Below are 55,610 nucleotides of genomic sequence, written 5' to 3'. Positions count from 1 at the left end.
GTCCATATCGGCAACAGCTGGTCGTCGATACCGCATTTCGTTCAGATTGTCAGCGTTGACATGAGCAAGGTGCTGCAATTGAGAGGGCAGCTTGGTGCTGCCGGACTGAACGACATCCTCGTCAAGATTGTCGGCGATACCGCTGTACGTCACCCACTGGTCAATGGACGGCTGGAAGGCGACCGTGTTCGCATCAATCGTCGTGCCAATGTGAGCCTGGCGGTGGCAACGCCCAAAGGGCTGGTCGTCCCGGTCATCCGGAATGTCGATGCGCTGTCCGTTGGGGCCGTGAACGCGGCTATTGCCGGGCTCGCTGCCAAAGCCCGCGCAAGCGGCCTGGAGCCATCGGATACCGACGGGGGAACGATCACCTTTTCGAATCTTGGCGCATACGGGATTGAGACCGGCACACCGGTCATCAACGGGCCGCAGGCGACGCTTGTTTTCGCAGGCGCGATCATCAAGACGCTTGTGGTTGGTGCGGACGATGCGATCCGCATCGCCCCTATCATGAAGCTTTCAATTGCTTTCGATCATCGCTTTATCGACGGCATGACGGCAGCTGCCTTCACATCGGAGCTGAAAGCCCGGATTGAAACACTCGACCCGGCTTCTCTCGGTTGACCTCGAATCCAGGAGAAAAATACATGCGTTTCAAGGACAAGGTTGCGATTGTCACAGGCGGAGCTTCGGGGCAGGGGCTGGCCACATGCCGGGGCCTTGCCGCTGAGGGAGCGAAGGTTGTCGTCGCAGACTGGAATTTCGAGGCGGCACAGAAGGTCGCCGCTGATATAGGAGGTATTGCCGTCAAGGTGGATGTCTCGAAGGAAGCGGAAGTTAAGGCAATGATAGCCGCGGCGATCGACAATTTCGGCCGCCTCGACATTCTCGTCAACAATGCCGGGATCGGCTTCAGCGCGACCGGTCGCTACAAGATGGCCAGCGTCGTGGACACGCCTGAAGACGATTGGGACGCCATCCTGGCGATCAACCTGAAAAGCGTCGCGCTCGGGTGCAAACATGCAATTCCGGTCATGGTGGCGCAGGGCGCCGGTGCGATCGTCAACATCGCATCGATCAACGGCATCGCCGGTTTAACGGGCGCTGACGCCTATACCGCTTCGAAGGGTGGGATCGTCGCGCTGACGCGGGTTCTTGCACTCGATTGGGCGAAGAAAGGCGTGCGGGTCAACTGCATTTGCCCCGGCGCCGTCGCCACTCCGATGATCGAGGGAGCTCTGCAGGATCCCGGCTTCATCAAAATGGTGGAGACCCGCATCCCTCTGGGACGCCCCGGTCAACCGGAGGAAATTGCAGCGATGAGCCTGTTTCTGGCATCTGACGACGCATCCTTCGTCCATGGGGCGATCATCCCTGTCGATGGCGGTCAGGTCGCACCCTGACACGCCGGTCGGCATGAGAGCGGCCGGTAATCCGGCCGCGTAATCCAATGCAATGGGCACAGGCTCCTCTGGGAAATAAGATGAATCGATCTGTCATCATCGCGTCGGGCGTGCGAACCGCCATTGGCGATTTCGGCGGCGCGCTCGCTGGACTGCGCCCGCGTGAACTCGGTGCTGCTGTCACTGTAGAGGCGATCAAACGCGCCGGAATAGAATCGAACGACATAGAACAGACGGTATTCGGCAACGTGCTGCACACCGCGCCGGAGGACATGTATCTTTCACGCGTGGTCGCCATCGGCGCAGGCGTTCCGCAAACCTCTCCTGCGCTTACCTTAAATAGGTTGTGCGGCTCCGGTCTTCAGGCGGTGATCAGTGCTGCCGAACAGATTACGCTGGGGCAAGCCAAGACGGTGCTTGCCGGTGGCGCTGAAAGCATGAGCCGGGCAGGTCATTTACTGACCCAGCTCCGCGCCGGTCATAAAATGGGTGACGTTGCCGCCGTGGACATGATGGTCGGGGCGCTGACCGATCCTTTCGGCAACGGCCATATGGGGATCACCGCGGAGAACATCGCGGCACTTGATGGTATCGACCGGAAACAACAGGACGGCCTCGCTCTGGAATCGCACCGCCGGGCCGCCCATGCGATAGCTGAAGGACGATTCAAAGAACAGATTCTTCCGATAACTGTCCGAAAAGGCCGCAGCGAATGGGAGTTTGATACGGATGAGCATGTGCGCCCGGATGTCAGCGCCGACGATCTTGCGAAGTTGCGTCCGGCTTTCCGTCAGGATGGCTCCGTCACCGCAGGCAATGCCAGCGGCATAAACGATGGCGCAGCTGCTCTCGTGCTGATGGACACGGAAGCAGCCGAGCATCGCGGCACAAGAGCGCTGGCGCATATCCTCGCCTGGGGACTGGGCGGCGTTGCGCCGGAGCTCATGGGGCTTGGTCCCGTCCCGGCTGTGGAGCAGGCGCTCGCTCGTGTGGGGCTTTCGGTGGCGGAGATCGACATCATCGAATCCAATGAAGCATTTGCCGCCCAGGCCTGCGCCGTGAGCACCCGGCTCGGCTTCGACATGGCAAAAGTCAATCCGAATGGAGGTGCCATCGCACTGGGGCATCCGATAGGTGCCTCGGGTGCGATTATACTAGTCAAGCTGATCCACGAGCTTCGGCGCACCGGCGGGCGGTACGGGCTGGCTACGATGTGCATCGGTGGCGGACAGGGCATAGCGCTTGTCATCGAAAATCCGGATTGGCAGGGAGCACTCTGATGCAGTCCATAGCAATCATCGGCGCAGGCACCATGGGCGCGGGCATTGCCGCATCCTGCATCGGTGCCGGACTTTCCGTACTCTTGGTTGACCCCAACCGGGACGCGCTCACTCGCGCCGAGGCGAGGATCAGGAGCTACCTCGAACGCCAGGCCGACAGGGGTCGACTTGAACGGGAGAGTATGCCCGATCTGCTGGCGGCCCTGGAGATGTCCAGTGAATTGTCATCGGTTGCACAGGCCATGATCCTGATCGAGGCCGTGTTCGAAGACCTTGAGGTTAAGCGAGACCTTCTCCGGTCAGTGGAGGCGTTCGTCTCTGTCGATTGCGTGATTGCGACCAACACATCTTGCTTGCGCGTGGATGAGATTGCAACGGCCTTGCGGCATCCCGAGCGTTTTCTCGGTCTGCATTATTTCAGCCCCGCGGAAGTCAATCCCGTGGTGGAGCTTGTGGCGGCACGGGCGACGAGCGAGAAAGCGGCGAGGATTGCAGGTGATTTTCTTGCAAGCACCGGCAAGGAAGCGTTGCATTGCCGTGATAGCAACGGATTTGCGCTCAACCGTTTCCTTTGCCCCTATTGCAATGAAGCCGTGCGCTGCCTTGAGGAGGGGATCGCCACGGCAGGGCAGATAGACGCCGTTGCCCGTTCGGCATTCGATTTGCCTCTGGGACCATTTGAGGTCATGAATCTCACCCATCCGCGCATCATGTTGCATGCCGAGCAAAGCCTTGCGGTTTTCGGCAACTTCTACAAGCCGGCCGACTTGTTGCGCGAGACCGGTGAAGCCGGTCGATTGTGGGAGATTTTAGACGATTGCGGTCCTTTGCCGGAAGATCGTGCGGCGGTCGTCGCTGACCGCTTGAAGGGCGCGGTGCTGCTTGCCGGTGGCGACGTGATCACGGAAGGCGTCGTCGACGCTGGCTCACTGGATGAAGGCGCACGCAAGGCTCTTCGCTTTGGTAAACCGCCCACTGCTCTGCGGCAGGAACTTGGAGACCGTGAGGCATCCCGATTGATTGCTGAAATCAGGCGACGTTACGCCCAATGAGAAGCGGGAGAACTTGATCATGCGAAACAAAACGATACTCGTTACCGGGGCATCCAGCGGACTTGGCAATCATTTTGCTCATATGCTCGCAGCGGAAGGTGCGAATGTGGTCCTCGCTGCACGCAATGTACAAGCGCTTGAACGTGCTGTAGCCGATATTCGCGATGCTGGCGGGCAAGCTGAAGCGTATCAGATGGATGTATCCGACGTGAACTCCGTGAAAGCGGTCCTTCAGGCTATCTCAGGTCCCATTGATGTCGTCGTCAACAATGCGGGAGTAACGGCTACAGCGCCTGCGATATCGATGGATTCCGCCGAATTCGGAACGATCATCGATACAAATCTCAAGGGCGTGTTCCATGTTGCGCAGGCTGCGGCCCAGAAAATGAAAGCGAGCGGCGGTGCCATTGTCAATGTAGCGTCCATTCTGGGATTGCGCGTTGCAGGCCAAGTATCGGCCTATGCGGCCTCGAAGGCGGCGGTGGTTCAACTGACGCAAGCGCTTGCATTGGAATGGGCGCGATACGGCATCCGCGTGAACGCTCTTTGTCCTGGATATATTGAAACACCCCTCAATCGCGCCTTTTTCGAGACGGAGGCCGGGCAGAGCCTCATCCGCCGGATTCCGCAACGCCGGCTCGGTCAAATGTCGGATCTGGATGCGCCTCTCAAGCTTTTGTGTTCGGACGCTGCCGCATACATGACCGGCTCCATCGTTGCGGTCGATGGCGGCCATCTCTGCTCCAGTCTTTAGGACGCCTATCATGGATTTAAGAATTGATGCCCGAACCGAAGATTACCGTCGGCGAATTGCACATTTTGTTGACAACCACATACTTCCGCTTGAGCAGGACCCTTCCGCCTATGATGCGCATGAGAACATTCATCCGGATGTGCTGGCGCGACTGAGGCAAAAAGCGCGATCGGAGGGCCTTTGGTGTCTGCAACTTTCTGAGAACTACGGCGGGCAGGGGCTGAGCCGCATCGGAATGGCCGTCTGCTATGAAGAGATGAACCGTTCGATCTTCGGCCCGGTTGTGTTCAACTCGGCTGCCCCCGACGACGGCAATATGATGGTTCTCGAGACTTTGGGGACCAAAGAGCAGAAGGAGTGGTTCCTTCGCCCGATCGCCGCAGGCAAGGTCAATTCCGCCTTTGCAATGACAGAGCCAGATCCCGGTTCCGGCTCCGATCCGGGGATGATGCAGACCGTTGCAACGCGCGACGGCGATGATTTCCTGATCAACGGCCACAAATGGTTCATAACCGGAGCAGAGACCGCCGAGCACTTTATCGTCGTCGCGCGGACATCGGAAAACGCCCGGCGCGGCCATACCTGTTTCCTGTTTCATCGCGACGAGCCTGGCTGGTCGATCCGGCGCCGTATTCCGATCATGGGGCCTGAAGAGCATGGCGGCCATTGTGAGCTGGTCTTCGAAGGACTGCGCGTTCCCAGCAGAAACATTCTTCTTGCGGAGGGACAGGGACTGCGTGTTGTGCAGACGCGGCTCGGGATCGCTCGCCTGACTCATTGCATGCGCTGGCTCGGCCTCGCCAAGCGCTGTGTCGAGATCGCAACCGAATATGCCGACCGGCGCAGGGGGTTCGGCGTTCGCCTTGCCGATCGTGAAAGCGTTCAAATCCTCCTTGGCGGACTGGCCATGGATATCGAGATCGGCAGGCTTCTCGTCATGAAGGCGGCCTGGGCGCTCGATCAAGGCTCGCAGGCTCGCAAGGAGGTGTCCATGGCCAAAATTCATGTTGCGCAATTGCTCAATCGGGCGGCTGATACGGCAATCCAGGTCAATGGCGCGCGCGGTTACTCCAAGGATACGCGTGCGGAGTGGATCTACCGCTACGCTCGGCAGGCACGGCTGGTCGACGGCGCAGACGAGGTGCACAAAATGGTTCTGCACCGCAATCTGATTGAGGAAAAGCGTGATTTCTGGAAATGGGACGTTGCTGGAGGGCAAGCGAAGTGACGGCGGTATCGCAATCTCCTGATTTCGAGCCCGCTCGCCTTGCCGCTTTCCTCGAAGCGCGTTTCGGTCCGGGTGTGATGGGCCTTCAACGGATAGGCGGTGGACAGTCCAACCCGACCTATTTCGTCGATTTTGGCGGACGGCGCATGGTCTTGCGCAAGCAGCCGAAGGGAGAAATTCTGCGTGGTGCTCACGCGATCGACCGTGAATATCGTGTGATGCAGGCCTTTGCCGCAACCGATGTCCCGGTTCCGAAGATGGTTCTGTTCCACGAAGATACTGACATTCTCGGAACGCCGTTCTTCTTGATGGAACGTATCGACGGACGTGTCATTTCGGATTGCACCTTGCCGGGAATGGCGCCGTCGGAGAGGCGCGCGGTTTATCAATCGATGGCGGAAACATTGGCGAAGATGCACAGCTATCAGCCTTCCGAAATCGGTCTTGGCGATTATGGTCGTTCGGGAGACTATTTTACGCGGCAAGTCCATCGCTGGACCACCCAGCTAAAGGGGTCGAGTTTCTCGGACGATCCGGTTCTGGATGCGCTTGCGGAGCGGATTACCGGACTGCTTCCGCCTGACGATGGACTGGTGTCCATCGCCCATGGCGACTTCCGGCTGGGCAATATGATGTTTCATCCGAGCGAACCGCGTGTCATTGCAGTTCTCGACTGGGAGTTATCCACGATCGGTCACCCTCTGGCCGATCTGGCATTTTCGGCCATGCCCTGGTTTACGTCGCCGGATGAATATGGCGGGATTTTGGGTCACGGAGGCGACGGCATTCCGCATGTCGGCGAATTTTTTCAGTTCTACCGCGCGATGCTTCCCGATGTTCCGCAGCCGCAGCCCTTTCATGTTGCTTTTGCCCTGTTCCGGTTTGCCGTGATCTTTGTTGGCATTGCTGACCGTGCCAGAGTGGGGAACGCTGCAGATCCCGAAGCGGCGAGGTATGCACCGCTGGCCGGGCGTTTCGCCATTCGCGCGAACGAGGTGCTCGACCGTTCGCCAGCTGGGTTTTTGCAATAAAGCATGTCTTCCGAAAGCGGGAACCGGTGTGGGGATAAAGACATGCGTAAAAACAAAACGTGTCGCCTGAATATGATTGAACGCGACGCGCTTTAGCTGGAAATGCAGCACATCCATGACGGGACGTGCTGGTTCAATTCCATTTCGTGAGGAGTTCATTATGGAAAATATCAGGGATAAACTCGGCCAGGCAAAGGCACGTCTCGGTGTCTTTTCGAAATCCACACCGTTGCTGATGCAGGGCTTCGGTGCGATCAGCAAGCAGGCCACCCAGCCCGGCAGCTTTTCATCGGGACAGAAAGAACTGATCGCTGTGGCGATCGCCGTCAGCAAGGGCTGCGAAGATTGCATCCTTTATCACGTCGAAGCTGCAAGGAAGCATGGAGCAGAGGAGACGCAGCTCATCGAGGCGCTCGAAGTCTCTATCGAAATGGGCGGTGGGCCGGCAATCATGTATTCAGCAAAAGCCCTCGAAATCTTCCGTGCATTTTAGAGCATGTCTCCCGAAAGTGGGAACTGGGTTTGGGAGACATGCGTAAAAACATGCAAGAATCTTGACTGGCAATCATCGCATCGCGAGAGTTCCTGGTTGGCTGACAGTCCTGTTCCATTCTATACGACGAAGGCTGTTTTGATATGCCGGCCTTTCACGGCACAATAGATCAGAGCGCAAATAATCGTCGATCAATCATCCTGCAAATCATTTGATAAACGGTACTACTCTTGCGCCTCTGCGGATGATAACAACTGTCAAGGATCATCAGTTGTGAAAATGGTATGGCTCAGAAATCGGCTACCCTTAAAGATGTGGCGGCGCTGGCGAATGTATCGCGTGCCACTGCTGCGCGTGCACTTAACAGTTACGGTTATGTTGGTGATGAAACGGCGCAGCGGGTTCAGGCTGCTGCAGAGAAACTAGGATACAGAGGCAACCGATTGGCCCAGGCTCTGCGCAGCGGGCAGTTGCCAATCATTGGCTGTGTTCTGGGCGATATACAAAATCCCTTCTTTGCTAAAATTGCACATAATGTCGAAGTGCTGGCGCGAGAACAAGGCCATAATCTTATCATTGCGAGCAGTGAAGAGCATTTGAATCAGGAAAAATCACTGCTGGCCAGCCTGCAGTCGCTGAGCATTCGCGGTTTCATCGTGGCGCCGACATCAGCCGAAGACAGTTCGCATCTGCAACGTCTGATCGACGAAAACGTACCCCTGGTCCTCATCGATCGCGTAGCGCAGGGCGTCGAGTGCGACAGTGTTGTGGTCGACAATGAAGGTGGCGCGCGCAAGGCCATTGAATATCTGATCGAAATGGGGCATCGCGATATTGCGCTTTTGCACGATGATGCACGCATCTTCACGTCACGTGAGCGTTTCAACGGCTATAAGACTGCGTTACTTGCCCATGCCATCGAACCAAGTGAAAAATTGATCTGCGTTGCACAATCGACGGTGGAGCATGCTGTGGATGCAACCATACGTTTGTTCAGTCAAAGAAAGCCTCCAACGGCACTTTTTACCGTCGACAGCTTGATGACGCAGGGAGCGCTTTTAGCATTCCGATCGATGGGAATATCGATTCCCCACGAAGTCTCTCTGATCGGTTTTGATGATTTCAATCTGGCGACTTTTACCGATCCACAGATCACGGTCATTGCCCAGCCGGTGTCGGAAATAGGTCGTGCTGCGGGCCGGCTTCTGCTAGAAAAAATAGCAGGAAAAAAGAGACCTCCAAAGAAAATAAGCTTTGAAACCAAGCTGATAGTCCGAGGTTCGGTCAGCCGTCGATGAGCCGACGAAGCTTGATTTTCTGCCTGCAAAAAAATTTCTGAAACCCACTTGCCACAAGAAAAATCTTGTGCGTTAAATAGATGTGAGATCGATCTCACATTGTCGTAACGACTTATAGGCGCAATATCGCTTCGGGATACTCTCGAGGTCTAAACTGCGCAAACGGGAAGGTAGTAATGCTCAACTTCGATAAAGATCGCTTTGTTAAAATACAAGACGGCGCGGTCGCAATTGCAGACGACGTACGCGCTTTGATGCGCAGGCTGCTCGATAATGGCCTAGAACGCATTTTCTTCATGGGAACGGGCGGCGTACAGTTTCTGACTCAGCCCGCAATCGAGATTGCCCGTAACGCAACCGTTTTCCCGGTGTCATCGGCATTTTCGGCACAAGTTGTTTTAGAAGCGCCTGCCGGGTTGGACGAAAAGGCGCTTGTCATTCTTCCATCCTTGTCCGGAACGACTAAGGAAAGCGTGCATCTTCTGGCGTTCTTGAAAAAGAAGGGCGTGAAAACGCTCTCTCTCACTGGTCACAAAGATACCCCCTTGGGCCTCGATGCGGATTACAACTTTACAAATTTTGCCGAAGACGACACGTCTTCGGAGTCGTTTTATCTGCAGACCCTCTTGATCATACTGTCGCTGCTCGCTGAGCGCGGCGAATTTCAAGACTTCGATGAAACCGTCTCCGAATTGAAGCGTCTGCCCGAACTACTAGTTTCGGTGAAGGAAAACTTTGAAGAAGGCGCTGCCGCACTGGCGCAGGAAATCAAGGACGAAAAATATCACATCTTTACCGGCGCTGGCACTTCATGGTCAGAAGCGCACTACTACGGGATGTGCATTCTTGAAGAAATGCAATGGATCCGTACACGTCCCGTTCATGCGTCCGATTTCTTCCATGGTACACTCGAACTGGTTGAGCCGGGCGTCAGCCTGTTCATATTCAAAGGTGAGGATGCATGTCGTCCATTGACGGACCGGGTTGAGAATTTCGCAAAGCGTTACACTGACAAGGTTCGTATTCTGGATGCTGCTTCTGCCAGTCTTCCGGGCATCTCACAAAAGACACGCAGCCTGATTTCTCCAATCATTCTGGCAACCATGCTTGAACGTCTGAGCGCGCATTTGGAAGTGCAACGTGACCACCCGTTGACCACGCGGCGCTATTACAAGCGTGTCGAGTACTAAGAGCTTTCCCCGATCCGGTTCTGCCGGGTCGGGTTACTGCATTCTGACGAAATAAAGAAAAATAGCTAAAAGAGAGGAACTTCGAGATGAAATGCAAAACGTTTTTGAACACAACAAGCCTTGCGTCACTTCTGATGTTTGGATTGTTAGCTGTCAACATAAATGCTGCTCTCGCCGATGATGGTGTCGTTGCACAACCTGATGCTCCCGTCGAATATTCTGGCACTTTAAGCATTTTGACGAAGTTCGGCCTTCAACAGCTATCCCCCTTCTTCGTCAATGCCGCTAAGGAATACGAGAAGCTTCACCCCGGCGTCAAAATTGAGCTTATTCAGGAAAGCGACGATAGCGTGAAGGGCAAAACCAAGGCCCTAGTCGCGTCTAACTCATTGCCAGATATCTACTTCAGCTGGACCGGGAGCTGGGGTGAGAACTTTGTGCGAGGCAATCGAGCTGTCGATCTGACCCAGATTATTGGCCCCGACACGCCATGGGGCAAACAGTTCGCCCATGCTGCCGTCAGCGCATTCCAGTATAATGGCAAATTATACGGTATTCCGCTTTATCTGGACGCAAAGTTCATGGGTTATAACAAGGCCCTCTTTGACAAGGCCGGTGTAGCGGAACCGAAGAGCTTCGATGAACTGATCAGTGCGTGCGCTGCCCTGCGTAAGTCCGGTGTAACGCCCATTTCGTTCGGTAACAAAGAAGGCTGGCCTGCTGTTCATTTTGCCGGACAATTGCTCGCCTATAACGTTCCGCAAGCGACGTTGGAAAAGGATTTCAACCCGAAGACGGCCGAATATTCGGATGCAGGCTATGTTGAAAGCCTGACACAGCTGAAAAAACTCATCGACGATTGTTCGGACGGCGCAGGTACAAATGGCTCATCCTATGCTTCGGCATTGCAGCAGTTCAGCAACGCCAAATCCGCAATGTACTATCAGGAAATTATTGAGTTTGATCAAAGCACGGCGGATGGCGCACTGAAGAAGGAAGAATTTGGTTTTTTTAAACTGCCGGCAGTAGAAGGCGCAAAAGGTGATGTAAAATCAATCGAAGGCGCACCTGAAGGCTATATGATTAATTCAGCGTCAAAGAATATTCCGCTAGCTGTGGATTTCATGAAGTTTATCACCTCGCCCGAAAACGGGAAGGTTTTGTCGGCCCCACCTTATGGGCAGCCAAGCGCCACTGTTGGCGGATATTCGGCTGAAAGCATGAACCCGTCTGTCGTTGAAGGTCTCAAGGTTATCGCGGATTCGTCTTATCTGATGCCGTGGCTTGATACGGCCAATCCACCGCGCGTTGCATCTGTCTGGCTTTCGGGCCTGCAAGCCCTGATTGGTGGATCCATGACACCGGAACAGGTCATGGAAAAGGTAAAAAAGGCTGCAGCCTCTTCCCGATAAGGATGTTATTGCCCGATGACTGTCATGAAGCGTGAATATAGAGGGGAGGCTGTCAAAAACGGCTTCCCCCTGCCGGACGGGTCGCAATTCGACAAGTCCGGTTTGCTGGCGAAGTTGCTGTCGTTCCGTTGGGTTCTGATCGCGTTCGTTTTAATCCTATGGTTTGTCTACTATCCCATCATCGACAACTTTATCGTCAGCACGACAAATCAGGATATTTTTACTGGCGAAACTGCCTTTGTCGGTCTGGATAATTATCGACGTCTGCAAGACGATCCGGTGATCTGGACGGCGATCTTGAACAACATGCTTTATGCCGTCATTTCGGTCGTATTCCAGGTGTTTGGCGCATTCGTGCTTGCTGCGATCATTGAAGGTTTGCAGCATGAGACCTGGCGCAGGTTCTGGCGCGCTGTCTATTTCATACCATCAGCAATTTCGATCACGGTGACGGGGCTGCTGTTCTACTTTATCTATCAGCCTGATATAGGCCTGCTGGATGCCGCTTTTAATCATCTTGGACTTGCCGCTTGGTCTCGGTCATGGCTGGGAGAAGAACAGACCGCGATCTACTCAATCATTGCCATGAGCCAGTGGCAGGGCTTTGGCTATTCAACCCTTCTATTTGCCATCGCGATCCAGAAGATCTCGCGCGAGCTTTATGATGCGGCGACGATGGACGGCGCGGGTATGTGGCGTCGGCTTTGGAACATAACCTTCCCACTGACACGCGAAATGACTGGCCTTATGGTTATCATTACGATTACCGGCGCGTTTCAGGTCTTCAACGAAGTCATGGTTATGACTGGCGGTGGCCCTAACAACAGCAGTCAGGTTCTGGGAACTTGGCTCTATCAACAGGCCTTTATTGAAAATGACTTCGGTTATGGCGCGGCTATCGCATCGGTGATTTTTATCATCACGCTCCTGACCGGTTTTGGTCAACTCTGGTATACCAGAAAGCGGAGGGTGGAACTATGAACAACGCCTCCTATCAATCGACCGAGACGAAACCTACGGAATTTGCTCAGACGCTCGTGCGTGTCTGTCTGGTCACCTTCCTCATCAGCCTTGGTATTGTCGTAATCTACCCGCTGGCGTGGATGGCCATGAACGGTTTCAAGACTAACTCGGAGATATTTGGTGAACCATTTGCGCTTCCTACGGCTTTTACGGTGGACAACTATATATCAGCCTGGAATCAGGGCATCAGGAACTACATTGCAACGAGCATTATCGTCACGTTGTTTTCGGCTGTTTGTACGGTTCTGATAAGCGCTTGGACCGCCTACGGCCTGACGCGATCAAAATTGCCGGGCAAGCCAATATTCGTTGGCCTGGTACTTGGCGGATTGATGTTAAGCCCAACGGTTGCGGTTATTCCGCTGGTGCGGATCATGCAAAAGCTTGGTCTCTATAACACCTATTGGGCTCTTATCATCCTTTACACGGCATTTCGCATCCCGTTCACTACTTTTCTTATTCGCGCTTATATGCTTGGTCTGCCACGTGATCTAGATGAAGCCGCCGTCATGGACGGGGCAAGTGAAGGTCAGATTTTCTGGCGTGTGACCTTACCTCTTTGCAAGCCGATACTCGTCTCCTGCGTGATCCTGCACGTTCTGTTTGCCTGGAATGAATATCTCTTCGCCATGATCTTCACCAGTGGTGCGGATGTGCAGACCCTGCCAGTCGGCCTTACATCAATCATGGCAAAACACGGAACTAATTATGCCGTTGTCTTTGCTGCAATGACACTTTCGGCACTTCCGATCCTGATCGTCTTCTTCGCCGCACAGCGTTTCTTCATTCGCGGGCTGGCGGAAGGCATCGGCAAATAGCGTGGTGGAAAATGTTAAAACGTGAACAGTTGATCGGTGCCAACTTTTCGTTCCAGCACTATCCCTTTCAATGGGTTGTCGAACAGCTTCGACTGATGGGCTTTCAACGTATGGAGCTATGGGGAATAGCCCCCCATCTTGATCTGTTTCATGCTGACCGTGCACGGCATTCAGGTGTCCGGTCAATTCTGAATGATAACGGGATCAGCGTGCATTGCTTCACCCCGGAACAGGTTCTTTATCCGGTCAACATAGCCTCAGGCGACGTAGCTTATCGTGAAAAGAGTGTTGAATGCTTTCTGCGAGCAGCCGATTTCAGTGCCGAACTGGGTGCGAGCTACCTCTTCTTGACACCCGGACGGGGTTTTGAGTGCGAGAGCCGCGAACGCGCGTGGAACCATTCGCTTCAGTCGTTGGAGAGAATTACGACACATGCGGCCAATCTGGGGCTTCGATGTTTGCTTGAGCCCCTACAGCGCACTGAAAGCAACATCGTCAATAATGCCGCCGATCTTGAACGTCTCTGGCAGGATCTGAATGCGGAAAATGTCGATCTGGTACTTGATCTGGTTGCCATGGCAGCGGCTGAAGATAAGGTCAGTGATTACTTTTCGAGATTTGGCAAACGTCTTGCCCATGTTCATGTCGTCGATGGAACATCAGCGGGACATTTGGCGTGGGGGGACGGAAACTTGCCACTTGACGGCTACCTTACTGAAATCGCTCATCATTCATTCCGGGGCACATTGACCTTCGAGCCATTTGGCAATGGCTCATATGCACTGGATCCGGTTGCAGTCTGGCGGCGCTGCCTTGATGCGATTTCCCCTCATTTTGATACTGCGGAATGATGATGAAGAACGCAAATCTCAATCTTGTTGCTGTGGGTGACAACTGCCTTGATGCTTATCTGAACAAGGGGGTCGTTACTGTTGGTGGAAATGCCCTTAATGTTGCTGTGCAGTGGAAACGGCTTGGGGTCGGTGCCCGGTATATCGGCGCACTGGCACCCGACAGGGAAGCAGAGATCATGCTTGGTGTGATCGAAGATGTCGGACTTGTGCCAAGCGATATTGAAACTATTCAGGGAAATTCAGCTGTAACGCTTTTGACCGATAATGACGGTGAACGGCATTTTCTGTTTGAATCTCTGGGTGTTGGTGAAAACTACATTCCAGATCAGCAGCGATATCAGGCATTGCTCTCATCCGATTGGACTCATCTTGGGACCAATTCCAGTGAAAAACTGGTGCGTCAGCTTGTAGAGGACGGTGTCAGATTCAGTGTGGATGTCTCTACCCGGCATTTTGACCTGACGCTTGAGGGCGTCCCATTGGTTTTTGCATCAGGACCAGACGACCCGGACGAACCGGTTCAACCATTGATTACACAATTCAAACGGGCTGGAGCTCAACAGGTCGTTATTACCTGCGGCAAACGCGGTTCTTTCTATGACAATGGACGCCAATTGTATTCCGCAGGTTCCGTACCCGTGAACGTGGTCGACACTTGTGGAGCTGGTGATAGCTTTATCGCCTCATTTCTGGTGGCGCTTTTCTTCGAAGGTTGCTCTGAAGAAGAGGCGCTGCAAAAGGCTGCTGTCAGTGCGTCTGAAACCTGCACGCACCCGGGGGGCTTTCCCCAGCCCTTGCAGTCAATCCCACAATGGCTGCTCGACAAATACCACGAAGTGATTGCAACAGCGCAGAAGGTCTGACTATGAGCTCTATCACAATGAGACCACCCGTTGTCGCGGCGAAGCAGGATCGTTCCTTCTGGCTGCAAAGTATTGGCGCAGATCCGGTCACCGCACCTTTAACGGGTCAGCAGCAATGCGATATTGCAATCGTTGGCGGGGGATATGCCGGGCTTTGGACGGCACTGCGGATACGAGAACAAGAACCAAATTCGCGTATCACAATCCTGGAAGCAGATTCTTGCGGTTCGGGCGCATCCGGGCGTAATGGCGGACAAGTCCACAGCTGGTATGCTGAAATCGATATGTTGCGCGACCTTGTGGGCGACGAAGATGCGCGCATGCTTTGTCAGGCAACCTGCGATGCAATTGATGAGCTGAAAGCGCTGCAAGATTGTGGAACCATTGACATGGATCTGCGTCTTGATGGCTGGCTGTGGACCGCAAGTTCTGTCGCACAGGAAGGTGCGTGGGCGAAAGCACTGGATATCTGTCAGAAATCCGGGTTCAACCCGTTCCAGACACTGAATGCGCACGACATTGAACGGCGCACTGGCTCTAGCGCATCATATGCCGGTATTGTCGAGGAGCGGGCAGGGACTGTCCAGCCTGCCAAGCTTGCTCTTGGCCTTCGCAAACTTGCGCTTTCCAAGGGGATTGTCATTCATGAAAAAAGCCCTGTTTTGGAGATCGTTCCGGGTGAGCGGCCCGAACTTAAAACACAAGACGGGACATTGACTGCCAACAAAGTTGCTTTAACGGTCAATGCTTGGGCTTCCGCGATCCCTGAGCTTCATCCCTATCTTTATGTGGTGAGCAGTCAACTCGTTGCGACAGCGCCTGCTGGAGATATACTCAAGCGTATCGGTTGGACTGATGGTGCTTCGATCTGTGATGCGCAGCAACACGTGCTCTATTATCAGCGCACGCCGTCGGATCAGGTCGTATTTGGACGGGGAACGGGTGGAATTGCCTATAATGATCGGATTGACGAACGTTTTAATCGCAGCGGCGACGGCGGTGCAGACAATATACGTGAACTGCACCGCGTATATCCTCAGCTAAAGGACGTGCCGATCCTTCATGACTGGAGCGGTCCGATCGACTGTACGGCGCAGCATCTACCGGTATTCGATCATTTAAGGCATTACCCGAATATTTTCTATGCTCTGGGTTTCAATGGGACCGGCATTGCCCAGGCGCCTGTCGCAGGTCGGATCCTTGCAAGCCTGATCCTGGGACGCGTGGATAAATGGAGCAGTTGTGGTTTGGTGGGGATCAAAAACCGCACCAAGCTTCCGCCCGAACCTGTGCGTTATCTGGGTGCGAAAATCGTCCGCGCGGCTATTCGAAGAAAGAACGATACCGAAATCCTCAACCGTGTCCCGGGCCCCATAACGAGGTTCCTGGCAAGTCTGGCTCCGTGAGCAACACAACCCAAGCGAAACAAGAATAAAAGGAATGGGAACGATGGCCGACCTGTCGCTGAAGAATATACGTAAATCCTACGCCAACCTGGAAGTACTCCATGGCATTGACCTTGATATTACATCGGGGGAGTTTGTCGTTTTCGTCGGGCCGTCCGGTTGTGGAAAGTCAACCCTGTTGCGCTCAATTGCAGGCCTTGAGACGATAACGTCGGGTGATCTTGTCATCGCCGGGGAGCGTATGAACAATGTCGCTCCGTCGAAACGGGGTATTTCGATGGTCTTCCAGTCATATGCACTTTATCCTCATATGACAGTCTATGAGAATATGGCTTTCGGTCTGCGTATTGCCGGCGTGACGAAGGCAGAGATAGACAAACGGGTCAAGAAAGCCGGCGAAATTCTTCAGCTTAGTGAATATCTGCAACGCTTGCCAAAGGCCCTTTCGGGAGGGCAAAGACAACGTGTTGCGATTGGACGCGCAATTGTCAGAAACCCGCGTGTTTTCCTGTTTGACGAACCCTTGTCCAATCTTGATGCAGCCCTGCGGGTGGCTACACGCATCGAGCTTGCAAAACTCAAGCAAAGCATGCCCGATGTCACGATGATTTATGTGACCCACGATCAGGTGGAAGCGATGACACTGGCGGATCGGATCGTTGTGTTCAAGGATGGCAATATCGAGCAGATTGGAACACCAGTAGAGCTTTACAAAAAGCCAGCCAATCTTTTCGTTGCGCAGTTTATCGGTTCTCCAGCCATGAACATACTCGCGGGCACTATATCGGAGACCTCGGGACGTAGTTATACCTGTCATCTTGATTGTGGGACGAAACTTGCCCTTGAAGCCAGTGATGGAACTTTCGCACTCAATGATAGAGTTAGCGTTGGAATTCGACCCGAGAGTACCAGGATTGCCCGCGAGGAAACTGGCAGCCCCCTCTTTTCGGGAACCGTGGATCTTGTAGAGCATCTGGGCGAGGCGCAAATCCTTTACATCGACATGGTCGGTTCCGACACCAAATATCTGATCAAAACCCCTGAGGAAGCGGATTTTAGGCTCTCAGATACATTACGATTTACAGCTTCGACGAAGGACATGCATATCTTCTCCGCCAATGGAACAGCCGTTCCGGTTCAAGTAATCTAGAGTTTTGAATATCATCTTTGGGCAGTGATTTCGGCGCAGCGGTATATAGTGCGGTTTTGAAAAGGTAATGTAGTGATCTCTGGCAAACGCAATTGATTGTCGTACGGTGTTGGTCGGAAAAGATCGTAGCGGCGAGCTCCGCATTATGGAGGCCATTCACCGTATAGCGAGCAGCCATGGCAATGTCGGGAACGGTAGTAGTCCCGGCCCAACTTCAACGAAGATTGAGCCGGGGTGCTGTTAGTAGTCGGTGATCTTTTTCATGTAGCGGCGACCGTCCAGCATGACCTGTTCACGTTTCGCCGCCAACTTATAGGCAAATTTCCAAAGAGCATCGAAGAAAATCAACGGCACGAAATATCCCTTGAAAGTGTCATCTATGTCAGCGAGATCGAGTTTCGCTGCATCCAGCACCAACATATTGTCCGGCTCGCCGAAACGGTACAGGAAATCCCGGCCACGCTCGGCCAGCGCACGCGTTTCATCGAGCCCAATCATGACGACGAAGCAGGCATTTTTATCGACGACTTCGAATGGGCCATGGAAGAACTCATTGGCGTGGATAGCTTGCGAGTTGATCCACAGCATTTCCATGAGCACGCAGATGGAGAATGAATAGGCTGCGCCATAAACCGGACCGCTAGCCATGGTGTACACGACTTTTTCGCGGCCATAGCGCTCTGCATATCTGGTAAAGGTTTCATCAAAATGCTGCTGACCGCGTTCAATGGCCGGTTGCAGTGCCGGCAGGCTTTCCAGCAGTTTGGGCAGCAGGCTGGTCTTGTCGCGTAAATCGACAATGCCCGCCAGCAACATGTAAAGCACGCTGTAATTGCTGTCGGCACCATCGATCGGAATGCCGGTGGTGTAGGACGCCTGGTATTGCAGCACGTGGTCGGCGGCGGCGGCGAGCGGCGATTGCGGATCCAGCGTCAGGGAGATCACGCAGGCGCCCCGGCGACGGGCATGTTCTGCCGCCCGCACCGTTTCCTTGGTGGTGCCCGTCTGGGAGCACAGAATGACAATGGCATCGCTGTTGAGGCGACGCGGGTCGCGTGTGACGAACTCGTCGCCATTATAGACATCAGAGGTCAGCAGTCCCGAATGGCGATCCAGAAAATACTTGCCCGGATGCATGATTGACAGCGATCCGCCGCAGGCAACCAGAAACACATGCGAAAAATCCCGCTGCGCAAGCGCATTCAAGGTTTCAGCAATATCGGTAGGAAGTTGTTTGGGCATTCTATTCCTCTTTTCAGCGTCTTGAAGAGCCCGGCTGCGCCGATCGGCAGCCGTTCCGGTCCAGTGCAACATTTCCCGGTACCAACCCCGCGATACGTTGACAGTTCTACTTTAGTGTGCGAACGTTCTCACATCTTGTCAATTGGGAAAATAAGAATGATCAAAATCGCGGCGATGGGCGATAATGTCGTCGATTGTTACATTTCGCGTCGGGAAATGTTTCCGGGCGGTAACTGTGTCAATGTCGCTATCCATATGAGCCGTTTTGGGGCCGAGGCGGCCTATATCGGCGTGGTTGCCGCAGATGCGGCCGGAAGGGTCATTCAGGCCGCACTGCGCGACGAGGGGGTCGATACTTCGCATCTGCGCATGGAGGCCACAGGCAAGACGGCATATTGCATCATTGGTCATCGCGGCAATAATGATCGCTATTTCATCCGCTTTGATCTCGGAGTGTCGATGTTTGAGCCGAGCACTGCCGATATTCAGTTTGCGCGCCGGTTCGATGCCGTCCATATCGGTCAGTCGAGCGGCCTTGACGGCTGGCTGGATGCCATTGCACCGCAACGCCTGTCCTATGATTTTTCCACCCGCCGCGACGTAGAACACTATCGGCGTATTGGCCCGAGATGCTTTCTGGCCTCTGTTTCGGGCGGTGAGCTCTCATCGGACCAGGTCACAGCGACTATATCCTGCCTCCGCGAGAGCGGCGCGGATTGGGTGCTGGTCACCCGTGGTACAGAGGGCGCAGTTCTTGCCGGTTCGCAAGGGGTTTTTCATGCGGAAGCAACGCCGATTGTGGCGGTTGACACGTTAGGCGCGGGCGACAGTTTCATTGCCCGCACCCTTTATGGCTTGCTGAACGGCGAGGCGCCTGCAACATTGCTACAAGCGGCGTCATGCGTTGCTGCGGCGACATGTGGCCAATATGGTGGTACAGGTCATGCCGCGCCGATTGATCTCGGCGAGGCTATAGCCGAGTTGCAGGATTGAGTCCGCTGCGAATGTCCTTTTGAGGTTAAGACCGGCCAGATCAACCGGGATGGCGGGCGAGCGAACAGCGCGGCTGCCATTCGGCATGCAGCACGATATCCTGCTGCGCCCGATCGGCGCTATCGAGCCGCTCCAGGACCAGACGAGCCGCGGCTTCGCCAACCTCGAGCAGCGGCTGCCGGATTGCCGTCAGTTTAGGGGTAAAGAACGACATCCAGTCCAAATCGTCGAAGCAGACCACGGACAGTTGCTGCGGAATGGAAAAATCGAGTTCGCTGATTGCCAGCATGGCGCCGGCTGACATCAATCCATCGGTGGTAAACAGCGCTGAAGGCCGGTTTTCCCGGGTCAGCAACGCGATGGCGTGTTGGCGGGCAATATCGATCGAATAGCTGCCCACCTGGGCAACGAGGCTCGGATCAAAGGCGATCCCGGCTTCCTCATGCGCTTCGATATAGCCGAGCAGACGTTGCCAGCTCGGATAAAGCGATGAAATATCGATTTTCTTGTGCTGGCGGTCGTGAAGAAATGCGTTGAGATTCTTGTAGCGGCCATGCTCGAGTTCCGCCAGTACGCCAATCCGACTATGGCCGTCGAGAATCATTTGGGTCACTGCGGCGTGGGCGGCCTGGCGGCCATTGACGGTCACCGAATCCGCCTTCAATCCCTTCACGCGGCGATCGATCTGAACCACCGGACAGCCGCTGGCAACGACATCGTGCAAGTGCTGCGCCTTGAGAATATCACAGGGCGCAATGATGATGCCGTCGGCCTGCTTTTCGCGCAGAAGATCCACTGCCTCCAGCTCACGATCGATCGATTCATCGCTGTTGGTGACGATCAAGCCAAAGCCGCGCGCACGAACCACATCGGAAATACCGCGGAGAATACTGGCGTAAAACGGGCTTTGCATGTCGCCCGCGACAACGCCTATGGTCTTGCTGCGCCCGGTGATAAGACTGCGTGCCAGCAGATTGGGGCGATAGCCCAGCATATCAGCGGATTTCTTCACCTTGTCGCGGATTTCTTCGCTGGTATAGCCATAGCCGCCCAATACACGTCCGGCGGTCGCGGTGCTGACGCCGGCCAGGCGCGCCACATCGGCAATGGTCGTCTTGTCGGCGCGTCGTTCACCCATGTCTGCGCGTTCCTTCCAAGCAGTTTCACGCTGCTCAATACCTGTACCGTTTCATAGGCGATGATGGGCCTGATCTCAACTTTCAACTTGACGGATGCGATCAATCAATGGCTATATTGTGAGAACGTTCGCATATCATTATCAGCAACGCAAGTAGAAGACGAGCCTCGCACGGGGATAAAGTTCCAATCAAAGGGGAGATAAATGACCAATCGTCGCAAAACCGCATCCCGGCGCATGATGGTAGCGCTGGCGGCGCTGGCCGCGGCCGCCAGCATCACCTCGGTGCATGCCGCACCGATCAAGGCACTACAGGACGCTGTGCCGGAGAATTACAGGAAGGGCGTCAAGATTGCTGCCTTCAATGACTGGCCACCGGACGAGTTTGTCGAAGACGGCGTCCTGAAAGGCTGGAGCATCGACATGGCCAAAGCCATGTCGGAACGCATTGGCGTGACATTCGAATTTACCGCAACCAGTTTCGACGCCATCATTCCGGGCCTGGCCAGCAAGCGTTTTGACGCCGGATTTTCTTCCTTCGGTGTGACGCCGGAACGGCTTGATTCGCTTGATTTCATTCCTCAGCGTAAGGAAGGCACCGCCTACGCCTTCTTGAAAGGCAAGGACTTTTCCATCAAGTCGGAAAAAGATCTGTGCGGCCATAGCGTTGCAGTGATGACAGGTGCCTGGGACTACCAATATCTGAAGGAAAAGAGCGCGGAATTGTGCGAATCCGCCAGTGAGAAGCCGATTAATCTGCAGCAATTCACCACCCAGAACGCCGCCGAACTGGCTGTGTCCTCGGGGCGTGTTGAGATGGTGGCGGCCGGATCGGCAAAAATGCACTATATGGCCAAGATTACGGGGCGCTTCAGCGTATCTGAACTGGTCAGCAATCCGGTCTTCAACGGCATTGGCGTGCGCAAGGGTGATGCGCTTGGGCCAGTTTTCCGTGATGCCATCCAGTCCATGATCGATGACGGCTCCTACAAGGAAATCATGGCAAAGTGGGGCGTTGATGGCGCCGGCACCCTGGAAAAGGCGGTTCTGGTTACTAAGGACAATCCGGAGCCAAAATAGTCAGGGCCGATTGAATGAGAACGCCCGTCAGCCGGCGGCGGTGCGAATACAGCCGCGGTCCATTGCGCAAGGGCCGGCCCGGAACACGGGGCGGCGGGTTTGGTAAGTTCGAATACGAATTTCGCTAAACACGATACGGTAGTCTGGAGTAAATCATGGCAAGAACAGCTAAGACGGTCGCGCACCGGCCGGATATACATAGTGTCAAACCGATACCCGTGCGCCATCCATCTCGATGGATCACCGGCGCCGTGCTCATTGTGATCGCATTGAGTTTTGTCAATATGCTGGCGACCAATGAGAACCTGCAATGGAACATTGTTGTGCTCTACATGTTTCATCCCGACATTCTCGCTGGCTTGGCGCGCACGCTGTTCCTGACTTTTGCCGCAATGATCTTTGGTTTTGCAATCGGCATCATACTGGCCGTGATGCGCCTTTCAGCCAATCCGGTGCTGCAATGGGCAAGCTGGCTGTGGATATGGTTCTTTCGCGGCGTTCCACCCCTGGTTCAGCTGATTTTCTGGTACAATCTGGCGCTTCTGGTTCCCAATCTGACCATTGGCATTCCGTTCGGGCCGACCTTGTGGTCCTGGGACATGAACACGCTGATCACGCCGATGAGTGCAGCACTGCTTGGCCTGTCCTTTACAGAAAGCGCCTATGCCGCCGAAACCATCCGCGCTGGCATCCAGGCGATCAATCCGGGCCAGACCGAGGCCGCCGCGACACTTGGCATGACGCGGTTTCAGATCATGAAGCGCATCGTGTTGCCGCAGGCAATCCGTATTATCATTCCGCCGATCGGCAATGACACCATTTCAATGCTGAAATTTACGTCGCTGGTCAGCGTGCTTGCCTTGCCCGATCTGCTCTATTCGGCGCAGATGATTTATTCGCGCACATATCAGACCATTCCGCTGCTGATCGTGGCTACGATCTGGTATCTCATCCTGTCAACCGCCCTGACTATCATCGAACACCATATCGAGAACCACCTGAAATCCCGGCAGATCACCCGTTCCGCATCATTCCTGTCCAGACTGCTGCCCTTCAAATTTGCGCTTGGATATCAAAAATGAATGAAACGCCCGCGAGCTTGCCACTGCTGCAGGTGGAAAGACTGACCAAATCTTTTGGCAATCACCGGGTGCTCGACGGCATCGACATGACGGTTGAAAAGGGGGACGTGACCTGCATTGTCGGCCCATCCGGCTCCGGCAAAAGCACATTGCTGCGCTGCCTGAACTATCTCGAAGTGCCGGATTCCGGTACCGTGTTGCTGGAAGGCGAGCCGATCGGCATGCGTTGGCAGGGTGAGCGGCTTTATACGATGTCCTTCAACGAACTGGCACTCCAGCGCCAGAAAATGGGTATGGTGTTCCAGGGCTTCCATTTGTTCCCACACAAGACCGTGGTGGAAAACATCATTGAGGCGCCTATGATCGTACGCAAGATAGGTCGCCAGTCGGCCACCGCTGCGGCGATGAAGCTGCTGGAAAAAGTCGGCCTTACCGAGCGCGCCGATTATTATCCAGACCAGCTCTCCGGTGGGCAGCAGCAACGCGTGGCGATTGCCCGTTCATTGGCCATGCAACCTCAGCTGATGCTGTTTGATGAACCCACATCAGCTCTTGATCCGGAACTCGTCGGAGAGGTTCTGGCAGTGATGCGCCAGCTCGCCGAAGACGGCATGACCATGATTGTCGTCACACATGAAATGAACTTCGCCCGCGAAGTCGCCGACCATCTGATTTTCATGGATGGGGGCCTGATTGTTGAATCCGGCCCGCCTAAAGAAGTGATGGGCAACCCACAACATCCGCGTACCAAAAGTTTTCTGACGCGCGTGGCCTGACAGGAATGATGATAACTCTCAATGCACATCACACCGATGCTGCGCTCGATTATCCGGGATTGATCGAAGCCTTGCGTCAAGCGCACGCGAGCGGCAAACGACCGCAATGCGACACTACCGTACTGCAGGACCGGCAAAGTGCTGACAACCAGTTCGTATCCCTGGTAGCGTGGCTCGAAGGCGAGGCCGTTGCCGTCAAGCTGGTCGGCGTTTTCCCTGCGAATGTCAAACTTCCTGTGGCCCAACCTTCGATCCAGGGCACGGTAACGCTGTTCAGCGGTCAGACCGGCGAAGCACTGATGGTCTGCGACGGCGCCATTGAAACCTTCAAGAAGACGGCGGCAGATTCGGCACTTGGCGCCAGCCTGCTGGCGCGCAAGGACGCCCGTACCTTGCTGGTGGTTGGTGCCGGGGGGCTAGCGCCCCATGTGGTGCAGGCTCATTGCGCCAGCCGACCGTCGATCGATCAAGTCTTTATCTGGAACCGCAACTTCGACAGGGCGGAAAAACTTGCCAGCCGACTTGACATTGCTGGCGTCGACATCGTTGCCGTGGAGAATCTCGATAACACAGTATCGATGGCGGACATCATATCGTGTGTCACCATGTCGACCAATCCGCTGGTTAAGGGTAAACTCCTCAAAGAGGGCGCTCATGTCGATCTGATCGGTGCCTATATGCCGGACATGCGTGAAGCCGATGATGACGTGTTCCGTCGTGCCGGACGGGTATTTGTTGATACGCGCCATTGCTGTGATGGTTCGGGCGAACTCGGAATTCCGCTCGCCACTGGACTGATCAAGCTTGAGCAGATCGAAGCTGATTTGATTGAGCTATGTCAGTCAAAACATCCGGGCCGCAGCGATGATCGCCAGATCACGGTCTACAAGAATGTCGGTGGCGGGCATCTCGATCTGTTTACTGCCCAATATCTGTACAGCACTTTTTAGAGCCGGCGGGGCCACGTTTAACACACACGATATTGAACACCGGATGGTTGCGAAGGCCCGTTGTTGACTGGCAATCATAATCAACGGTCTGGCCGAGAATGTTAAATGGACAGGTAGTGATAATAACATTGACAAACTTTGCCAATCTGCGATTTTAATTGCAGTGAAGGGAGAATTTGATGGTAACGATGAACGTATCGCTCCCTCATCCTATGAAAGAATGGGTTGAGGCTCAGGCCAAAACGGGACGCTATTCGAATGCGAGTGACTATGTACGCGATTTGATCCGTAAAGATCAAATGCGCAGCGATAAGATCGCAGCGATGCAGCGCTTTGTTGACGAGGGTTTACAAAGTGGCCCAGGAAGTCGTTCACAGGACGAACTCTTCGCAGTGGCACTCGCTAACACCGAAAAATCTCTGAAACGCAACTGATGGAATTTAACTCTCTGGTCTTGCGGAAGACGATATCATTGCTATCGCCGAGCAGGGTATAGCAATGTTTGGGCCTGTGCAGGCGAAACGCTATCATGCAGAGTTGTTTAACACTCTGGATTTAATTGCAAAGAACCCACAAATGGCACGTGCACGGGAAGAAATTTCTCCACCTGTGCGGGTGCACCCGTTTAAAGCCCACCTCATTATTTATCAAATTGAAGTAGACGGAACAGTTTTTGTAATTCGGGTACGTCATGCATTTGAAGATTGGGTCGGGGATCTGTTTTAATCTTTGCCTTGATCGTTAAATCTTGTTCCGCACCCAAATTGCTTTTTTGATACGATATTTTACCGGTGTCATACTCTTGAGCGTCGCAAGTTTTGGGACTTTTGCGACGGGAACGGTGATTATACAAATGCCGATGCAGATGGAGTGTGATTTATGGCAAGCCTGCCCGACCTAATCCAAGCCTATATTAATGCCTACAACAACAAGGATGTCGACGGGATGCTAGTCTGCCTCTCCGACAAAGTGTCTTTCCGGAACATTTCGGGTGGTCAGGTTACGGCCGAGACATCGGACAAGCAGAGCCTTGAAGAGATGGCGAAATTCGGAGCATCGGCGTTTGAAACGCGGCGGCAGACCGTCACAAACGCAATCACCGTCGCGGACACGACACTAGTTGAGATCGCATATTCCGCTGTGGTGGCGATTGACCTTCCGAACGGATGGAAAGCTGGGCAGGAACTGGCCTTCTCCGGTGCGTCGTCGTTCCGTATCGAGGATGGCAGGATCGTCAGCATCGTTGACGAGATCTGAGGGCCGAGAAGGGCCAGTTTGCTATCGCACAATTCCAGAAATCTGCGAGAAGTGGGCATGGAAATGCGATAGTGAGTATCCAGGTGGCTCAACCTGGTTTCAGGATGTTTGGCGCAGCTTAGAACGGCCACCTTTGGATTCCGATGGTGAGATATTTACACAGCTTGATGGCAGCATAACCAGCGTTGCCATGTCCGTAAATATATCCCAATTTGCTGATCGACAGCAAATAATTGACTTTTCGTCTAAAACAAAAGAGTTGATGTTTAGTAAGCTGGATTTTTAGAATAGCCGTCGCTCTGGGGAAAACGATATCAAAAGATTTTCCCTCGTTTTCTCAATCTAATATGTATATCCTTCATGTCTAATCGATATTCGTAAATATATTCATTAAGCGTGCGGTTGCTCTTCTTTTGATTAAAGCGTGCGCAGATGTAAGCCATGTTTTCTGCTACTGATAAGCCTCCGCGTGCGACCGGATATATGTGATCAGGGACATCTGCTCCAGGGCCGAAAAGTTTTCCGCAATACGGACATTCTGCACCCTTTTTGAGTTTCCCTTTCCTAATCCCTGCACTCTGGTAGTTCGCTGTCCTATTGAGGGAATGTGAATAGAGTTTGGCGCGCCCATATACTTGTCCGCGTCGCCAGCATAATTGTCCAAACTCAATATATGTCGCAGCCTGTGGCACCCACTCGGTGGGAATGAGCAGCTTTCTGCAGTCCATAAGGTCATTTATCGCATGAAGCAGGCTACTGTCGGTGACACACATACCAGAGCGTCTTGCCAGTCAAAGAGCTTTGGTTAGAATAGCGAATGCCGCCAATTATAATGTTCTGCGTTGAACGATGAGGAACTGCGCCCTTCAGTGAGCAACTGAAAATAGTGAAGTCGAAAGTTAGAAGGATTGGAATGTTTAATTTACTCGGATTCGAATTTTCTAGTTCCTTTATTACAACGCCTGTTTCGGTTATCATTGTCATACTGGCGATATATCTGGGATTGCGTTGGCTTAAGAGCTTCTTTGTCATGACGCCTCAGCAGCACGTGAGAATTGTTGAAACGTTTGGGCGCTTCACTGGTTATCGTAAAGCGGGTCTGTCGATCAAATTTCCCTGGCCATTTCAGCGCGCCCGCTCGCCGTTTTCCTTGCAGACGAAACAGATATCTCTTCAACTTGGCGTCAAATCCAAAGACAATGCTTTTGTCACCATGCCGATCAGCCTGCAATATCGGGTTATTCCTTCCGCGGTAGAGGCGGCCTTTTACGAATTGCATAATCCAGAAGAGCAAATCGAATCCTACGTCGCAACAGATGCGCGCGCCGTCGCGGCGGCGAGAACATTCGACCAACTTTATACCGATCGCGATGAGTTCACGCGTACTGTCCGTGAATCTCTGGACGAAGCTATTAATGCATATGGTTATGAGATCCGTGCCGTGTTGATTGATGATCCACGGCCAACGCCGGAGATGATTTCAGCCTTCAACGAAGTGCTTGCGTCTCAGCGCAGATTGGAAGCGGCGCACAACGATGGGGAGGCTGAGAAGATAAAGCGGACAAAGAGTGCGGAGGCTTCTGCTGCTGCGATGTCAATTACGGCGCGGGGGATCGCAGCCAGTCGTAGCATTATCGCAGAAGGCAATGCGAGAGCCCTTGCGGCCTTTCGAGCAGATACGACACTGACAGATGCCGACGCCATGGCATTTATGATGGAAATCAATCGGCTCGAGGCGCTAAGGGACGCTGCGTCTCACGGAGGAAAAACAGTGTTGGTTACAGGAGATGCGCATGCTGGAAATTATGAGACCAGAGCGCTCCTAAGTGCGTTGGCAATCGACGACGGACCGAAATCAGAAAAAGATGCGGGGCGAGAAACTGGTTTGATCGGCAATTTGAAACAGCACATTGCTCCGTTAAAGACAGATGAGGCTAACGACGAACGGATCAAAACGAAAAATGATTAGTGTTTCGGGTCAAATGCTTCCTGAAGCAGACGAGGTCATCAGGATTTCTGCACGGAGAAGAAGGTCCTTATTCAGATCATTCGTGGCTGTGTTCCTTTGCGCTATCTCCGCGGGACAAGCAGCTTCCAGCGATGCCGTCGAAATTGATTTGCAGAACGGACTATCGGCCTGCGCCGATCTGAAGCCCGGGCAGGTGAAGAGGCAGGCAAACATTGTTTCCTTCGACGCGAGGTTTAATTTGCACCGGTCGATCGGAATGTGTGGATGCATGTCTGCATTGGTCAATTACACCGCCAGCGTGGACATCAACGGCATACGCCAGAAACTGCAGCAAGGCATCATTTCGCTTGCACGAGAGGGCGACAGAACACTGATCCTCGCATCCGATCAGAATCTGATTGCAGGTAAAGATGTCCGCGTCGAGCTGCCCTGCGCCGGACCACTGTGACTGAACTGATTTGGCTGCATGAACGCTATCATGACGCAAGTTTTGACTATTTTATCAAGCGTAGCGGTCCAGATTCACTGTGGTCGTGCTTAACTTAATGTAATGGTGCCCTGAATGAAAAATAGATCTTTCATAGCGGTCGTCATCGCGATTGCACTTGCCGGAATTAATGTCCCCGTGCGGGCCGACGGTTTCAAAATCCACGAGTTCACGCCCATCAAGCAGGAGTTCTGGTCGATTTTCGATGCCTCTGCGTATCATGCGGAAGAACCGACTAACTTTCGGATGTCCTGCTGCGGAACAGATGACGATCAACATTTGATGATCGCTATCGATCGCCATGTCGACGAGCAAGGGCAAGAAAACAGAACGGACGAAGGTTATCTCACAGAGCTGGACGTCAATTCCGAAAAAATCGGGTTTAAAATCGAGAAAATCGATGTCTCCCCTGCAGTTGGACGACTTATCCGCCTCCCGAATGTCGGTGGCTTGAAGGGGGTGAATATTTTTGTCGTGGAGGGCGGAGACAGGCTCACAATCCAGTCTGTCGCGCCGACCGAGGAGACCGCTGAGAACAATGCGCGGAAGGCCTTGGAAATAGCAAAAAAGCACGTCATTGGACGATGACCCGGTCTATGAGCCGAACCGAAAATTAAGTTGAGCGATTTCAGGAGTTTATGATTCTCTGTGGTTTACCAAGACTACGGAGGATCACATGGCCTGGACTGAAACCGCTCGGCGAGACTATGTCAGACGTGGCTTGCGCTATGCAAGCGATTGTACCGACGATGAGTGGGCAGTTGTTGCGCCGCTTTTGCAGCCGATGGGCAAAGTCGGCCGTCCGCGCGAGCATGATCCCCGCATATTGTGGAACGCAATCCAATACATCGCGACAACCGGCTGCCAATGGGCGCAATTACCGAAGGAATTCCCGCCGTTTACGACGGTGCAGTACCATTTCTACCGGATGCGCGACAACGGCTTGCTTGATCTTATCAATGAAATGCTGGTTGCGGTGACACGGCTGGCGGAAGGCCGCAAGGCGGAGCCGACAGCCGCTATTATCGATAGCCAGTCGGTCAAAACGACGGAATCTGGCGGTCCACGAGGCTATGATGCTGGCAAAAAGATCAAAGGGCGCAAGCGCCATATCGTGACCGATATGACGGGCAATATGCTGGAAGGCATCGTGCATGGTGCCGACGTTCAGGACCGGGACGGTGCACCTGATCTGATCAATCGCACCTGTGACAACTATCCCACCGTGGCGAAACTCTTTGCCGATGGCGGATATGCTGGCGAAAAGCTGACAACTGCTGTGGCACATCTCAAAGCGCTGGCAATTGAAATCGTCAAGCGATCCGATCAGGCCAAAGGTTTTGTGGTTTTGCCCAAACGGTGGATCGTCGAGCGAACCTTCGCCTGGCTCAACCGCTGCCGCCGTCTGGCAAAAGATTGGGAGGCTTCAATTGCATCCGCAGAGGCATGGATGTTCATCTCGTCAATCAGGCGAATGACACGGCGTATCGCAAGGCTCGAATTTTGAGTCGGGCACTATGGGTTAAGCGCATTATTCAATTGTCTTCTGTTAAGTTTCAGCCCAGCGGTCCGTACGAAGATTTCATAGATAAAAAACTGAAATCGAACGCAGTGTCATCCTTCGCTTGAGCAATCACAGTGCTTGCAAACGATAGGCAACTGCGAAAGCGGATAGGTCGTCGTGTATTTCAGTTACATTGTCGGCAGATCGCAGTTCGATGCGATCATCAGTGTGGGTGCAAACATCAATGATTGCCTCACCGAGGACGAATGCGTCAAAGGAAGCGTTAAGTAGCTGGCCGCCCCCTTCATTCAGGGCTTGTATCGCTTTGTAGAGTGCCTCGGCCTGAGCGGGATCCAAAATCATGATGTGACTCCATCTTGGTATTGGCAGTCAGCATAATCCTGCCCGTGACGCTTGGTAGTCGTCATGCACTAATCCAGACCAGAAGTTGTGCGGAATGGTAATCCTCACTCTTGGCCTTATTAGAGAGCCTTTGGAAGGAGAGAACAAAGGCTTCGAATTTTCATCATCGAAAGGCCAACAGATGACTTACACGTGGGAAGTCATCTGTTTTGTCAGCACCCTGGTGCAGATGCTGCGGAGCAATTCGCCTCAGGTTCGACCCAGACGTCTACGCAACTCTTCATTCTCAGCACGCAGCTTTGCAGCAAGTTCCTGGCGTAGCTTGAGGTTCTCTGCTTCCAGTGCAACCAAGCTGGAAAGATCATCGCTGGACGACCCTGCCGACGGCGCGGGCGCTTTCTTTGTAGCAGCGTTCTTCCAGTTATAGTAGGTCTGCTCACTCACTTTAGTCTGCTGCAATGCAGCCTTGAGAGTGGTCTTGCCGTCTTTTGTTGCTTTTTCGATCGAAGCAAGGATGGAGGCGCGCTGGGCCGGCGTGTACTTGTTGCGCTTGTTCTCTACCGGTGGTGTTGCAGCGGGTGCTGCTTTTGAAGCAGCTTTGGCCGCTTTCTCTGGTCTGGATGCGGCCCTCGTGGTTTTAGCGGCAGGTGCTGCAGCCGCCTTTGCGGGCCTAGGCTCAGCTTTTTTGCGTGGTGCACGGGTTTTCTTCGTGGCACCCACAGGCTCGGCGCTTCTCACCTCAACTGGTGTCTCGTTTACTGCTACAATGGTTTCGTCTGCCATGGTATGCTTCTCCAGATCGATGTTTGGAAATTCATTTAGGCGTCAAAAATACAGGTCAATGGTTGATGTAACAATAAGGCCGTGTACATCATGTGTTCAAGATGAGATGAACTTGCTTTCAGGACATATCGAGCAGGTCGGACATTCTGTTGAGTGTTGAAAATCCGCCGCGTAATATGTAGCTACTGGTAAAAGGCCCTTTGACGCGCGTGGAGCGTACCTTCAAATCTCCTCTGGAAAGCTACTCACGGATGAAAAATCCAAACCGTAATATTGTCGTTGAATATAAGAACAAGCGTACTCGCAAGGGCTCGTCATCTTTGTGGGGAAATCTGGATCTGAAGTCGATTGCCCGGCAAGTGGAGGCCGATGCGCCCCAATCTCCAGTGGAGGTTCGGGTCCAGCCTGATCTATCCAAGCCGATTGAACGCAAATCTGAGACCACGACCATAAATGCTGTGCCGCAAACTGAGCCGGTCATCAAGCAAGTTGAAGAGGCTCTGAGCGAGCCAGAACTTTCCAACATTGACGCCTCAGGGCCTGAAGAGGCGCTAATCGCAATGGAAGAGCTGCAAACAGCAAACATGGTGGCGGATGCTATTGTCAGGAAGAAAAAGCCATCTGTTCGACGCAGTTTGAAAAAATCAGCTTCACAGAAACAAGAAGCGGCAAATCGGGTGGTTGCCGAGCCCGATATTCAGGCTGAATTGTCAGCTCTTGAAATAGAGAATGCCGATCTGAAACGTGAACTGGCCGCCAGATTGCGCATGGAGAACAGACAGTTGCTCAAAATGCTTCGACGATTGGAACAGCAGTAGAGAAACGATCGCTAAGACTGCTCTGCCAGCCTCGATAACTGATCTGTTCAAGCGTTCTGGTGACATGTGTAAGGGCCCATGGTTGCCAAAACTATTGTGTTGTCAGGCTCAAGCTGACAGCATCTCGGCACACCAGATAGGGAGGTCGATCACGATGAAGTCACTGGGGGAACGTCTCGTTGCGCGGTTGAAGAGTTGGCGATCGCGGAAGAGGTCGGCTTTGCCGAACGAAAAGCCAGATGCTGAACCCACAGCCGGCGAAAGCTCTGAGCAGCCTGAACCTATATTGCCAACGCGACTATCCATCAAAGTTACGACCACAGATCCCGATGAAATAAATGGCAAGGCAGCAGCCCCAAAGGTCGAGCCCGTCGCTTCTTCTGAGGTGTTATCGTCCGCTGAAGAGCCGAAGGTCCCTCAAGAAGGGCCAGTTGTTGTGGAGCCCGAGCGGAAAGAGGAGGGGATAGATGAAATTCTAGCCTCGCCTCCCGTTCTCAAATCACCGCAAAAGCGGCCTCGTGCGAAAAGGCCAAATCCCAAGCCTGAAGACGGACCGGTGACAGACGAAGAACTGGAAGAGCTGGAAGCGGAAAATGCGCGGCTCAAGCTCCTATTGAATGAGCGGTTAAAAGCGAAGCAGGATGGTTCTGAAAACTGACAAGCTGCTAAACTTTGGATGATTTTGATTAAGAAACAGGGAGTAGTGATGGCTGTTACATTATTGCATGGAACCGGAAATCTCATCTGCGACGGCATTGATGTGGGCGGCGTTGAATTCAGCATCGCTAGGCCTGAAGATGGTCCGGATGTGACCAGGCGTGGAAAAGCGTGGGGAAACAAAAAGGCCGTTGCAGCCGCAATGAACGCCACAAAGACGGAACTCGTGGTGCCCGAATCCGATGGCTTGCTTCTCCTGGATATTCAGGATCTGGACCGCGATGGTGGGGCGCTGTTCACGGTTTTACAGCCCGCTACCGTTTGACGACGGTACGGTTGTAAACTTATGTCGATCAACGAAAGTCAAAGATGATCGAAATTTGACTTTATGATAAATACCACTCTCAATATGCAGGAGCGGGGTCATGCATGGTCGTCTCGATTATCATAAATCAAAAGTGTTAAACGCGCTTTTCACCACTGAAGCCAACGAACAGGCGGAATCAGCACAGGATCATCGTTTCGATGATTGGTTCAGCGAACTGTTTTCTGTACGATACGTCATTATGGTGTGCATGTGCTGTGTTGCGACAGTCATCGTAATTGCCCAAATCATTTAAATCCCCGACGCTCTTCCCGGACCGCCGGGGATATGCAGACATCTCCGGTCACGTTATCGGTGATGTTTACACGCGGCGGATCCTATCAAGCACGATCTCAAATTTGAAGTGTGCAGGAAACAATATCCGAAAACACGCATCGGGAATTTGGTAGGCGTCCGGGGCAGCGTGTCCAGGAATCGGATAGTATTGCGGTTCATTCACCGTTAGAGCCTATATCGATTCACAAAATGCTCAAAACTACTTCGCATCATGCGGATATGAGTCATCGTGAAAGAAAAGGGTTCTGGTGCCGAAATGGTGTTATTAGCAGGCGCGTTATTCTGGAACCGATGGGAAAATAATGCATCCTAGGCGCGCAACCAGCTTATTTCATTTGGTCGAGACAATACCGACGCTGCTTTCTCGAAGAAGTCATAGCGGTGAGAAACATTGCATCGCCGGTTAACCGGATATCGCATTGGCTGGAGTCAACCATTATAGAACCGAGCGCAGGTCTGTTTGAACGAAGTCGTCTCCTACATAGAGCAAGGGACAGCCATGCTCGTGAGCAACTTCATAGGAAAAGCAGTCACCATAGTTGAGCGAAGCTGGGTGAATGCCTTTGCCCCATCTGGCGTAAGCGTTAGCGACCCGGCGTGCGGAAGCGGCTGTCACGGATACGATTTCGAAGCCGAGCCCGGAAATCAATGCGTCAACCTCTTCACCGACATTACGTCGCGCAGCAACAATGAGGGCTTCAGTAACTGTTCCTGCGGAAATCAATAGCTCATCAGACTGTTCGATTGCGGTCATGCAAGCTTCGCCTTTGGGCTCATTGAGGACGATCGCCATGAGCGCGGATGTATCGACGGCGATCATATGGGCATCCCATCGTCGTCATAAAGAAAGTCCTGACTACGCGCAGCATTAGCCCCGGGTAATGCTTTCGCCGCCGCCGTTGCCCTCACCCTTTCCATCAGTGCGCGTCGGCCCTTAGGGCCGGGCGCTGTCGCAACGGCTACAAGCCGTGCGATCTCATGGCCGCGACGGGTCAAAATGACTTCATCCCCGGCTTCGGCTCGCTTTACCAGTTCGGTGAGCTGGCCTTTCGCGTCACTGACAGATACGCGCATGGTCCATGTTCCTTTGTGTTTCGCACATACTTTGCATAATAAATGGTCCATGTTATGGTCCATGTCAATATTGACCCGGCAACTGATATTGAATCTGATGGGTTGGTCCCGAACATTACAGCCTATGAGGACGCATCATTTCCAGCGCATCGATTACGTATGCTTGGCGCAAAAACAACATGCAAGGACAGATGGCGGCAGATTATAAATGAAGTCGAACGCATTCGAACGAAACATCGTCTGACCCTTCAGGAAGATGTTTCAGAAGCGCAATTCCGTGAAATGACCGAAGTAGGCGTGCGTCTTGTCGTCCCGGCTGGAATCCATGACGCCTATCTACAAGCGGTGCGCCCACATCTGATCACACTCGAGGAATTCATCGGAGATGTTCGCACGGCGTGACAGCGGCAGTCACTATGCTACGTCCGCTGCTAGGAAGTATGACAGTCATTTGTCCTCCTTACTGGTCGCAAGACCCGTTACCGTAAGACCATAAACGAAATGAGCCGCGGGAATGCAAATGGATTGCCCGATCTGGCATGATGCGTTCAAGCTAATTGCATTGTTGCGCCATGGCATCTCGGCATCTTTATTGATGATGCCGGAACATAGGCCTGCTTGGGTGGATTATGTTTTGGGTGCGGAATAAAGCAGAAGCCAGATGTGATCCGCTTTTCTCTGATGTAACGGATATGTCCGTGAGAATATGGGGCGGGCACCGTTACCTTAATCGGAGCGCGAGCGTAACTCGGCCTATATTGTTGTTCCTACTTGGCTTTCAGGCATGCGATTTCACGCCACATGCTGGTGGCGGTTTGTCGTAGTTCGCGATGATCAGTGGCGTTGAATTGATTGCGGGGAAAGTGACGAAGGTTGTAAATCGGGTCGTGGACTGATGCGAAGCGTTGCAAATGTCGTGCTGATTTGAATCGCTTCATCACCCGCTCGCGCCGCCGTATGGGCTGGTGGGAATTCTCAGCCCGATTGTTCAGCCTCTTATGCTGACGATGATCACATAGAGTGAGACCGATCTCCCGCTTGGCCGTTCCATAAGAGCCAAGCTTATCTGTGACCATGATACGAGGAGAAGCACCCTGACTGGATAGCAGTTTACGCATGAAACGCTTGGAAGCCTTGGTATCACGGCGTTTTTGAACCAAAACTTCCAACACAAAGCCATCCTGATCAACAGCGCGCCACAGAAAATGGCGTTTGCCTTTTATCGTAATAACGACTTCATCCAAGTGCCATTTATCACCAAGGCGTGGGGTACGGCGACGGATTTTGTTGGTATAGTCTCGCCCGAACTTCTCAGCCCATTCGCGGACCGTTTTGCGGGTAACAATAATCCCCCGGTAGGCCAGCATGTCTTCAACCATGCGAAAGCTCAAGGGAAAGCGGAAATACAGCCACACAGCTTCGGCGATGATTTCGGCTGGAAAACGATGGCGGTGATAAAGTGAGGCGCGAGGTTCCGTCATACCCTGTTATCGCCGCTGATGTTTACGCTCTGATTAAGGTAACGGTGCCACCCGTTGCGGGGCTCCGGGCAAAGACTAGAGCCTGACCGCTCGCGGGCGCGCAAGACTTTTAGTTTGTACAAAATTCTGGGCACGAACAACTCTTATGATCAATCAAATGAACAAAGCTTGACTAGACGTCAGCCCTATGGCATAATGTGCAAAATTCCGGACATGAGAAGGCATCACGTCCACTCAAATGAACAAATCAGGTATAACCGTGCCCCGTCAGAGAAGCTACTCCAGAGTCACACACCAGGCGCTCGCCATGCTCGGCAAGCTGATCCGCGTCGGCCGTGCCGAGCGCGGCCTGACCGCGCAAGAACTGGCCGACCGCGCCGGCATCAGCCGCACGACCCTTTCCAGCATCGAAAAAGGCGCGCCGGGCCCCGAGATCGGCATCGCCTTTGAGGTCGCCTCCATCGTCGGCGTACGCCTGTTCGACTATGACGAGCGCACCCTCCAGATGCACAATGCCCGCCTTGACGAAAAACTGACCCTTCTGCCTAAGAGCGTCCGCCACAGTGTGAAGGAAATCGATGATGACTTCTAAGGCGGACGCTACCGAAGCTTTTGTCTGGATGTGGCTGCCGGGGGCGACGGAACCGGTCGTCGCGGGCCGCCTGGACCAGGATGGCGAACGCCTGCTCTTTACCTACGGTACGAGCTACCGGCGCCGTAGGAGCGCCATTTCCCTCTATGAACCTGAACTCCCCCTCCAGGAAGGAGTCATCGCGCCCATCAACGGCTTACAAATGGCAAGCTGCATTCGCGACGCCTCGCCGGACGCTTGGGGTCGCCGCGTCATCATCAATAGGCTGACGGGCAAAAAGCCCGACGCTGCTGGCGTGCCGGAGATCAGCGAGCTGACCTTTCTGCTCCAATCGGGCTCTGACCGCATTGGCGCCCTCGATTTCCAGGCATCGGCCACAGAGTATGTCCCCCGCCTTGCCGCACAAGCATCGCTCGCCGAACTCATGGAAGCGGCCGCCCTTATCGAAAAAGGCGTGCCTCTGACCCCGGCACTCGATCAGGCCCTCAATCACGGCACGTCGATTGGTGGTGCACGCCCCAAGGCTCTCATCGACGACGGCGCAAAGAAATTCATCGCTAAATTCTCGGCCGCCAACGACACTTACAGCGTCGTGAAGGCCGAATTCATCGCGATGAAGCTGGCAGCGGCCTGCGAACTGAGCGCAGCGCCCGTGTCGATGACCCGCGCCGCCCATAAGGACGTGCTGCTTATCGAGCGCTTTGACCGCACGCATACAAAAGATGGCTGGACGCGGCACGCCATGGTTTCTGCCCTGACCATGCTGGGCCTCGATGAGATGATGGCCCGCTATGCCTCCTACGAAGACTTGGCCGAACTCATCCGCCACCGCTTCACTGACCCTAAGGACACTCTTAAGGAGCTCTACGGACGGATCTGCTTCAATGTGCTGTGCGGTAACACCGACGACCATGCCCGCAATCATGCCGCCTTCTGGGATGGCAGGATGCTGACGCTGACGCCTGCCTATGACATCTGCCCGCAAGGCCGTACCGGCAACGAAGCCACGCAGGCCATGCTCATCAAGGGCGATAGCCGCGCCAGCACGCTCGCCACTCTGCTCGCCGCCGCGCCGGATTATCACCTGAAAGAAACCGAAGCCGCCGCGCTGATCGAACATCAGATCACAACCATCGCCGAGCACTGGCAAGGCGTCTGCGACGAAGCAGACCTGAACCCCGTCGACCGCAAGCTGTTCGCCGGGCGCCAGTTCCTCAACAGCTATGCTCTCGAAGGTCTCGATAACCACAAGTCGCTGCAAGACGCATTTCGCGCTACCCAGGACATTCTGATAGCAAGCGGAGGCGCCGAAAAATGACAGCGCCAAAGCAGCTCAAAAGACGCGCATGGAAGGGAGTATTCCTTCGTTCCCTCGGTCACGCGTCATGGGCCGCGGAGCTGACTGCCACAGGAATCAACTTCCTTGGTAGCCACCATCAGGCGCCCTTTTCTTCCTGGGCTGGCCCGGCAAAGATTACCAGCACGCTGGGTTTCACCACGATAGAAGTCCCCCTTGCAGGCGGGCAGGTCGCAAGGCTCGCCGGCGTCACGACACATGATGCTGCCAGCTTTATTTCCGCAGCCAACAAAGCATTCAGCGTCATCCGACCAGTCACGCGGCGGCCGTCGGCTCCGCACAGGTTCCGCCGTCAAAACCTCGAATGTCCGGGCCTGATTCACAGTGTCGCTCATAGGATTCTCCGCATGATTCACGCAGAAAATCGCCCATCATACCGACGAAAGATACGTGGGTAGCCTACCCGCTTACGAAAGTTTGTGAGTTAGTGCCTTGCATGGTCAACATCGTTGCGAACCCAGCCGTACCCGCACTATTGACAGTGCGCGTCCCTTACGGCGCCTGCCTGGCACCCTTCGAATTCGCGGTGTAGCTACACTGAGCTTTGATAGGTGTGTCCCCGAAGAAGCGGTCTCTCATAAAGTGTTGCACTGAAACCGATGAACTCTCGGATTGGCTGAAGGTCGGTGCCGGAACGGTTCACACCTTCCAAGGCAAGGAAGAATAGGCCGTCGATATGGCGTTGTTGTTAGGAGCAGATATCGATCATACTGGCGCGGCGCTCTTGGCGGTCGTTGATTATTTCGAACGAGCGGTCAGGAGCTCCGGCAATTCTACCTGGATTGATTTCCATACTGTGCTGAGGTTCAGGTCAAAATATCCGTGCGCCACGCGATTGCGCATGCCGCGCATTTGGATCCATGGGATATCCGAGCGGCTGGCAATAAACTCGGGGTACTCTTTTGCTATGCGGGACGAAGCCTCTCCGATCATGATGAAATCCATCATGACAGCCCGCTGGCTCTTGATATCAAGTGTAAAGTCTTCGAATTTCATGCCATCTGTAAAGTTGATGGCTTCCTGGCAGGCTTCTCTGATGTGAGCCAGGTAGTCGGACAGACGCAATTCCGGTTGGCTCATATGGCGATGGCCCTGTTGATCACATCCTGGCGGAACTTCTCAGGTAAATCTCCCGGTGTACATACATCAACCTTGACGCCAAGCCTTTCTTCAAGTTCGATTTGAAGGCCACCGAGCTTGAAGAATGTGGTTTCTGGAGTTTCATCGACCAAAATATCGATATCGCTTTCTTCCGTATCTGTACCAGCCGCGATCGATCCGAATACACGCGGATTGCGAACGCGATATTTTTCGGCAAGTTGGTGAATGAACTTGCGATTTCTCTTCAGCAAAGTTGACGGTCTTGGCATTTTCATCGTCCTCGATTTATTTGAGGCTTATACCACGAAATTTACGGTATCCGAATGACATAATGATCTGCATCACACTGTGGAGTTCTGTCGCAAATTTTCTGCGGTCAGATTGCGGGGTAGGGACTTGTCCATGGGTTGAAACGTGTCGGTATCGAACTGGCCGGGGTCACGTGTTCACAAACATGATCTGAAAGATATTCTCAGTGCGGGCTGCCATGTCAGGTTATTCGACCGCGGGCAAACGGCATGGTTTTCTCGATTCAAGCTCAGCTAGAGCGTCGGGTTGATTTTGTGAATCTGCCGATTCCATCGGCTGCAGATTTGTGATTCAACATGGCAGGAGGATTTGCCATGTCTCACGCCTACTCTTTGGACCTTCGTCAACGAATTGTCGATGCGATATCAGAGGGCCAGTCGCGGCGGGCTGCTGCGGCTACTTTCAAGGTTTCCCCCGCCACAGCGGTTCGGCTCAAGCAGCGGCTGGATCGAACGGGCTCGGTCGATCCTTCCCGCCGTGGACGGCCCGGTGGTAGCGGTAAACTGGGTCTTTGCCGGGATGTCATCATTGCCAAGGTGGAAGTGCAGCCGGATATCACCATGCCTGACCTGGCGATGTGGCTGGAGGAGCATCACGCACTAAAGGCCGACACCTCGAACCTGTCGAAGCTGCTCTGCCGAGCGGGCTTTACCTATAAAAAAACGCTGATGGCAGCCGAACGCGCATGCGCCGACGTGCGCAAGGAGTGTGATGAGTGGCGTGAGCATCGCCAGCCCGCCATGCAAAAGAACCCCGGTCGTCTCGTCTTTGTCGATGAAACGTCCATCAAGACCAACATGACACCGATACGCGGCAGGAGCAGAAAAGGCCAACGCCTTCAAGCTGATGCACCATTTGGTAAATGGAATACCCAGACCTTTATCGCCGGTCTGCGATGCGATGCCATCACCGCGCCCTTCGTCGTTGATGGTACCATGGACGGCGAGAAGTTCGACATCTACGTACGCACCCAACTTGCACCGACGCTCACGCCGGGCGATGTGGTGATCTGGGACAATCTCAACGTCCACAAAAGCCCCAGAGCGGCTGCGGCCATCGCTGAAAAGGGCGCTTGGATCCTGTTCCTCCCGCAATATTTACCGGACAAAAATCCAATTGAGATGGCTTTTTCAAAGCTCAAGTCCTTGTTGCGCAAGGCGAAGGCAAGGACCTACGACGATCTCTGGAAAGCCGTCGGAAAAGTCTGCGGACTATTCTCACCGCAGGAATGCTGGAACTATTTCAAGGCTGCAGGTTGCGTTGCACATTAATCGCCCGACGCTCTAACGCGCAATCGTGACTATCATGGAGAAGATCATCATTATCTTCAACGTAAGACGACTGCAAACGCAACGGTGTTTTACACCTCACACCGCTGCTTTTTGACTGGTCCTGCTTTCGTGGAAATCAGCGAGAAGAAGCGAAGCGTCGGGCTTCGGGGTCGATTGATTTTGCGCCTCGCTTTTCGGCTTGCACAATCTTCCTGGCAACATACTTCTTGGCACGCTCTGTCATAGTACGAGGGACGGGAATGCCGTGTTCTCTCATTTTGCTATGCGCCCATTTTTCAGCCTGTAATTCCTCTACGTGACGTGGCAACCTTGTTCCGCCGAAGTGAAGATGAGCATGGGCGCATTCGTGTAAAAAGATGTAAAGGCTTTTGCGTGTGACAGGTCGTGGGGCCTCAATTTGCCGGACATGACCACGAGCAACCCCGGTTAAGCTTTTCCTGAATTTTACGGTATAATCTTCAGGAACATATGACATGCCGATTTGATAGAATCTATCTGCGGCAGCGCGGCGAGCGGCTTGTAGCTGCGCGCCAGACATAGGTTTCAGGGCATGTGTGGTTGGTGTACTTTCAATCATAAAAATGCCTTTCTGGTAAAATGATTGCTTGTCAGCTTCAAACAATGCTGACTTAATCAGTAAAGCATATTATTGCAATAAAAACAATAGTTTGTAAGTTTTTTCGTCGCGCCAGCACATCAAAAACGCACCAGAACGGCAGTAAAATAGCTTAGAATCGTGATCAAAGCCGCTCAAAAATGGACAGATTGTCACACCAGTGAGCAACCAATGTTCAAATGCATCCTGCTGCCCTGTTGACGCCCTCTAGCCGGGGATATCTGACGGTTCAAGAATGACTGCTTGGGGACACATATCCATAGCATTCCGCAAGCTGAGACCGAAGGATCTATGGTCGTCTATGATGAGAAGTCATGGGACTTCTTCATAACCGCGTTTGTGACGAACCGCGACAAGTCGATGAAGAAGAGTGGTGGCCGATGCTTCGTCAAGAACTGTTTGCTGCACGGATTGTCCGAGTGTGCCGATCCGCCCCCAGGAACGCATGACGCACCATTCACCGAATAAATTCGGCTGAACCGATAATGTATAGAAACGCCGCATATTGTTGTGCGGCTGGATTTTACGAAAATGTATCGGAAACGAGTTCTGGTTCGACATACCAGCAGACTCCGACATCGAGGCGAGGGCGTCCAATGCATTTTATGAATCGATCCTCACTGATTGATTCATGTTGCTGATGTGATCGCAGTGCGGTGAGTGAGCGTGTGGGAAATTTATTGCATTGGTCACGCGACAGGACGAAATGCCTGCCCGGGCTGCGAACCAGGCTGAAGCGCCACTTGCCACGCTCATATTTCCGGACTGGCGGTAAAGGGAGGGCATTTCGGGTCGTGATGCCTTGGGATGCGCTGATATGATTTGCCGGTGTGGCAACGTGATGTGCTGCTACCGGTTTTCAGCGAGCCTACGAAGCGTATCAAGTCAGGATGATTTGCAATCTTGCGATTCCAGCTTCTGGATTCAGGTTGCTGGCTTCCAGAAAACCGTTACGAAACAGGACATATCCGATTCATCGGCAAACGACGTTTGAAGGCCGAGAAACACGTGCAGGACTGCCGTATCTGAGGGAGCTCAGGGGCGCGGGAGGTAGAAGAGTATGGTCGACGGGCACTTTTCCAGATTTGCGTGTCAGATGGAAACGCCGTTTGAGGCTATAAACTTTCATAGAGCGGCAAATAAAGCTTCTAAAATGGATATGTAGTGCGGGCAATTCATCATATATTGCGTGTATCGCATCGCAACGTGTTGACATGTCGTTCCAATTTGCCAGCAACGCATTTCAAATCGCAATAATTTGCAATAATCCGATTCGAATTTCGAGAAGCGCGTTGCGGGGTTCTGGACAAACGTTGCTGGATTCGAGATTTCCGATTCAGGGATGAACGCCATTTGCGGGCAGACGCGGGGTGGTGAAAAAATGCTTTGCGCCGACGGTTTTCGAGCTCAAGCTTTGATTACTGGCACGTAATCTGGAGAAGCCATGACGTCGAGTAGGCAGCAGTCGGAACGTTTGCGCAAGCAGCGCGAACGGCAGAAGGACTATCGCGATCGTTTGAGGATACAGCGCAAACCGACGCGTGACGACATAGCACGAGTGCTGCTGCATTTTATGATTGTCAAAGCGGTGAAATCTGGCAATCAGGACGGGACGGAGAAGCTGATTGATATGCTTCTTGATGCGCTGGCGGATCAGGGCTTCGATAAAGATGCTTCATTGGAAGTCATTGATGACCTGATTGTCAGATACACAAAAAGCGGCTGGGATTTCCGTCGCAAGATGCATCTGAGGCCCGGTGGGGTTCTTGACGACACCGAACATTGAGGATCGTTTTCCAAACCATATTGCGCCGATTTCAACCTGACAATTTTACAAACGCAGTTTGTGCTTTTTGTCTGTCGTCCCCCCATTACTCCATGAAACGTCGTTTGCAGATGAATCGGATTGTTCGACGTCGGCGTTGAAGCGGAATATCGTCGAAGCTTAAGCAGGGAAATGACACGGTTGCTCGGGGTCGTCAGTGCTATTCATGACACATGTGCAGGATATTCCGCTACTGAAACAGGTTCTACGGCCAGCCTGTGGATAACTTTCAAGCTCCACATTTCGGCTTCCTCAGGTATGCATCACAGCGCAAAAGCCTGATGGCCACTACGTTTTATCACTGTTTTGGTGAAGCCAAAAAAGCCGGTGATATCCGGGGCTTAGATAAAAATGCTCGATTGGGATCTTTTTTTGTTCCGGATCCTTGCAGCTCAATTCAGATCCTGCAATAGTCGCCTTGCCTGAGTGATCAGGCGCCTCCATCCCGGTGCTGGTAACACCTGAATGGAGACTGACTTAGCCTGCCAACACAGGAGCCAAGCTTATGACAACTCTTATCGATATTCGTGGCGGATTAAAAGATCCACTATCAGAATTCCATGTCGACATAGCGGCTCCCTAGCGGAGATAATTTCCGCTTCTGACGCGTTCGGTGCTCTTTAAGGCACGAACTCCCAATTTCCCATTCTGTCAGTCCGGTCGTGTGCGTTCGCGCGCAACGCTACGATCTTCGCTGTCTTCAAAATCTGTGGCCACTCGCAATGGCGACCTACCTTCACACCCATTTGACTCCGGCGACGAACAGTCGCTTTGGAGATGGAGAAATCATGTTTGCAGAAACCGTAATTGGCTACATTGATCTCATTGAACACAAATTCCCGCAGCGAAGCTACAAGCGCGAATTAAACGCAGCGCTACACCTGTCGTTATGTTTTCATTTGATTGACCGTGCTCATGACAGAAGTAGCCGGAAACGAGCTTTATCAGAGCAAATCTTCCGTTATGCCGTATGGAATAAGGGCGAGAAAATCATCGGCCTTATTGAAGAAGCGTTGGCGAAAGCCACGGTGAAGACCGGCTTTAAGGATTTGCGCTCGTCTCATTCTATGCCACTGACACGCGATACTTTTAATAGTGTCATAGAAACTACCGCATCGAAATCCCCCGCAGATGAAACCGATATAGACCGGAGCGCCTTGGAATTTCCGACAGGCCCTTACACATTCGAATTGATGTTCTATGAACAGGAACGCAGATGTCTCCGTGTGTTCAGTCTGATTTATGGCATCAGCGCCCATAAAGGGGCTCTGGATCAATGGCGCATTGAAACATCGACCGCCTCAGCATTGTGGGGGCGGCTGGCACAACAATACTACGGCATAGATGTCGAGCAATGTGAATTCGCTCTGATCGACCCACTGCTTAGCCAAAGCCAAGGTCAGGATAGGGTCTGGGCACTGGCTGATCTTGACCGACTGATCGGTGCACCGGGTGTCGCAGAAAAAGTGTTGGGCGTGCAAGACGCTCTCCGAGAAGAGCTCGTCATTTGGCTCGGCGATACCTTCGCGAAAACCGAAGAGGAGCAAGCGCGGCTGATTGATGAAGAGATCGCGAAGATGGCGGTCGAAGCGCTCGACCAGATGCCTACTCCCAAGATTCAGATTTTGACGCCGGATAACGTGTTGCGCTGAGCAGACAGGGGCCAATCAGCCGATGAGTCGTGCGAAGCTTGTGAATCTACGTGTCACGGACTTATCCGTTATGCCGTAGAGCGGACGTTCACTGCGATGCAGACGAACAGGGGTATCTGCCATTCTCAACGGCGAGCTAAAGACCAACCGATGGGAGCAAAGGCAATAGATCAGGTAGCGGAGAATCTTCTGCCCAGATAGTCAGGGTGGATGCATCTGTCACGCTGAACGCATTCAGCTTTGCTCTCAATAACAATCAGATGCGTTGAATTTCACGAAACACCTATTCCGGGGCGCGTTGATACGCGCCCGAACGATCCTTCATTTTCTTCATTCATCAGGAACACTTCATGGCGGTCATAATCAAAAACGGAAAATACAATCGCGAACAGCTCGAACTCGAAATCAGGATGCTGAAATCTCTGGTCGCCGATCTCGAGCGGATATTCCAAGGTCATTATCCAGATGAGCGCGAACTGACAAATTCGCCGGCGATCACCAGCTGGAAGCTGAGCGCACGGCGGGCAACCTGCCTCGAAGGAGTATTGTTCGAGCATCCCCGGCTCGGCCCCATCGTGCCGAATGGCATCACGTCCGAGCTCTGGCTTCTTGATCTCGACAGAAACTACGCCCGTACATTCAGCCGCTTTTACCGGCTTGGCCAGAAAGACATCGGCAATTGAGGAAGATCCAACTGATCAGGCCGCAGATCATCAATCAGCATAGCTGTCTGATGCCTTCTGCGCTGCTGCCGAAGGGCGCGACTACCTGTCATGGAAAATCTGACATGAAAATTGTTCGAATAATAGAGCTGGGATAGATTGGCATGAAACTCTGGATTTGGTCTGATGTGCATAATGAACTGCAGGAAGTCGTTTATCCACCACGTGAACAAGCGTCGGATTGTGATCTGATCATGATTGCCGGCGATCTCAATGCGGCGCCAGATCTCCATTTGACGCTGGAATTCCTGATCAGGCGCTACGAGAAGCCTATTATCTATGTCCCCGGGAATCACGAATTTTATCAGAACAAGTGGATGATGAACGACCGGGACCGTTCGCTTGAGAGCGACAGGCAGACGATCAAGGCAATCGAGGCGCTTTCTCTGCAATGGCCGCAACAGTTTTATTGTCTTGATGCGGATGAGGTGGTTATCGACAATACGCGCTTCATTGGCGCAAGCCTATGGGTCGATTTCCTGATGAAACTCCCCGTGAAGTCTGATTTGCCGCAGCGAATGTGGATGGCGCGTCAGATGCTCAATGATTTTCATGCAATCTCCATGCAGGATGGCAAACGGTTCACGCCGGAGGATATGCTGGAACTGCATCGTTCAGATGCAGCTTACATCCGACAAAAGCTGGCAGAACCATTTGACGGCTCCACTGTGGTATTGACCCATCACATGCCGCATCCCGATTGCACGCCGCCGGCTTATGCGGGGCAAGAGGCAAATTTTCTGTTTGCCTGTGGCGCAGAGGCTTTCAATGACATCCTGCATTCCGAACAGGCTCCGGATTTATGGATATGTGGTCATACGCATCATGCCTTTGACGTTCAGATCGGCCGAAGCCGCATTGTCTGTAACCCTTACGGTTGCAGGTGGGAACAGGGTAGAAACGGATTTCGGTGGGACTGGGTGATGACTATTGAATAACCGCCTCTGCACAGTACAGAATCCTGACTGACAAGGAGCTTACAAGTATTGGGCGACAAGGAAGTCTGTAGCAAAAGGAGGGCCAAAGCCAATCACATGAACGCCTCTCGTGTCTGCTACCATCGATTTGCCCACGATACGGTAGCATTCCGATCTCCAGGCCGCTTTTCGTCGTGGTCGCTGAGCGAGAAGGAAAAATGGTGATTGGCGGACAGGGGCAAACGTCGTGTTTGCATCCAGATCTAAGCCGAGGTCCATCGAGCCCGATGTTTTAGTCTGGGGTATTTCTGGCATTGCCCGGATAAATAGGGCTTTCGGCTTCTCCAGATATTAAAAATCCGCGATTTGATTGCGGATGCCACTGACGCGCCCCAACATGCGACATTATGTCATGAAGCAGGCATTAAATCGGATCGAAATGCAGCCATTTTGGGGCATATTTGGCACTATTTGAATGGCGGACACAGCATAAGCATTTGATATTATTGCGATATTGTGCTCTAATATAAAAGTCAGCGCTTTTTGAAGCTGACAGACAATCATTTTCAAGAAAGGATTTTTCAATGATTGGAACTTCACCACTCGACTACGGTATCGACAAAGCCAGCAATGGCATCGCAGCACGTATGCTCAAGGATTTTGAGGAGGGACATTTTTCGTTCCTCGCTGATGAGGCCACCGTTGAAAAACGCTATAATCAATCAGCACAAGGCTCGGTCTGGCATGATTTCAAGCGAGCCTGTCGCGCTTATTCCACGCTCAATGGATGTGTGGTGATTGTTGATGACACGAACCAGTGTTTTGTCGATAGCGTTGATATCCATGGTGAGTACGAATTCGATTTCGCGAATGAATTCGCTCGTCGCGCAGCCCCAACCTATCGCGAGCGGTTGCTCGCACTTGGAAAGCAAGGTCCTGTCCGGTTGACGCTCTACAGACTTCCCCGGGCCAACTACGAAAACACCGCATGGGGCCATTTCTGGGAGCGTGGAGAATATATTGGCGAAATGAGAATGGCACTCGCGTAAGCGGCCATTTAGGAACCCATAGTCTATCGAAATATGAAACCGGCAGCACGCGTCATACGTGCTCCCGGTTTTCTTATTTGGGTTGTCGGCTTCAATTCGTCAGGTCTGGTGAAACCCGGAATCAGCCATTCAGCACGGTCGTCGCAGACCTGGCGGGTGTGACGACAGGCTTCTTCGAGCGCGATCCAGATGGTCGGCCGATTGCCTCAGGGTTTGCGCTCTTGGCTGTTTGTCAAACTTTAACGTCCCAAACCTGCCAATTGTGCTTGTCGCAACGGTCGTATCTATCCAGTCACATAATACTGTTCAGCGCCCAGTTAGAAATTTTCATCGGCGTTCATGATCCGTTTGCGCCGGTGGCTGATTGGTCTCACAATATGTCTATTGGCTTGTTAGAGATGATGAAATGTTTAAAGAAATTCCATGGGACATATTCGGCGAGAACGCGCAGGTGCTTGATGAAGCGGACATTCCGGTTTGTGACGGGTGTGCGTATTATTGTATCTTGCAATATGCAGGTGTCGATCGGTTGATCTCACGGCTGCGCATTTTCGATCTGGATACCGAATACTGCTATTCGCTGTACGGTCATTTTTCGAAAATTAATGCGATCGTCCTTGCTGGTAGCTTGCCGCCGGCGCTCAAAGAATTCGACGGCGTGCGCTGCCAGGTCGGTCAGCTCGAAGTCAGTAGTGGGAGCTTCTACGGAGCTGCCCCCATGACCCCACCGGCAACCAAGTACGCACTAAAAGTGGTAGATCCAGGTAACACGACGCTTGCTCAAAATGAGATGTACACAGTGTGGGGTTTCGGAATTCGTCCTTGTTCCGCGCACGAAGCTGAAATCGCCACCTTTGCCGCAGAGGAGGCGGTGCGTCGGGCGATAGAAATCGCAGCCGAGGGTGAATGTCTGACTGACGATAGACGGCCGTGAAAGAAGATCGGTGGCATTTGACCCGGAGAAGAATGAACGGTCGGGATCGGTTATGAGAAAACTGATATCACGAATTTATCCATGATGAGAATCCAGCAATGATCTTAAGAAACACAAAATCAAACCCGACGGAACCTGGCGATCCCGGGTAGCGCTGACAGACTCTAAGGCCGGTATTGTTGAATTCCAAAAGCTGCGACGGATTTACCCGTGTGCGTTGATGACGGCCAAAAAGGCCGGGCCATAGCGTTCGAGTTTTGCATCGCCGACACCGGGCACGTCGGCCATTTGGGCGCGGGAGGCTGGTCTGGCTGTGGCCAGTTCGATCAGTGTCCGATCGTGAAAAATGACGTAAGGCGGGACATTTTGCGTGCGCGCGATCTCTAGCCGCTTCTCACGTAGCGCCTGAAACAGCGCCTCATCACGCTCCGAAAGGGCGGATGTTACCGATTTTCCACGCGAAACAGTCCCACGTGATGGCTTCGATTTCCGCGGGACACGCAACATGAGCGCCTGCTTTGCGCGCAAAAACTGCCTGCCTGTCTCCGAGATCGACAAACCGCCGTGCCCGGCAAAGTCGACATCAATCAGCCGCTGTGCGACCAACTGCCGTACGATCGCGCGCCAGGTGTGATTGTCATGCTCGCGGCCAATTCCGAAAGTCGAAATCCGGTCGTGGCCAAAGCGGCTGATGCGCTCATCGTCGACGCCAAGAAGGACATCGACAATATAGGATTGCCCGAACCGCTCCCCGGTTCTGTGAATGCAGGACAATATTTTCTGCGCGGCTATTGTCCCATCGAAGAGGGTTGGTGGTTCAGCGCAGGTATCGCAATTGCCGCATGGTTCGCATCGATCACCGAAATAAGAAAGCAGCACCTGTCTGCGACAGTTCGCCGTTTCGGCCAACCCGAGGAGAATGTCGAGTTTCTGCCGCTCCATCCGCTTGCGCTGATCGGGCGCGTCGGATTCCTCGATGAAGCGGCTGCGCAGGACGATATCGTCATAACCGTAGAGCATCATCGCCTCGGCTGGCAGTCCGTCACGTCCCGCACGACCTGTCTCCTGATAATAGGCTTCGATGCTCCCCGGCAGATCGATATGGGCGACGAAGCGAACATCCGGCTTGTCGATGCCCATCCCAAAGGCAATCGTCGCCACCATGATGACCGCCTCGTCGTGCTGGAATCGTGCCTGGTTCGCCTCGCGCGCGGACTTTTCCATACCGCCGTGATAGGAGAGGGCGTCGTAGCCCAGGCTGCGCAGCCATTCGGCCGTTTCTTCTGTCTTCCGTTTCGAAAGACAGTAAACGATGCCGCTTTCGCCTTGGTGATCCTGTAGAAAACGTTTCAACTGCGTGCGGGGATTGTCCTTCTCCATGATCGCATAGCGAATATTGGGACGGTCGAAACCGGCGATGAAGGCATCGCGCTCATCAATCTGCAGATGCGACAGGATTTCGGCACGTGTCGGCTCGTCAGCGGTTGCGGTCAATGCCATGCGTGGCGTGTTGGGAAACTGCGCCATCAACACATCAAGCTGCCGATAAGACGGCCTGAAATCATGCCCCCATTGCGACAGGCAATGTGCTTCGTCAATAGCGATCAGCGAGAGAGGCACATCGCTCAGGCGTTGCAACGTATCCGGCCTGAGCAGTGTTTCAGGCGCGACATAGAGCAGATCAAGCGCCCCGGCATGGATACCTCGCCACAAGGCCAGTCTGTCATCGCCAGCAAGGTCGGAATTAAGCGCTGCAGCTTTCACACCCGCCTGCCGGAGCGCGGAGACCTGATCGGCCATCAGCGCCAGAAGCGGTGAAATCACTAACCCCATGCCCGGCCGCACAAGGGCGGGAATCTGATAGCATAGCGATTTGCCGCCGCCTGTCGGCATCAGGACGAATGCATTATTGCCTGCTATCGCGTGCGATATGATTTCAACTTGCCGCCCGCGGAAGGCATCATATCCATAAATGGTTTTGAGAATGTGGAGCGGGTCGGTCGTCATCAGTCGTCATGTCATCGCTTGTTGTATAGATTCGACAGCCACATTCATAGCAGACCTCAGCGGAAAACCAGTCTTTATCCGAGGCATGAGCAGACAAAGGGACAATCTACCGATCATAAATGCAGTTTTTAGTGATCTGCCCCTTCAGCGGCAGATTCTCTTTGAACGAACAACAGCACCGCTCAGTCGCGTAGCCAGTTTTCGACCCTCAGAGCACGGATACGTGAGAATTCTCCGGTATTGGCCGTGACTAACGCCATCCCGAGCGCATAAGCATGGGCAGCGATGAGGAGGTCATTCGGACCGATGGGCTTGCCAACGGCTTCTAATTCGGCTCGGATTCGCCCGTATTCGGCGTCGGCAGGCGTATCAAGTGCGAGCACTTGTATACTTCCAAGAATGGCCTCGATGTGCGCCAGCAGCTTCGGCGATCCTTTCTTGGCGCATCCAAAGCGTAACTCCGCTGCCGTGATGATACTGACGCAAACTGCTTCTGGTCCAACCTCGGCGATGCGTCTGGCGACAGCGCCCTTGGGGTTTTGTGCAAGCTCGGACACGACATTGGTGTCAAGCATGTACAGCGCGCTCACAGGTCGATTTCTTTCAACGGTAGCAGGGTATCGTCAATATCAGGGAACTGATCTTCCGGCCCAAGCGGTTCCAGCCCGGCAAGCACTTCCAACAGGTTCTGGCGACGCACCGGCTCTATGATAAGTCGATCTCCATCGCGATGGATCATCACCCGGTCGCCGGGAAGTTCGAAGTCAGCTGGAATGCGTACCGCCTGACTCTTATTGTTACGGAAGAGTTTTGCTTCGCGGGCTGGTGTAGATTCGGAGTGTCGGAGCTGTGGCATATCGGTCTCCTTTGTATATACAAGAGTATATACATCGTAGCAGGATAAATTTCAAGCGGAGCGGGGTCGCTAGCGCGCAATTGTACGTCGTTCAGCGATGTTGTAGCGGTTCATAGTGGGCACCAAACCAAGATGTGGGATGGCATCGTCGGCGGTGGGAGTGCACAGTGGAGACGCCATTCTTCGCAATTATAAATGCAAAACAATAAGGGAGTTATCCGTGATGGGAAATCCCGGGCGCATGAATGGCAACGAAGGCAGAGGCTATATAACAAAAAAATAAGAAAATCAATATCTTAGCAAAAATCGCGTAATATTAATTATGGAACTTCTCTATTTTTCGGCGCGACGTCGTACGTTTAAACCTTTACCGGGCCGCTTTCTTTTTCCTTTGATCACGGAAACACCGTGCCACCGCTAAGCAGCTCAACCAATCTGGGGGATGCCTTTGATCTCGTCGCAACCAGACCGGTTGCTGAGAGTACCTACGCCAATATCGTGCGGCTCGTCCATCAGGCGCAGGAAAGCAAAGCACCCAGCGTACGCATTGCAGATCGCTTTGCAGTGTGGTTCCTGCTACTCACCCTATTGATCGCCGGGCTTGCTTGGAGGCTGTCTGGCGATCGCATCCTCCTCGTCGTTGCTACACCCTGCCCGCTCATACTTGCACTACCGGTTGCCATAATTTCCGGTATGTCTCGCTCTGCCAGTCTCGGCGTATTCATCAAGAGTGGCGGCGCAATGGAAGCGTTGGCCAAGGTTAAGACAGCCGTTCTGGACAAGACTGGCACGCTGACGTTCGGCCTAGCACGTGTGATCGACATGAGGGTGACGAACGGCTGAGAAGCACAAGACGTGCTTCGCCTCGCAGCGTTCCTCGATCAAGCATCGGGTCACGTCATTGCCAAGCCCTGGTCGGTCTCGGGCTATCGATAGTTGCGATGATTATCGCAGCCTTTGGGCTTCTGCCACCGGTAGCAGGCGCGTTTCGCCTGGAAGTGATCGACATCGCCGTGATCCTGAATGCCATACGTGCGTTGCGGTAGGATTGAGACGCCGACTATGATCGTGCCTCGATGGCGTTTTGCCAAATGTGGCCGCAGATGGATTGCCAATTGTTAGCTTCCAAGATGGCAGCAGAGCTTTGTTGATCACAGAGGAAGTGCACACCACCACTTAAAAGCGTCGCAAGCGGACCTGGACGTGAAGAGATCGCAAAGATTCCACAATCCGTTGAGTTCAAAAAGCAGTGGGGGATTGCAACCCCTCAAATATTTCATGAGAGAAAATGTCAAGATATACAAATTTTTGTGAACAGTTTTCTGTTTCATAAACTTAGGAAGGTAAGTTATCACTAACAAATGCTGGAATTACTTTCAGTTGACGGCACGTGAGGGGGAGTGAATGTTAAGAACGCAGATAATCGCTGCTTTCATTTCGGTAAGCTGTATTTCCTTTAATGTCCTTGGAGCGAGCGCTCAGGATGCGGACAAAGGTGCACAGGTATTCCACAAGTGCCAGGCTTGCCATGTTGCCGACCAGGACACCAATCGGGTTGGTCCTTCGCTAAAAGGCGTTATCGGACGGACAGCGGGCACCTATGCCGGTTATAGTTACTCCAGCGCAATGAAAGAGGCCGGAGCCGGTGGCCTTGTCTGGAACGATGACACATTAAGCAAATACTTGCGCAAGCCCAAAGACATGGTCCCCAAGACCAAGATGGCATTCGCCGGTCTGAAGTCGGATGACGAAATTGCCAATGTTATCGCTTATCTGAAAACTTTTTCCACGCACTGAGCAGACAATACAGAGACCTGATCGCATCTTAAGGAGGTGGGAGATGATGAGTGAGCAGCCTTATGTCGGCATGAGTCGGCGCAGACTATTGCAGATGATTGGCCTTACAGCCGGGACCGCCGCAATGTACCAGGCGATGACCACGCTGGGGCTTGCGGCAGAGTCTGGTTATAAGGGGCCTGTGAAACTGGAGGGCGATCCAAAGGGCGCCACAGTCCTGATCCTCGGAGCCGGGCTCGCAGGAATGCTGGCGGCGCTCGAAATGCGTCAGGCTGGCTACAAGGTCAAGGTTCTGGAATTCAACAACCGCGCCGGTGGCAGAAACTGGACAATCCGCGGCGGCGACACCGTTAAGGAACTTGGCGGCTTCACGCAGAAATGTGAATTCGACGAAGGGCTCTACATCAATCCCGGGCCGTGGCGTATTCCCTATCATCACAACGGTTTGCTGGCTTATTGTCGCCGACTCGGGGTGCAACTGGAGCCGTTCCAACAGATCAATCACAACGCGATGCTGCACTCAACGAAGGGCTTCGGTGGCAAACCGCAACGCGTCCGCGATGTGAAGATCGATTTCCAGGGGCATGTTTCAGAGCTTTTGGCAAAGGTGACCCAAAAGGGCAAGCTCGAAGAAGGCGTCGGCAAGGAGGATCAAGAGATGCTCCTGCAAGCACTTCAATCCTGGGGGGCCCTCGACAAGGATTATCAATACGTCAAGGGCGCCGTTTCAGCGGAGTTCCGCGGATATGCGAAAGACCCTGGGGGCGGTTTGGGAGCAGCGCCTGTTCCTGGTGAGCCACTTGCATTCAAGGACCTTCTGAGCTCCGGACTTTGGGGAGCGCTGGCCAATTTCTCGCTTTATGAGTTTCAAACAACCATGTTCCAGCCGGTTGGGGGCATGGGTCGGATCGGTGACGCCTTTGCCAAGGAGGTCAAGGATCTCATCACTTTCAATGCCAAGGTGGTCAAGATCGAACAGGGCGACAAGGGTGTTACGGTAACATATGAGGATACCGAGAAGCCGGGAGAAACTCGCACGGAAACCGCCGACTGGTGTGTATGTACAATACCGCTTACCATCCTCAGCCAGATTGATATCCAGGTTTCCGACAAGATGAAGGCGGCCATCGGTGCCGTACCATACGCATCATCGGTCAAGGTAGGCCTTCAAATGAAACGCCGCTTCTGGGAGGAAGACGAGCTGATATTTGGCGGCGTCACTTACACAGATCTTCCTATCACCAACATTTCTTATCCGAGCACGGACTTTAACAAGGGTGGAAAGGGTGTTTTGCTGGGTTGTTATACGTGGAACGGCCCTGCTTCCTACGAGTTCACAGCGATGGAACCACAAGACCGGGTCAAGAAAGCTGTCGAACAAGGCGCACTCATTCATCCGCAATACAAAGACGAATTTGAAAATGGGGTTTCCTGGGCGTGGCATCGTTCACCGTTCACGCTTGGCTGCGCTGGCGATTGGACGGACGAGGCACGCAAGGAACATTACGACAATCTCTGTCAGATCGATGGACGCATCGTGCTTGCTGGAGAACACGCCTCTTATATTCCTGCCTGGCAGGAAGGCGCGATCCTGTCGTCGATCGATGCTATCGAGCGCCTGCACAAGCGTGTGATGCAAGGATGAAGAGTATCGGATCATTGAACCTCAAAAATCCAGTGAGGGATTTTGTCATGTCCAGTCATAGAAAATATATGTGGTCTCTCGCGGCGACATTTGCTGTTTCATTGGCCGGCTTCAGCGGCCCGGCACTTGCCGACTCCGCCGGAGCCACACTCAGCCAAGGCAACACTTTCACGGAGAAAACCGGGGAGGAGCTTTATGCAAATGTTTGCCAGGCATGCCACATGTCAAAGGGTCAGGGAGCCGTCGGCGCAGGAAAATATCCAGCGCTCACCAAGAATGAAAACCTCGAATCCGCAGGCTATCCGATCTATGTCATTCTGCATGGCCAGAAGGGCATGCCGCCGATCGGAGAAATGATGTCGGACAATCAGGTCGCCGCCGTGGTGAACTATATCCGGACCAACTTCGGCAACGATTACAAGGATGCAGCGACGGCAGAAGATGTCAAAGATGCCCGTTAAGGACATCTGGATCTCCGGATCGGTAGACATATCATTGGTGTCGGAATCCCGGCATTGATTGCCATAAGAATGGAAGAACAAGTGAAACGGACATTTCTGGTCTTAATCCCGGCCAGAAGTGTTCCAATAAATGGAGCATAGACTATGAAACTTGTTACGGGCGCGATTCTCTTCTCAGCATTGATGGCGACTTCAGTCGGAGCCTCCGCAGCAGAGGTTGTGCGCCACAAAATCCCGAATTCGGATTTTCCAATCGCGCAGGCCGTTGAAGTTCCAGCTGGAATGACGACGGTCTATGTCAGTGGCGCACTCGCTTCGGTTGCCGATGAAAAAGCACCTAAGGGTTCAATTGAAGCATACGGAGATACAAAGACTCAAACCGTCTCCGCACTCAAATCCATCGAGAAAACGCTCGCTGGAATGAACCTCAAAATGAACGACGTGGTCAAAATGCAGGTTTTCCTCGTCGGAGATCCATCCAAGGAAGCAAAGATGGACTTCAAGGGTTTCATGGAGGGTTACACGCAGTTTTTCGGCACTAAGGAACAGCCCAACCTTCCCGCCCGCTCCGTATTTCAGGTCGCAGGCCTCGCAGGTCCTGGCTACCTCGTCGAAATCGAAGTAATCGCCGCACGACCATAACCATGCTCAACGTTTCAAAGTGCGGCGCTACCAAAACATGACACGACCATTTGCAGTTAGGTTTGGCCGCAGCTGCCCACAGCGTTTGAATACTGTCTATTGGACTTTGGCGAATTCGGCTCTAGAACACATTATGCAAGGGCGAAGGAGAATAGTAGCCCCGAGGGTGTTGTCACGTTAACTGGGCTACAGTTGCCTGCCTGACGGTTTGGGCGTAAATTTTGGCGATGCAGACATCAGATATCATCTTCAAGCGTCACCGTTTT

At 53.3% G+C, this 55,610-nt stretch carries 63 protein-coding genes and 1 pseudogene (1 of these 64 running past the window's edge); 48 read left to right on the top strand and 16 right to left on the bottom strand.

From position 1 onward, the window contains the following. The 17 genes from FIB18_RS22030 to FIB18_RS21950 all read left to right on the top strand — a co-directional run. Nucleotides 1-624: the 3' portion of a dihydrolipoamide acetyltransferase family protein gene (locus FIB18_RS22030; protein ID WP_140022758.1), read on the top strand. The gene continues 525 nt to the left of window position 1, outside the view; the window shows 624 of its 1,149 coding nt (coding positions 526-1,149); its start codon lies beyond the left edge, outside the window; the stop codon is at nt 622-624. A gap of 23 nt (nt 625-647) precedes the next feature. Then, entirely contained in the window at nt 648-1,403 is a 756-nt protein-coding gene (locus FIB18_RS22025) for an SDR family NAD(P)-dependent oxidoreductase (protein ID WP_140022756.1), read from the top strand. An 80-nt stretch (nt 1,404-1,483) separates the two neighbouring features. Next, entirely contained in the window at nt 1,484-2,683 is a 1,200-nt protein-coding gene (gene bktB, locus FIB18_RS22020; RefSeq protein WP_140022754.1) for a beta-ketothiolase BktB, read from the top strand. After that, nucleotides 2,683-3,735, top strand: coding sequence for a 3-hydroxyacyl-CoA dehydrogenase family protein (locus FIB18_RS22015; protein WP_140022752.1), 1,053 nt, complete (start codon nt 2,683-2,685; stop codon nt 3,733-3,735). The genes bktB and FIB18_RS22015 overlap by 1 nt, the downstream gene beginning before the upstream one ends. Nucleotides 3,736-3,754: 19 nt before the next feature. Continuing rightward, nucleotides 3,755-4,489 (top strand): SDR family NAD(P)-dependent oxidoreductase, encoded by a 735-nt coding sequence (locus FIB18_RS22010; RefSeq protein WP_140022750.1) that lies wholly within the window; start codon nt 3,755-3,757, stop codon nt 4,487-4,489. 10 nt (nt 4,490-4,499) lie between these two features. Further along, nucleotides 4,500-5,717 (top strand): acyl-CoA dehydrogenase family protein, encoded by a 1,218-nt coding sequence (locus FIB18_RS22005; protein ID WP_140022749.1) that lies wholly within the window; start codon nt 4,500-4,502, stop codon nt 5,715-5,717. Further along, entirely contained in the window at nt 5,714-6,748 is a 1,035-nt protein-coding gene (locus FIB18_RS22000; protein WP_235894946.1) for a phosphotransferase family protein, read from the top strand. Before FIB18_RS22005 ends, FIB18_RS22000 begins: the two co-directional genes overlap by 4 nt. 160 nt (nt 6,749-6,908) lie before the next feature. Further along, nucleotides 6,909-7,241, top strand: a complete 333-nt coding sequence (locus FIB18_RS21995; RefSeq protein WP_140022745.1) for a carboxymuconolactone decarboxylase family protein — start codon at nt 6,909-6,911, stop codon at nt 7,239-7,241. 284 nt (nt 7,242-7,525) lie between these two features. Continuing rightward, nucleotides 7,526-8,539, top strand: a complete 1,014-nt coding sequence (locus FIB18_RS21990; protein WP_140022743.1) for a LacI family DNA-binding transcriptional regulator — start codon at nt 7,526-7,528, stop codon at nt 8,537-8,539. Between the two features lie 176 nt (nt 8,540-8,715). Beyond that, complete coding sequence (locus tag FIB18_RS21985) at nt 8,716-9,729, top strand: SIS domain-containing protein (RefSeq protein WP_140022741.1); 1,014 nt, start codon at nt 8,716-8,718, stop codon at nt 9,727-9,729. 86 nt (nt 9,730-9,815) lie between these two features. After that, nucleotides 9,816-11,141 (top strand): ABC transporter substrate-binding protein, encoded by a 1,326-nt coding sequence (locus tag FIB18_RS21980; RefSeq protein WP_140022740.1) that lies wholly within the window; start codon nt 9,816-9,818, stop codon nt 11,139-11,141. Between the two features lie 15 nt (nt 11,142-11,156). Further along, nucleotides 11,157-12,122 carry a carbohydrate ABC transporter permease gene (locus tag FIB18_RS21975; RefSeq protein WP_140022738.1) on the top strand — a complete coding sequence of 322 codons (966 nt, stop codon included), beginning with the start codon at nt 11,157-11,159 and terminating at the stop codon, nt 12,120-12,122. Continuing rightward, entirely contained in the window at nt 12,119-12,982 is an 864-nt protein-coding gene (locus tag FIB18_RS21970; protein WP_140022736.1) for a carbohydrate ABC transporter permease, read from the top strand. The genes FIB18_RS21975 and FIB18_RS21970 overlap by 4 nt, the downstream gene beginning before the upstream one ends. An 11-nt stretch (nt 12,983-12,993) precedes the next feature. Continuing rightward, complete coding sequence (locus tag FIB18_RS21965) at nt 12,994-13,833, top strand: sugar phosphate isomerase/epimerase family protein (protein WP_109989635.1); 840 nt, start codon at nt 12,994-12,996, stop codon at nt 13,831-13,833. Nucleotides 13,834-13,835: 2 nt separating this feature from the next. Beyond that, entirely contained in the window at nt 13,836-14,699 is an 864-nt protein-coding gene (locus FIB18_RS21960; protein ID WP_036586983.1) for a PfkB family carbohydrate kinase, read from the top strand. A gap of 2 nt (nt 14,700-14,701) precedes the next feature. Beyond that, nucleotides 14,702-16,105, top strand: coding sequence for an NAD(P)/FAD-dependent oxidoreductase (locus tag FIB18_RS21955; RefSeq protein WP_140022734.1), 1,404 nt, complete (start codon nt 14,702-14,704; stop codon nt 16,103-16,105). A 43-nt stretch (nt 16,106-16,148) separates the two neighbouring features. Continuing rightward, nucleotides 16,149-17,255 (top strand): ABC transporter ATP-binding protein, encoded by a 1,107-nt coding sequence (locus tag FIB18_RS21950; protein WP_140022732.1) that lies wholly within the window; start codon nt 16,149-16,151, stop codon nt 17,253-17,255. 240 nt (nt 17,256-17,495) lie between these two features. Here the strand turns inward: FIB18_RS21950 and FIB18_RS21945 are convergent, their stop codons facing one another. After that, entirely contained in the window at nt 17,496-18,497 is a 1,002-nt protein-coding gene (locus FIB18_RS21945; protein WP_036586989.1) for an SIS domain-containing protein, read from the bottom strand. Between FIB18_RS21945 and FIB18_RS21940 the strand changes: the two genes are divergently transcribed. Continuing rightward, nucleotides 18,429-19,490 carry a PfkB family carbohydrate kinase gene (locus tag FIB18_RS21940; protein WP_255488034.1) on the top strand — a complete coding sequence of 354 codons (1,062 nt, stop codon included), beginning with the start codon at nt 18,429-18,431 and terminating at the stop codon, nt 19,488-19,490. The two genes, FIB18_RS21945 and FIB18_RS21940, sit on opposite strands and share 69 nt — an antisense overlap. Nucleotides 19,491-19,530: 40 nt before the next feature. Here the strand turns inward: FIB18_RS21940 and FIB18_RS21935 are convergent, their stop codons facing one another. Continuing rightward, nucleotides 19,531-20,628 (bottom strand): LacI family DNA-binding transcriptional regulator, encoded by a 1,098-nt coding sequence (locus tag FIB18_RS21935; protein ID WP_140022729.1) that lies wholly within the window; start codon nt 20,626-20,628, stop codon nt 19,531-19,533. A 204-nt stretch (nt 20,629-20,832) separates the two neighbouring features. Here FIB18_RS21935 and FIB18_RS21930 point away from each other — a divergent pair, with 204 nt between their 5' ends. From FIB18_RS21930 to FIB18_RS21900, 7 genes and pseudogenes are all read left to right on the top strand, one after another. Further along, nucleotides 20,833-21,708 (top strand): transporter substrate-binding domain-containing protein, encoded by an 876-nt coding sequence (locus FIB18_RS21930; protein WP_140022727.1) that lies wholly within the window; start codon nt 20,833-20,835, stop codon nt 21,706-21,708. Nucleotides 21,709-21,863: 155 nt separating this feature from the next. Then, nucleotides 21,864-22,790 carry an amino acid ABC transporter permease gene (locus FIB18_RS21925; RefSeq protein ID WP_140022725.1) on the top strand — a complete coding sequence of 309 codons (927 nt, stop codon included), beginning with the start codon at nt 21,864-21,866 and terminating at the stop codon, nt 22,788-22,790. Further along, complete coding sequence (locus FIB18_RS21920) at nt 22,787-23,566, top strand: amino acid ABC transporter ATP-binding protein (protein ID WP_140022723.1); 780 nt, start codon at nt 22,787-22,789, stop codon at nt 23,564-23,566. Before FIB18_RS21925 ends, FIB18_RS21920 begins: the two co-directional genes overlap by 4 nt. A gap of 5 nt (nt 23,567-23,571) precedes the next feature. Further along, nucleotides 23,572-24,516 (top strand): ornithine cyclodeaminase, encoded by a 945-nt coding sequence (locus FIB18_RS21915; RefSeq protein ID WP_140022721.1) that lies wholly within the window; start codon nt 23,572-23,574, stop codon nt 24,514-24,516. Nucleotides 24,517-24,695: 179 nt separating this feature from the next. Beyond that, entirely contained in the window at nt 24,696-24,950 is a 255-nt protein-coding gene (locus tag FIB18_RS21910; protein ID WP_021586553.1) for a type II toxin-antitoxin system ParD family antitoxin, read from the top strand. 10 nt (nt 24,951-24,960) lie between these two features. Continuing rightward, a pseudogene (locus FIB18_RS21905) lies at nt 24,961-25,242 on the top strand (type II toxin-antitoxin system RelE/ParE family toxin); the annotation flags it as partial. A 153-nt stretch (nt 25,243-25,395) separates the two neighbouring features. Beyond that, nucleotides 25,396-25,773 carry a nuclear transport factor 2 family protein gene (locus FIB18_RS21900; protein WP_138787104.1) on the top strand — a complete coding sequence of 126 codons (378 nt, stop codon included), beginning with the start codon at nt 25,396-25,398 and terminating at the stop codon, nt 25,771-25,773. 314 nt (nt 25,774-26,087) lie between these two features. Here the strand turns inward: FIB18_RS21900 and FIB18_RS25485 are convergent, their stop codons facing one another. Beyond that, nucleotides 26,088-26,501, bottom strand: a complete 414-nt coding sequence (locus tag FIB18_RS25485) for an HNH endonuclease (protein WP_369523002.1) — start codon at nt 26,499-26,501, stop codon at nt 26,088-26,090. 185 nt (nt 26,502-26,686) lie between these two features. On the opposite strand from FIB18_RS25485, the gene FIB18_RS21890 reads away from it, so the two are divergent. The 4 genes from FIB18_RS21890 (at nt 26,687) to FIB18_RS21875 (ending at nt 29,736) form a co-directional block, all read left to right on the top strand. Then, nucleotides 26,687-27,742 (top strand): SPFH domain-containing protein, encoded by a 1,056-nt coding sequence (locus tag FIB18_RS21890; protein WP_138787106.1) that lies wholly within the window; start codon nt 26,687-26,689, stop codon nt 27,740-27,742. Continuing rightward, the gene (locus tag FIB18_RS21885; protein ID WP_140022719.1) at nt 27,702-28,190 is read left to right on the top strand and encodes a DUF2195 family protein; all 489 of its coding nucleotides are present in this window, start codon (nt 27,702-27,704) and stop codon (nt 28,188-28,190) included. The genes FIB18_RS21890 and FIB18_RS21885 overlap by 41 nt, the downstream gene beginning before the upstream one ends. A 114-nt stretch (nt 28,191-28,304) precedes the next feature. Continuing rightward, nucleotides 28,305-28,817 carry a hypothetical protein gene (locus FIB18_RS21880; RefSeq protein WP_138787108.1) on the top strand — a complete coding sequence of 171 codons (513 nt, stop codon included), beginning with the start codon at nt 28,305-28,307 and terminating at the stop codon, nt 28,815-28,817. An 88-nt stretch (nt 28,818-28,905) separates the two neighbouring features. Continuing rightward, nucleotides 28,906-29,736, top strand: a complete 831-nt coding sequence (locus FIB18_RS21875; RefSeq protein ID WP_140022717.1) for an IS5 family transposase — start codon at nt 28,906-28,908, stop codon at nt 29,734-29,736. Between the two features lie 126 nt (nt 29,737-29,862). On the opposite strand, the gene FIB18_RS21870 is transcribed toward FIB18_RS21875, so the two are convergent. Both FIB18_RS21870 and FIB18_RS21865 read right to left on the bottom strand, forming a co-directional pair. Next, nucleotides 29,863-30,096: a hypothetical protein gene (locus FIB18_RS21870; RefSeq protein ID WP_235889904.1), complete on the bottom strand. Its 234-nt coding sequence runs from the start codon at nt 30,094-30,096 to the stop codon at nt 29,863-29,865. A gap of 249 nt (nt 30,097-30,345) precedes the next feature. Further along, nucleotides 30,346-30,879 (bottom strand): transposase, encoded by a 534-nt coding sequence (locus FIB18_RS21865; RefSeq protein WP_138787109.1) that lies wholly within the window; start codon nt 30,877-30,879, stop codon nt 30,346-30,348. A 251-nt stretch (nt 30,880-31,130) separates the two neighbouring features. On the opposite strand from FIB18_RS21865, the gene FIB18_RS21860 reads away from it, so the two are divergent. The 4 genes from FIB18_RS21860 to FIB18_RS21845 all read left to right on the top strand — a co-directional run bounded on the left by FIB18_RS21860 (nt 31,131) and on the right by FIB18_RS21845 (nt 32,974). Continuing rightward, nucleotides 31,131-31,697, top strand: coding sequence for a hypothetical protein (locus FIB18_RS21860; protein ID WP_138787110.1), 567 nt, complete (start codon nt 31,131-31,133; stop codon nt 31,695-31,697). Nucleotides 31,698-31,917: 220 nt separating this feature from the next. Then, entirely contained in the window at nt 31,918-32,355 is a 438-nt protein-coding gene (locus FIB18_RS21855) for a hypothetical protein (protein WP_235889905.1), read from the top strand. 18 nt (nt 32,356-32,373) lie between these two features. Further along, nucleotides 32,374-32,679, top strand: coding sequence for a hypothetical protein (locus FIB18_RS21850; protein ID WP_138787112.1), 306 nt, complete (start codon nt 32,374-32,376; stop codon nt 32,677-32,679). Between the two features lie 100 nt (nt 32,680-32,779). Further along, complete coding sequence (locus tag FIB18_RS21845; RefSeq protein ID WP_138787113.1) at nt 32,780-32,974, top strand: hypothetical protein; 195 nt, start codon at nt 32,780-32,782, stop codon at nt 32,972-32,974. A 477-nt stretch (nt 32,975-33,451) separates the two neighbouring features. Here FIB18_RS21845 and FIB18_RS21840 read toward each other — a convergent pair whose 3' ends face one another. Together FIB18_RS21840 and FIB18_RS21835 are read right to left on the bottom strand one after the other, a co-directional pair. Further along, the gene (locus FIB18_RS21840) at nt 33,452-33,835 is read right to left on the bottom strand and encodes a type II toxin-antitoxin system VapC family toxin (RefSeq protein ID WP_112591076.1); all 384 of its coding nucleotides are present in this window, start codon (nt 33,833-33,835) and stop codon (nt 33,452-33,454) included. Then, entirely contained in the window at nt 33,832-34,089 is a 258-nt protein-coding gene (locus FIB18_RS21835; protein ID WP_138787114.1) for a type II toxin-antitoxin system Phd/YefM family antitoxin, read from the bottom strand. The genes FIB18_RS21840 and FIB18_RS21835 overlap by 4 nt, the downstream gene beginning before the upstream one ends. Nucleotides 34,090-34,143: 54 nt before the next feature. Between FIB18_RS21835 and FIB18_RS21830 the strand changes: the two genes are divergently transcribed. Further along, nucleotides 34,144-34,491, top strand: a complete 348-nt coding sequence (locus tag FIB18_RS21830; protein ID WP_235894945.1) for a type II restriction endonuclease — start codon at nt 34,144-34,146, stop codon at nt 34,489-34,491. A gap of 365 nt (nt 34,492-34,856) precedes the next feature. Here FIB18_RS21830 and FIB18_RS21825 read toward each other — a convergent pair whose 3' ends face one another. Continuing rightward, nucleotides 34,857-35,570 carry an IS6 family transposase gene (locus FIB18_RS21825; RefSeq protein WP_138787116.1) on the bottom strand — a complete coding sequence of 238 codons (714 nt, stop codon included), beginning with the start codon at nt 35,568-35,570 and terminating at the stop codon, nt 34,857-34,859. A gap of 307 nt (nt 35,571-35,877) precedes the next feature. On the opposite strand from FIB18_RS21825, the gene FIB18_RS21820 reads away from it, so the two are divergent. Next, nucleotides 35,878-36,162 (top strand): helix-turn-helix transcriptional regulator, encoded by a 285-nt coding sequence (locus tag FIB18_RS21820; RefSeq protein WP_168436837.1) that lies wholly within the window; start codon nt 35,878-35,880, stop codon nt 36,160-36,162. Further along, the gene (locus tag FIB18_RS21815) at nt 36,152-37,480 is read left to right on the top strand and encodes a type II toxin-antitoxin system HipA family toxin (protein ID WP_138787135.1); all 1,329 of its coding nucleotides are present in this window, start codon (nt 36,152-36,154) and stop codon (nt 37,478-37,480) included. Before FIB18_RS21820 ends, FIB18_RS21815 begins: the two co-directional genes overlap by 11 nt. 65 nt (nt 37,481-37,545) lie before the next feature. Here the strand turns inward: FIB18_RS21815 and FIB18_RS25250 are convergent, their stop codons facing one another. The 3 genes from FIB18_RS25250 to FIB18_RS21800 all read right to left on the bottom strand — a co-directional run bounded on the left by FIB18_RS25250 (nt 37,546) and on the right by FIB18_RS21800 (nt 38,895). After that, a complete protein-coding gene (locus tag FIB18_RS25250) occupies nt 37,546-37,854 on the bottom strand; it encodes a hypothetical protein (RefSeq protein WP_235894944.1) in 309 nt (102 codons plus the stop codon). A gap of 403 nt (nt 37,855-38,257) precedes the next feature. Next, nucleotides 38,258-38,599: a HepT-like ribonuclease domain-containing protein gene (locus tag FIB18_RS21805; RefSeq protein ID WP_138787117.1), complete on the bottom strand. Its 342-nt coding sequence runs from the start codon at nt 38,597-38,599 to the stop codon at nt 38,258-38,260. Continuing rightward, the gene (locus FIB18_RS21800; RefSeq protein WP_374844040.1) at nt 38,596-38,895 is read right to left on the bottom strand and encodes a nucleotidyltransferase family protein; all 300 of its coding nucleotides are present in this window, start codon (nt 38,893-38,895) and stop codon (nt 38,596-38,598) included. The genes FIB18_RS21805 and FIB18_RS21800 overlap by 4 nt, the downstream gene beginning before the upstream one ends. A 348-nt stretch (nt 38,896-39,243) precedes the next feature. Between FIB18_RS21800 and FIB18_RS21795 the strand changes: the two genes are divergently transcribed. Next, nucleotides 39,244-40,200: an IS630 family transposase gene (locus FIB18_RS21795; protein WP_140022715.1), complete on the top strand. Its 957-nt coding sequence runs from the start codon at nt 39,244-39,246 to the stop codon at nt 40,198-40,200. Between the two features lie 136 nt (nt 40,201-40,336). Here the strand turns inward: FIB18_RS21795 and FIB18_RS21790 are convergent, their stop codons facing one another. Then, the gene (locus tag FIB18_RS21790; RefSeq protein ID WP_138787119.1) at nt 40,337-40,843 is read right to left on the bottom strand and encodes a hypothetical protein; all 507 of its coding nucleotides are present in this window, start codon (nt 40,841-40,843) and stop codon (nt 40,337-40,339) included. A gap of 306 nt (nt 40,844-41,149) precedes the next feature. Continuing rightward, nucleotides 41,150-41,398: a WGR domain-containing protein gene (locus tag FIB18_RS21785; protein WP_138787120.1), complete on the bottom strand. Its 249-nt coding sequence runs from the start codon at nt 41,396-41,398 to the stop codon at nt 41,150-41,152. A gap of 913 nt (nt 41,399-42,311) precedes the next feature. Between FIB18_RS21785 and FIB18_RS21780 the strand changes: the two genes are divergently transcribed. From FIB18_RS21780 to FIB18_RS21755, 6 genes are all read left to right on the top strand, one after another. Next, nucleotides 42,312-42,623 (top strand): hypothetical protein, encoded by a 312-nt coding sequence (locus FIB18_RS21780; protein WP_138787121.1) that lies wholly within the window; start codon nt 42,312-42,314, stop codon nt 42,621-42,623. A gap of 827 nt (nt 42,624-43,450) precedes the next feature. Then, complete coding sequence (locus tag FIB18_RS21775; RefSeq protein ID WP_138787122.1) at nt 43,451-44,314, top strand: hypothetical protein; 864 nt, start codon at nt 43,451-43,453, stop codon at nt 44,312-44,314. 350 nt (nt 44,315-44,664) lie between these two features. Further along, nucleotides 44,665-44,997, top strand: a complete 333-nt coding sequence (locus tag FIB18_RS21770; RefSeq protein ID WP_138787123.1) for a hypothetical protein — start codon at nt 44,665-44,667, stop codon at nt 44,995-44,997. Between the two features lie 143 nt (nt 44,998-45,140). After that, complete coding sequence (locus FIB18_RS21765) at nt 45,141-45,974, top strand: metallophosphoesterase (protein WP_140022713.1); 834 nt, start codon at nt 45,141-45,143, stop codon at nt 45,972-45,974. Between the two features lie 563 nt (nt 45,975-46,537). After that, nucleotides 46,538-47,002: a hypothetical protein gene (locus tag FIB18_RS21760; RefSeq protein WP_138787125.1), complete on the top strand. Its 465-nt coding sequence runs from the start codon at nt 46,538-46,540 to the stop codon at nt 47,000-47,002. Between the two features lie 406 nt (nt 47,003-47,408). Next, nucleotides 47,409-47,936 (top strand): hypothetical protein, encoded by a 528-nt coding sequence (locus tag FIB18_RS21755; protein ID WP_138787126.1) that lies wholly within the window; start codon nt 47,409-47,411, stop codon nt 47,934-47,936. Nucleotides 47,937-48,140: 204 nt separating this feature from the next. Here the strand turns inward: FIB18_RS21755 and recQ are convergent, their stop codons facing one another. From recQ to FIB18_RS21740, 3 genes are all read right to left on the bottom strand, one after another. Next, nucleotides 48,141-49,943, bottom strand: a complete 1,803-nt coding sequence (gene recQ, locus FIB18_RS21750) for a DNA helicase RecQ (protein WP_138787127.1) — start codon at nt 49,941-49,943, stop codon at nt 48,141-48,143. A gap of 182 nt (nt 49,944-50,125) precedes the next feature. Then, complete coding sequence (locus FIB18_RS21745) at nt 50,126-50,533, bottom strand: type II toxin-antitoxin system VapC family toxin (RefSeq protein ID WP_140022712.1); 408 nt, start codon at nt 50,531-50,533, stop codon at nt 50,126-50,128. Next, the gene (locus FIB18_RS21740; protein WP_138787129.1) at nt 50,530-50,799 is read right to left on the bottom strand and encodes an antitoxin; all 270 of its coding nucleotides are present in this window, start codon (nt 50,797-50,799) and stop codon (nt 50,530-50,532) included. Before FIB18_RS21740 ends, FIB18_RS21745 begins: the two co-directional genes overlap by 4 nt. Before the next feature lie 408 nt (nt 50,800-51,207). Between FIB18_RS21740 and FIB18_RS21735 the strand changes: the two genes are divergently transcribed. From FIB18_RS21735 to FIB18_RS21715, 5 genes are all read left to right on the top strand, one after another. Beyond that, the gene (locus FIB18_RS21735; RefSeq protein WP_024899737.1) at nt 51,208-51,642 is read left to right on the top strand and encodes a P-type ATPase; all 435 of its coding nucleotides are present in this window, start codon (nt 51,208-51,210) and stop codon (nt 51,640-51,642) included. A gap of 561 nt (nt 51,643-52,203) precedes the next feature. Next, on the top strand, nt 52,204-52,596 hold the full coding sequence (locus FIB18_RS21730) for a c-type cytochrome (RefSeq protein ID WP_024899736.1): 393 nt from the start codon (nt 52,204-52,206) through the stop codon (nt 52,594-52,596). 46 nt (nt 52,597-52,642) lie between these two features. Further along, entirely contained in the window at nt 52,643-54,241 is a 1,599-nt protein-coding gene (locus FIB18_RS21725) for a flavin monoamine oxidase family protein (protein ID WP_036568201.1), read from the top strand. After that, a complete protein-coding gene (locus FIB18_RS25370; protein WP_247880892.1) occupies nt 54,238-54,702 on the top strand; it encodes a c-type cytochrome in 465 nt (154 codons plus the stop codon). Before FIB18_RS21725 ends, FIB18_RS25370 begins: the two co-directional genes overlap by 4 nt. 144 nt (nt 54,703-54,846) lie before the next feature. Then, nucleotides 54,847-55,344 (top strand): RidA family protein, encoded by a 498-nt coding sequence (locus FIB18_RS21715; protein WP_024899733.1) that lies wholly within the window; start codon nt 54,847-54,849, stop codon nt 55,342-55,344. Nucleotides 55,345-55,610: the final 266 nt, after the last annotated feature.

It is taken from the genome of Brucella pecoris (genome assembly GCF_006376675.1).
In the GTDB taxonomy this organism is placed as follows: domain Bacteria; phylum Pseudomonadota; class Alphaproteobacteria; order Rhizobiales; family Rhizobiaceae; genus Brucella; species Brucella pecoris.
Note: the sequence above shows the minus strand (reverse complement) of the source record. Positions and strands in the feature narration are given on the sequence as shown.

Coding starts and splice junctions, on each gene's coding strand:
- bktB (WP_140022754.1), top strand. CDS start 1,484: ATGAATCGATCTGTCATCATCGCGTCGGGCGTGCGAACCGCCATTGGC.
- FIB18_RS21785 (WP_138787120.1), bottom strand. CDS start 41,398: ATGTCGAACCAGAACTCGTTTCCGATACATTTTCGTAAAATCCAGCCG.
- FIB18_RS21870 (WP_235889904.1), bottom strand. CDS start 30,096: ATGATTTTGGATCCCGCTCAGGCCGAGGCACTCTACAAAGCGATACAA.
- FIB18_RS25485 (WP_369523002.1), bottom strand. CDS start 26,501: ATGGACTGCAGAAAGCTGCTCATTCCCACCGAGTGGGTGCCACAGGCT.
- FIB18_RS21910 (WP_021586553.1), top strand. CDS start 24,696: ATGGTAACGATGAACGTATCGCTCCCTCATCCTATGAAAGAATGGGTT.
- FIB18_RS21795 (WP_140022715.1), top strand. CDS start 39,244: ATGTCTCACGCCTACTCTTTGGACCTTCGTCAACGAATTGTCGATGCG.
- FIB18_RS21995 (WP_140022745.1), top strand. CDS start 6,909: ATGGAAAATATCAGGGATAAACTCGGCCAGGCAAAGGCACGTCTCGGT.
- FIB18_RS21770 (WP_138787123.1), top strand. CDS start 44,665: ATGGCGGTCATAATCAAAAACGGAAAATACAATCGCGAACAGCTCGAA.
- FIB18_RS21775 (WP_138787122.1), top strand. CDS start 43,451: ATGTTTGCAGAAACCGTAATTGGCTACATTGATCTCATTGAACACAAA.
- FIB18_RS21830 (WP_235894945.1), top strand. CDS start 34,144: ATGGTCCATGTCAATATTGACCCGGCAACTGATATTGAATCTGATGGG.
- FIB18_RS21980 (WP_140022740.1), top strand. CDS start 9,816: ATGAAATGCAAAACGTTTTTGAACACAACAAGCCTTGCGTCACTTCTG.
- FIB18_RS21880 (WP_138787108.1), top strand. CDS start 28,305: ATGAAAAATAGATCTTTCATAGCGGTCGTCATCGCGATTGCACTTGCC.
- FIB18_RS21865 (WP_138787109.1), bottom strand. CDS start 30,879: ATGGCAGACGAAACCATTGTAGCAGTAAACGAGACACCAGTTGAGGTG.
- FIB18_RS21825 (WP_138787116.1), bottom strand. CDS start 35,570: ATGACGGAACCTCGCGCCTCACTTTATCACCGCCATCGTTTTCCAGCC.
- FIB18_RS21965 (WP_109989635.1), top strand. CDS start 12,994: ATGTTAAAACGTGAACAGTTGATCGGTGCCAACTTTTCGTTCCAGCAC.
- FIB18_RS21860 (WP_138787110.1), top strand. CDS start 31,131: ATGAAAAATCCAAACCGTAATATTGTCGTTGAATATAAGAACAAGCGT.
- FIB18_RS21935 (WP_140022729.1), bottom strand. CDS start 20,628: ATGGGTGAACGACGCGCCGACAAGACGACCATTGCCGATGTGGCGCGC.
- FIB18_RS21885 (WP_140022719.1), top strand. CDS start 27,702: ATGAGGCTAACGACGAACGGATCAAAACGAAAAATGATTAGTGTTTCG.
- FIB18_RS21890 (WP_138787106.1), top strand. CDS start 26,687: ATGTTTAATTTACTCGGATTCGAATTTTCTAGTTCCTTTATTACAACG.
- FIB18_RS21915 (WP_140022721.1), top strand. CDS start 23,572: ATGATGATAACTCTCAATGCACATCACACCGATGCTGCGCTCGATTAT.
- FIB18_RS21850 (WP_138787112.1), top strand. CDS start 32,374: ATGATTTTGATTAAGAAACAGGGAGTAGTGATGGCTGTTACATTATTG.
- FIB18_RS21990 (WP_140022743.1), top strand. CDS start 7,526: ATGGCTCAGAAATCGGCTACCCTTAAAGATGTGGCGGCGCTGGCGAAT.
- recQ (WP_138787127.1), bottom strand. CDS start 49,943: ATGACGACCGACCCGCTCCACATTCTCAAAACCATTTATGGATATGAT.
- FIB18_RS21900 (WP_138787104.1), top strand. CDS start 25,396: ATGGCAAGCCTGCCCGACCTAATCCAAGCCTATATTAATGCCTACAAC.
- FIB18_RS21920 (WP_140022723.1), top strand. CDS start 22,787: ATGAATGAAACGCCCGCGAGCTTGCCACTGCTGCAGGTGGAAAGACTG.
- FIB18_RS21820 (WP_168436837.1), top strand. CDS start 35,878: ATGCTCGGCAAGCTGATCCGCGTCGGCCGTGCCGAGCGCGGCCTGACC.
- FIB18_RS21985 (WP_140022741.1), top strand. CDS start 8,716: ATGCTCAACTTCGATAAAGATCGCTTTGTTAAAATACAAGACGGCGCG.
- FIB18_RS22025 (WP_140022756.1), top strand. CDS start 648: ATGCGTTTCAAGGACAAGGTTGCGATTGTCACAGGCGGAGCTTCGGGG.
- FIB18_RS21835 (WP_138787114.1), bottom strand. CDS start 34,089: ATGCGCGTATCTGTCAGTGACGCGAAAGGCCAGCTCACCGAACTGGTA.
- FIB18_RS21845 (WP_138787113.1), top strand. CDS start 32,780: ATGCATGGTCGTCTCGATTATCATAAATCAAAAGTGTTAAACGCGCTT.
- FIB18_RS21930 (WP_140022727.1), top strand. CDS start 20,833: ATGACCAATCGTCGCAAAACCGCATCCCGGCGCATGATGGTAGCGCTG.
- FIB18_RS21740 (WP_138787129.1), bottom strand. CDS start 50,799: ATGCCACAGCTCCGACACTCCGAATCTACACCAGCCCGCGAAGCAAAA.
- FIB18_RS21975 (WP_140022738.1), top strand. CDS start 11,157: ATGACTGTCATGAAGCGTGAATATAGAGGGGAGGCTGTCAAAAACGGC.
- FIB18_RS21945 (WP_036586989.1), bottom strand. CDS start 18,497: ATGCCCAAACAACTTCCTACCGATATTGCTGAAACCTTGAATGCGCTT.
- FIB18_RS21955 (WP_140022734.1), top strand. CDS start 14,702: ATGAGCTCTATCACAATGAGACCACCCGTTGTCGCGGCGAAGCAGGAT.
- FIB18_RS21805 (WP_138787117.1), bottom strand. CDS start 38,599: ATGAGCCAACCGGAATTGCGTCTGTCCGACTACCTGGCTCACATCAGA.
- FIB18_RS21960 (WP_036586983.1), top strand. CDS start 13,836: ATGAAGAACGCAAATCTCAATCTTGTTGCTGTGGGTGACAACTGCCTT.
- FIB18_RS21950 (WP_140022732.1), top strand. CDS start 16,149: ATGGCCGACCTGTCGCTGAAGAATATACGTAAATCCTACGCCAACCTG.
- FIB18_RS21760 (WP_138787125.1), top strand. CDS start 46,538: ATGATTGGAACTTCACCACTCGACTACGGTATCGACAAAGCCAGCAAT.
- FIB18_RS21925 (WP_140022725.1), top strand. CDS start 21,864: ATGGCAAGAACAGCTAAGACGGTCGCGCACCGGCCGGATATACATAGT.
- FIB18_RS22015 (WP_140022752.1), top strand. CDS start 2,683: ATGCAGTCCATAGCAATCATCGGCGCAGGCACCATGGGCGCGGGCATT.
- FIB18_RS21875 (WP_140022717.1), top strand. CDS start 28,906: ATGGCCTGGACTGAAACCGCTCGGCGAGACTATGTCAGACGTGGCTTG.
- FIB18_RS21725 (WP_036568201.1), top strand. CDS start 52,643: ATGAGTGAGCAGCCTTATGTCGGCATGAGTCGGCGCAGACTATTGCAG.
- FIB18_RS21715 (WP_024899733.1), top strand. CDS start 54,847: ATGAAACTTGTTACGGGCGCGATTCTCTTCTCAGCATTGATGGCGACT.
- FIB18_RS21815 (WP_138787135.1), top strand. CDS start 36,152: ATGACTTCTAAGGCGGACGCTACCGAAGCTTTTGTCTGGATGTGGCTG.
- FIB18_RS21970 (WP_140022736.1), top strand. CDS start 12,119: ATGAACAACGCCTCCTATCAATCGACCGAGACGAAACCTACGGAATTT.
- FIB18_RS21800 (WP_374844040.1), bottom strand. CDS start 38,895: ATGAAAATGCCAAGACCGTCAACTTTGCTGAAGAGAAATCGCAAGTTC.
- FIB18_RS21840 (WP_112591076.1), bottom strand. CDS start 33,835: ATGATCGCCGTCGATACATCCGCGCTCATGGCGATCGTCCTCAATGAG.
- FIB18_RS21730 (WP_024899736.1), top strand. CDS start 52,204: ATGTTAAGAACGCAGATAATCGCTGCTTTCATTTCGGTAAGCTGTATT.
- FIB18_RS22010 (WP_140022750.1), top strand. CDS start 3,755: ATGCGAAACAAAACGATACTCGTTACCGGGGCATCCAGCGGACTTGGC.
- FIB18_RS21765 (WP_140022713.1), top strand. CDS start 45,141: ATGAAACTCTGGATTTGGTCTGATGTGCATAATGAACTGCAGGAAGTC.
- FIB18_RS25250 (WP_235894944.1), bottom strand. CDS start 37,854: ATGAGCGACACTGTGAATCAGGCCCGGACATTCGAGGTTTTGACGGCG.
- FIB18_RS22005 (WP_140022749.1), top strand. CDS start 4,500: ATGGATTTAAGAATTGATGCCCGAACCGAAGATTACCGTCGGCGAATT.
- FIB18_RS25370 (WP_247880892.1), top strand. CDS start 54,238: ATGAAGAGTATCGGATCATTGAACCTCAAAAATCCAGTGAGGGATTTT.
- FIB18_RS21940 (WP_255488034.1), top strand. CDS start 18,429: ATGCGAAAAATCCCGCTGCGCAAGCGCATTCAAGGTTTCAGCAATATC.
- FIB18_RS21755 (WP_138787126.1), top strand. CDS start 47,409: ATGTTTAAAGAAATTCCATGGGACATATTCGGCGAGAACGCGCAGGTG.